Genomic DNA, 56,294 nt, shown 5'->3' on the forward strand with positions numbered 1-56,294 from the left:
CGGTCGCGGAGGCCGTCGTGACCCTCGCGGCGGGGGACGGGGCCGTCGTCGCCTCCGGGCGGACCGACGCGGCCGGTAAGTTCGGCTTCGCCGGTCTCGCGGCGGGCTCCTACACGCTCGCCGCCGCCGGATACGCCCCGGACGTGCAGGTCGTGCGCGTCCAGCCGGGCCTCGACGCGCAGGTGCGGGTGGTCCTGGGCGGCACACCGAGCGCTCCGCAGCGTGCCGGCGAGCGCTCCGGCACGCCGGTCGCCGGAGCCTGATCGCGGCGCGGTGCCATCCGGCGCCGGTCGTGCCAGGGTGTGCGCATGAGCGGAGACGACAACGGGCCCGACACGGACACGGACCAGCTCGAGCCCGAGGACACCCTGGAGGACCGCGGCGTCGCGGACGTCCTCGACGAGGGGTACTCCCCGCCCGAGCGGCCCTGGGCCGTCGACGACTTCGGGACCACCCCGGAGGAGGAGCACACCGGCGAGGACCTGGACCACCGTCTCGCCCGCGAGCTCCCCGACGTGTCGTACTCCTACGACGTGGACGAGGAGGACTCGCCCGAGCGCGAGCCGGACGACACGAACCCGGACTGGCCCGCGGACGCCACGGACACCGACGGCGAGCTGTACGACGACCAGGTCGGCGACCGCCGCGCCGGCCGGCTGGTCGACTCCGCGGAGGGCGACCCCCGCGACACGGACTCCGACGCGTGGGCGTCCGACGTGGGCATCGACGGGGCGGGGGCGTCGGCGGAGGAGGCCGCGATCCACGTGGTCGACGACGACCGGGTCTAGGAGCTCTCCCGCTCGACCACGTGCGCGGGGAACCGGCGGACCGCCAGGCGCGGGTCCCAGCGGCCCTCGACCGCGGCCAGCACGGCGTCCGCCATGCGGGCCGAACCGCTCGACAGGTCCACGGTCGTCGAGGTCAGCCGCGGGCGCAGCAGCTCGCAGTACGGGTCGTCGTCCGCGCCGATGACGGCGACGTCGTCGGGCACCCGGATGCCGGCGTCCATCAGGGCGCCGAGCACCATGCCGGCGTGCCGGTCCGTGGCCCCGACGACGCCGTCCGGCAGCCCGGTGCGCCGCCAGCTCGCGACGAGCGCAGCCGCGGCGGCGGGATCGGGCACCAGGTGCTGCGCCTCGGCCTCCGCGCCGGCCGCGCGGGCGATCCGCAGCGCCTCGGAGACCCGGTTGGCCAGGGGCTCCCCGCGGGGGTCCGCTCCGGCCACCCGGGGCAGCGACGAGCCGGGCATCCCCGAGCTGACGACGGCGATCCGGCGGCAGCCGCGCGCGAGGAGGTGCTCGGCGGCGGCCCGGCCCAGGTCACCGTCGTCGAGCACGACGGTGGCGGTGAGGTCCGAGGGGGCGGTCCCGACCGCGACGGGCACGGTGCCCGCCCCGGCCAGCATCGCGACGCTGTCCTCGGTGAACCGCTCCGCGAACGCGACGACCGCGGCCGGCCGCAACGCGAGCCACGCCCGCGCGGCCGCCACGCCCACGAGCGTGGGATCGCCGTGCATGAGGAACATGAACCCGGCCCTGCGCAGGTCCGCCGCCACCTGGGCGAGGCCGAGCGCGGGGATCCGGCCGCGGAGCACGGCGTCCCGCTCCACGTGGCCGATGATCAGGTCGCTGCGACCGCGGCGAAGCGACCGCGCGTTCACATGCGGGACGTAGCGGAGCTCCTCCGCCGCCGCGAACACGCGGACGCGCGTCGGCTCGGGGATCCGTGTCCCGGGGGTGCTGTTGAGGACGTACGAGGCGGTCGCCCGGGACACACCGGCCCTGCGCGCGACGTCGGTCATGGTCGTCGGTCGGGGGGAGTCGGGCCGGGCGGTCGTGCTGGCGTCCGTGGCGCCGTGGGGGCTGTCCACGCGGGAGATCCTGCCAGCCCCGCCCCCACCACGATCAGGTCCGCCGAGCGCGTCCACGGAAGGATGTGCTGGTCACGGTGGGTGCCGGAGGTGCGTCCACGCGGGGGAGCCCGCCCTCCCCCCGACGGGGCCCGGCAGGTCCGTGATCCGGGAAGACGGGCGGCGGCGGGCCGGGAAGGGGAGCTCGCCGCCCGGTGGTGATCGCCGGTGGTTGCGCTGACGGAGATGCCGACAGCCCGCGCGCACGCGAACGGCGATCATCGCGGTGGGACGCCGCGGGTGGCCGGGGAGCCGGCCGGTCGGGACTGGCACCGGTCGGCTCCGGGCGGCACTACCGAAACGTGGTTTTCGACCTACCGAAAGTGCCGACTCGCGGGGTTGGGGGGTGCGGGGCGTCAGTGGGGGGCGGGTTCGGAGGTGCGGCGGGTCAGGACGAGGGGCTCGTCCTCGGTGATCGCCACGGTGTGTTCGGAGTGGGCGGTGCGGGAGCCGTCGGCGGAGCGGATGGTCCAGCCGTCCGGGTCGAAGACGATCTTGTCAGTCGTGCGGGCGAACCAGGGTTCGAGGGCCAGGGTGAGGCCGGGGCGCAGCGTCAGACCCCGGCCGGGCCGGCCCTTGTTGGGGATGTGGATCTCCTCGTGCATGGTGCGGCCGATGCCGTGGCCGCCGAACTCGGTGTTGACGGGGTAGCCGTGGGCCTCGGCGACCGCCCCGATCGCGGCGGAGATGTCGCCGATGCGGTTGCCGGGGCGGGCGGCGCCGATCGCGGCCTCGAGTGCCTCCTCGGTGGCGCGGACGATCCGCAGGTCCTCCTCGGCGGGGGTGCCGACGATCACGGTGCGGGCGGAGTCGGCCGCCCACCCGTCGACGGTGACGGCGATGTCGGCGCTGACCACGTCGCCGTCGCGAAGCGTGTAGTCGTGGGGGAGGCCGTGGAGGACGGCGTCGTTGACCGACAGGCAGATGACGTTGCGGAAGGGGCCGCGGCCAAAGGAGGGGGCGTAGTCCCAGTAGCAGGACTCGGCGCCGCGCTCCTCGATCATGGCGCGGGCGTGGTGCTCGAGGTCCATGAGGTTGACGCCGACGTCGGCGAGCCGACCCATCTCGGTGAGGATCTCGGCGACGAAACGCCCGGTCACGTGCATGCGGTCGATCTCCGCAGGCGTCTTCAGTTCGATCACGGTATAGTTATACCGCATCATCGGTCGGCGATCTCCACGTCGGTCGTGCCCGTCTCGATCGCCTCGACCGCGCCGCCGGTCCGCTCGGCCAGCCAGGTGTGGAAGGCGGTCGCGTCGGGCACCTGGACGGCGATCGCGACGTCGCCGCCGTACTCGACGCCTGTGACCCTGATCCCGTTCGCGCGCACCGCGTTCTCCAGTCGGCCGGCGTCGGCGTGCGGGACGGCGAGGAGGAGCTCGGTGTGCCGCGCCCGGCGGTGGGTGCCGATCACGTCGAGGGCCTCGGAGACCGCGCTCCCGTAGGCGCGGACCAGGCCGCCGGCGCCGAGCTTCGTCCCGCCGAACCACCGGGTGACGACGGCGACGACGTCCGTCAGCTCGCGCCGGGTGAGGACCTCCAGCATGGGGACGCCCGCGGTGCCCGCGGGCTCGCCGTCGTCCGAGGAGCGCTGGATCTCCGCGGCGGGACCGATCCGCAGCGCGGTGCAGTGGTGCGACGCCGACCAGTGCTCGCGGCGGACGGCGGCGACGACCTCGGCGGCCGCGTCGGCGTCGGTGACGCGGGTCAGGCGGCAGCGGAAGCGCGAGCGCTGGATCTCGGTCTCGTGCTCCCCGTCGCGGGCGAGCACCCGCAGCGGTTCGGGCACGTCAGCACCGTACCGACGTGACCTGAGTCAAGTTCCGGCCGTTTCGGAAACGATTCAGAAGATCGACGCGCTGGACCCTGTGAAGGGCGCGCAACCCGGCGCGTCCCCGATGGAGAAGAGGAACACATGAGCACCCTCCGCAAGGTCGTCCGCCGCTTCGACGAGTGGACCCTCACGGCGTTCAACCCGCAGTACCCGGTCGGCTCCCGCAGCTGACGAGCCACGGGAGCCGACCCGGCTCCTAGTGCGAAGGAGGCCCGCCAGCGTCGCCGGCCGCCTCGATCTCCTCGGGTGTGGGCGCCTTGACCGGCCGCAGCCGCACCCACAGCACGAACAGCACCGCGATGACCAGCATCGCGATCCCGGTGTCGCGGTTGATGTCCCAGCCGCCGGTCTTCTGCATGTCCGCGGCGGTGTTCGACACGAGCCCCAGGATCAGCAGCACGATCCCGTAGACGCCGAACAGCAGCGCGATCACCGTCCGCAGGTCGAACAGGCTCGAGGCCGTCTTCGACACGGGGGCGCTGTGGCCCTGGCCGGGGAGATCCTCCGGATTGGTCATCGGTGCTCCCTCAGCTGAACAGAATGTAGAGGACCAGGGTCAGGACCAGAACGCCGCCGCCGAGCACCGCCGGGCTGCGGTACCAGCCGCTGTCCTCGCCGTCGGACGAGTGGACCCGGTCCTCCTTCGAGGTCAGGCTCCACACCAGCCCGCCCAGCTCGGACGCCGGCTTCGGGGTGGTCACCGTCGAGATGATGATCGCCACGATGACGCCGACGACGAACGCCGCGCTCGCGCCCACGAAGCTACCGGCCTGGCTGGACAGCGGGAACACACCCGTCGTCACCAGGATGTTGACGAGCACGGCCGCCGCGGTGCCGGACAGCAGCCCGATCCACGCCGACGTGCCGGTCATCCGCTTCCAGAACAGGCCGAGGATGAAGATCGCGAACAGCGGCGCGTTGAAGAAGCTGAACAGCGACTGCAGGTAGTCCATGATGTTGCCCGAGCCGGACGCGACGAACGCCGTGCCGACGGCCAGGACGCAGCCGATGACGGTGATCCAGCGGCCGACCTGCAGGTAGTAGCGGTCGGACTTGCCGGGCCGCACCCAGTCCTGCCAGATGTCGTAGGTGAACACCGTGTTGAACGAGCTGATGTTCGCCGCCATGCCGGCCATGAAGGCCGCGAGCAGGCCCGCGATCGCGACGCCCAGGATGCCGTTGGGCAGCACCTCCTTCATCAGGAGGGAGAGTGCGTTGTTGTACTCGACGTCGGTCGTGCCGCCGGCCTTCAGCGTCTGGATCTGCGGCACCAGCACCGCGGCGATGATGCCCGGGATGATGATGACGAGCGGCAGCAGCGCCTTCGGGTACGCGCCGATCAGCGGGGTGCGCTTGGCGGCGGACATGCTCTTGGCCGACAGGGCGCGCTGGACCTCGGCGAAGTTCGTGGTCCAGTAGCCGAAGGACAGCACGAACCCGAGGCCGAACACGATGCCGACGACCGAGAGCACGGGGTTCGCGATCTCGGTGAGCGACGTGCCGGGCCAGGACGAGAGCTGCTCGGCGCCGCCGGGGCTGTTCGTCACGAGCTCCTTGAGGCCGCTCCAGCCGCCGACCCGGTTGAGGCCCGCGATGGTGAGCGGGATCAGCAGGGCGAGGATGACGAAGAACTGCAGCACCTCGGAGTAGATGGCCGCGGAGAGTCCGCCGAGGGTGATGTACGCGAGCACGATCAGGGCCGCGACCGGGATCGCCACGATCAGCGACCAGCCGAGCAGCGCCTCGAGCAGCAGGCCCAGGGCGAACAGGTTGACGCCCGCGATCAGCACCGACGACAGCGCGAAGATGACCGCCTGGACGCGCTGGGTGGTCCGGTTGAACCTCTTGAACAGGAACTCCGGGACGCTGCGCGCCTTGGAGCCGTAGTAGAACGGCATCATCACCAGGGCGAGGAAGACCATCGCCGGGATCGCGCCGATCCAGTAGTAGTGCACCGTCGGGATGCCGTACTGGGCGCCGTTGGCGACCATGCCGATCAGCTCGAGCGCACCCAGGTTCGCCGAGATGAACGCCAGACCGGTGACCCAGGCCGGCATCGACCGGCCGGAGAGCAGGAAGTCGAGGCTCGAGGAGACCGAGCGCCGGGCCGCGTAGCCGATGCCCAGCACCAGCACGAAGTAGAACGCGACCAGGACGTAGTCCAGCGCGTTGGCGTCGAGCCGGAGATCAGTCTGTGCCTGCGCGAGGATCATGGCCGGCCCCGCAGCCGGGCCGGCGTGCGGCCCCGTCCCACATCCGTCATCAAGGCTCCCAAGCCGAGTCACCGTGGTCCCCGTCACACAGGGCTGTCGCGCGTACGCTACCCGTTCGACCGCGAAAGCGAACATTATCCGACAGGCTGAATCGGTCGAGTATGAGCGATCGAGACATGAGCGTGTCCGAATCGGGCCGTTGACGGCCGGATGGCGGCGTTGCATTGTGTGCGATATGAGCCTGCTCGCCCGCCAGCGTCAGGAGCTGATCCTGGAGCACGTGCGGGAGCGGGGCGCGGTCCGGGTGTCCGACCTGGCCGAGGAGTTCGGGGTGTCGGACATGACCGTCCGGCGGGATCTCGACGTCCTCGCGCGGCGGCGCCTCGTCGACAAGGTGCACGGCGGGGCCACCGCGATCGGGACGGCCGAGCTCGCGAGCACGGAGGAGCCCGGCTTCGTGGTGAAGTCCGGGCGTCAGCAGGCGGAGAAGGAGGCCATCGCCGCGGCCGCCGCCGAGCTCGTGGCGCCCGGCACGGCGATCGGGCTGTCCGCCGGCACGACCACCGCCGCGCTGGCCCGCCGGCTGACCGAGGTGGCCGAGCTGACCGTCGTCACCAACTCGATGGCGGTGGCCGAGGTGTTCCGCACCGGCCGTCCTGATCGGACGGTCATCCTGACCGGCGGGATCCGGACCCCGTCGGAGGCCCTCGTCGGGCCGGTTGCCGTTGCGGCCCTCCGCACCCTGAACCTCGACGTGGTGTTCCTCGGGGTGCACGGGATCACCGCCGCGAGCGGCTTCACCACGCCCAACCTGATGGAGTCCGAGACGGACCGGGCGCTGGTCGAGGCGGGCCACCGGCTGGTGGTGGTGGCGGACTCGACGAAGTGGGGGACCGCGGGGATCTCCACGATCGCGCAGCTGTCCGAGGCGGACGTGCTGGTGACGGACACCGGGCTGGATCCGGAGGCGCGCGCCGTGCTCGACGGCGAGATCGACCAGCTGCTGCTCGCCGAACCCCCGTGACCGAGTCCTAGCTGCCCGGCCGCCACGCACCCGGCTTCTCGTAGAGCTCGCGCAGGTCGAGCAGGTGGCCGCGCATGGACTCCTCCGCCTCGGCCGCCTCGCCGCGCGCGATGTGCCCGGCGATCACGGCGTGGCAGGCGTCGACCTCGGTCCAGCGGCCGGCGGGGACGGCGGCGCGGTCGAGCTGGGTGCGCAGCACGTCGCCGACCGGCTGGCCCATCATGGTGAACATCAGGTTCCCGGTGGCCATGAGCACGGTCGTGTGGAAGTCCATGTGCGGCACGAAACCGCTCGGGTCCCGCGGGTCCCGCCGGGGTGCGGCGGCGGCCCGGACCGCCTCGACGGTCTCGGCGTCGGCTCGCTGCGCGGCGAGCCGGGCGGCGGCGGGCTCGAGCAGCAGCCGGGCCTCGAGCAGGTCGCCCAGGCGGAGCTGCGGGGTCGAGACGAGGACGCCCAACGCTCCGCCGACGTCCTCGACCAGGCGGGCGGGGTCCGGGGCGGCGACGAACGACCCGCCCTGCACGCCGCGCCGGGTCTCGATGAGGTGCTGGGAGGTCAGCGCGCGCAGCGCCTCCCGCACGGTCGAGCGGCTGACGCCGAACATGCGCGTGAGCTCCGCCTCGGCGGGCAGCCGCGTACCCGGCGGCAGGGTGCCCTGCATGATCTGGGCCCGCAGCTCGTCCGCCACCTGGCGGTAGGCGGGCCGGACGCGCTGGACCCGCAGGTGGGCGGCCGGAGGCGTGCTCCGCCGGGCGGCGGCGCCCGTGGCCGGGGGGTCCGCGGTGGCGCGGGGATCCGGCGTCGGTGCCATCTGTTCACGCTCCGGGGATCGGGGACACGCGCGAGCGTACCCACCGCCGGGCTGGACCGGCGCGGTCCGGCATGGAAACGTCCGACACGTGACCGACACGTCTGTCCTGCTCGCTGCCCGCACGCTGCTGTTCGTGCCCGGCGCCCGTCCCGACCGCTTCGCCAAGGCGGCCGCCGCCGGCGCCGACCTGATCGTCCTCGACCTGGAGGACGCCGTCGCCCCGGCCGACAAGGATGCCGCGCGGGCCGCGGTGTCCGAGTGGCTGGCCGGCGGCGGTGGCGGGATCGTGCGGATCAACGCGCCCGGCACGGCCTGGTACGCCGAGGACGTCGCTGCCGTCGCTGCGGTCACCGCCGTCGCCGGCTCCGGTGCGCCGGTGATGCTGCCCAAGGCGCAGGACCCGTCCGAGGTCGCGGACCTGGTGGCGGCGTTGGGTGCCGGGGCGGCGGTGGTTCCACTGATCGAGACGGCGCTGGGGATCCACCGGGCCGTCGAGGTCTGCGCGGTGCCGGGGGTGGTGCGCCCCGGGTTCGGGAGCGTGGACCTGTCCGCGGAGCTGGGCATCGACCCCGTCGACCGGGAGGCCCTGCGGTACGCGCGCTCCGCCCTGGTCCTCGCGGCGCGGGCGGCCGGGGTCGCCGCCCCGGTCGAGGGTGTGACGACGGCGGTGAAGGACGAGGAGCTGCTCCTCGCCGACTGCGCGCACGCCCTGTCGCTGGGCTTCACGGCCAAGATGTGCATCCATCCCTCGCAGGTCACGCCGGTGTCGGTCGCCTTCTCGCCGACCGCGGAGCAGATCGAGTGGGCGCACGGGGTCGTCGCCGCCTCGGCGGGGGGCGGGGTCTCGGTGTTCGAGGGGAAGATGATCGACAAGCCCGTCGTGGACCGGGCGCGGGGGATCCTGCTGCGGGCGGGCGAGGGCTGAGCGGCGGGGTACCCGATCCGCCGACGCCACGTGGGTGGTCCAGGTGTCATTGGCTGGCACTCGGGCCGCCCACGTGGCGTGCGGGGCGGCGGCGCAGGGGTTGCCGTGAAGACGTCTGACAATTAGCGTGCGAGACGTCCGGCACCCCTCGCGCACCGCCGCGGGGCGTCAGCGCGCAGCGGTGCGCGCGGTGAGGAGCAGCGATGTCCCCCGGCCCCGACAGCAGTACCCGGACCGGCCCCGATCTCGCGGCGAGACTCGACCGCATCCCGGTCGTCACGCCGACGCACCGGCGCTGGGCCGGTCTGCTCGGCTTCCTGTTCGTGTTCGATCTCGTGGACCTCAACTCGTTCGCCTACGCGGCGCCCGCGCTGCGCACCGAGTGGGGACTGTCGATCGGCGGGGTCGGCGCGATCACCTCCGCCGGGTTCGTCGGCATGTTCGTCGGCGCGATCGTGGGCGGGCGGCTCTCGGACCGGATCGGCCGGCGGCCCGTGCTGATCGGCGCGGTGTTCTTCTACTCGCTGTTCTCGCTGATCAGCGCGTTCTCCACGGGGCCGGTGATGCTCGGGATCCTGCGGGTGCTCACCGGGTTCGGCCTGCAGGCGATGACCGGCGTGCTGCTGGTGTGGGTGAGCGAGATGTTCCCGCGCTCGCTGCGCGGCCGCTACCAGGCGCTGTTGCTGGCCATCGGGCTCGCGGGCGTGCCGATCGCGGCGTGGGTGGCGCGGCTCGTCGTGCCTCTCGGTCCCGGGGCCTGGCGGTGGATCTTCGTGGTCGGGGCGCTCGGCGTGGTCGGCGGCGTGGTCGCCCTGCGCACGCTGCCCGAGTCCGTCCGCTGGTCGGCCGCGCACGGCCGCCCCGGCGATCCCCGGCTCGTCGAGAGGATGGAGGCGCAGGCCGAGGCGCGCACCGGTGAGCCGCTGCCCGCTCCGACGCCGGACGCCCCGGTCGTGGCCGGGAGGCTGACCGAGCTGCTGCGGGGCGCGACGCTGCGCAAGACCGTGGTCGCGGCGCTGGCCTGCGTCTTCCTGATCCTGAGCTTCTACGGCTTCAGCTCCTGGGTGCCGACGCTGCTGGTCGAGCGCGGCTACTCGACGGCGGAGAGCCTCACCTTCTCGTCGATCCTCGCGATCGCGGCGGTTCCCGGTGCGCTGCTGGCGATCCCGGTGATCGACCGCTTCGAGCGCAAGAGCGTGATCCTGGTGCTGCAGGTGGCCGTCGCCGTCCTGCTGCTGCTGTTCGGGCTGATCGACAGCCCGGTCGCGATCATCGTGTGCGGCTTCGGCGCGGCGATGCTGATGCAGACCGGCGTCGCGACGCTCTACACCTACATCGCCGAGGTCTTCCCGCTGCACCTGCGGGGCCTGGGCTCCGGCATCGCGAACGGCTCCGGCCGGCTCGCGGGCGTCCTCGGTGGGTTCCTCGTCGCCGCGCTGTACGGCGGGGCCGGGCTCGTGGGCGTCTACTCGTACCTGGCGGTCGCCGCCCTGCTCCTGGGCCTCGTCATGGCCCTGTTCGGCGAGCGGACCACGAACCGCCGGCTGGAAGACATCGAGAGGACTGCGGCATGACCGTCAAGCCCGGCTGGGAAGGGCGCTTCTACGAGGACTTCGCGATCGGCGACGTGTACCAGCACCCGTTGGGGCGCACCATCACCGAGACCGACAACACCTGGTTCACCCTGCTCACGATGAACACCAACCAGGCGCACTTCAACGCCGCGGTGGGGGAGTCGTCGGAGTTCGGCCGGATGCTCGTCGCGTCGCCGTTGACGATCTCGATCGCGATGGGGCAGTCCGTCACCGACACCACGCAGAACGCCTTCGCGAACCTCGGGCTGGACGACCTGAAGCTCACCGCGCCGGTGTTCGCGGGGGACACGATCTGGTCCGAGTCGATCGTGCTGGACAAGCGGGAGTCCGGCTCGCGGCCGCACGCCGGGATCGTGACGATCAGGACGCGCACGCTCAACCAGGACGCCGTCGAGGTGCTCTCCTTCAGGCGGACCTTCTACGTGCACAAGGCGGGCACGCAGAAGTCGCACTTCCCGCAGGCGGCGACCCCGCTCACGGTGGAGGGCGCGTGAGGCCGCTCGAGGACATCCGGATCGTCTCGCTCGAGCAGTACGGGGCGGGGCCGTTCGGCTCGATGCACCTCGCGGAGCTGGGCGCGGAGATCATCAAGGTCGAGGACCCGTCGGTCGGCGGCGACGTCGGGCGTTCGGTGCCGCCGTTCGCCAAGGACGGGGACTCGCTGTTCTTCCAGTCCTTCAACCGGGACAAGTCCTCGATCACCCTCGACATCCGCACGGCGGAGGGCCGCACGGTCTTCGAGGATCTGGTCCGTAGCGCGGACGCCGTGTACTCCAACCTGCGGGGGGACGTGCCGGAGAAGCTGCGGATCCGGTACTCCGACCTGCGTGAGGTGAACCCGAGGATCGTCTGCTGCTCGCTGACGGGGTTCGGGATGACGGGGCCGCGGTCGAAGGAGCCGGGCTACGACTACGTGCTGCAGGCACTCGGCGGCTGGATGTCGCTGACCGGGGAACCCGGTGGGGCGCCGCAGAAGACCGGACCGTCCCTCGTGGACTACTGCGGTGGGTACGTCGCGGCGATCTCGCTGCTGGCGGCGATCCACGCGGCGCGGCGGGACGGCGTGGGCACGGACTGCGATCTCTCGTTGTACGACACCGCGATCAGCCTGCTCGCCTACCCGGGCACGTGGCACCTGAGCGCGGGCTACGAACCCGCGCGCACGTACCACTCGGCGCACCCGTCGCTGATCCCGTTCCAGGCCTTCGAGGCCGCGGACGGCTGGCTGGTCGTGGGCTGCGCGAAGGAGAAGTTCTGGCAGCGGCTCACGGTCGTCATGGACCGGCCGGAGCTCGCCGAGGACCCGCGCTTCCTCACCTTCGCGGACCGCAACACCCACCGGGACGTCATCGTGCCGCTGCTGGAGGACATCTTCCGGGCGCGGACGGTCGCGGACTGGCTCGCCCCGCTCTACGCGGCAGGGGTGCCGTGCGCGCCGATCAACGACGTCGCGGGGGCATTGACGGACCCGCACACCCTCGAGCGAGAGCTGATCGCCTCGGTCGAGACGGACGCGTTCGGCGAGGTCAGGAGCCTGCGCAGTGCCGTGCGCGTCGGGCCGCCGGGGGATGACCGGGCACCCACGCGACCGGCGCCGCCGATGGGGGCGGACACCGATCGCGTCCTGCGCGAGCTCGGGTACGACGACGACAGGATCGCCGCGCTGCACGCGGCCGGAGTGTTGGGGAGCTGATGGACTTCCAGCTGAACGACGAGCAGCGACTGTTCCGCGACACCTTGCGCGCCTTCGTCGACAAGGAGATCGTGCCGGTCGCGCGCGAGTGGGAGCAGTCCGGGCGGTATCCGACGGAGATCGTCGAGGGCATGAAGCAGTTGGGGCTCTTCGGGTTGGCGGTGCCCGAGGAGTTCGGCGGCCTCGGGGCGGACACGGTGAGCTTCGCGCTCGCGTTCGAGGAGATCTCGCGGGGCTGGATGGGCATCGCGGGGATCCTGGGCAGCCACTCGGTGTCCTGCTTCATGCTCGCGCGGCACGGGACCGAGGAGCAGAAGGCCCGGTACCTGCCGGATCTCGCGACGGGCACGCGCCGCACGGGGATCGCGCTCACCGAGCCCGGTGCGGGGACGGACCTGCAGGGGATCCGGACCACGGCTCGTCGGGACGGGGACTCCTACGTGGTCGACGGGACCAAGATGTGGATCACCAACGCGCGGCACGCGGATCCGCTGCCGGTGCTGGTGAAGACCGATCCGTCGGCGTCCCCCGCCCACAAGGGCATGTCGATCCTGCTGATCGAGGCCGACAGCCCCGGCTTCGAGGTGACCCAGGACATCGGGAAGCTCGGCTACAAGGGCACGGAGTCCTGCGAGGTCGTGCTGACCGACGTCCGGGTGCCGGAGTCGCAGCTGCTCGGCGGGGTCGAGGGCCGCGGGCTGCAGCAGGCACTGTCCTCACTGGAGACGGGCCGGATCAACATCGCCGCCCGCTCCGTCGGGATCGCCCAGCGCGCCTACGACGAGTCGCTGAACTACGCCCGCGAGCGCACGGCCTTCGGGCAGGCGATCGGGGAGTTCCAGGCGGTCCAGCTGCGGCTGGCGGAGATCGCGATCCGGCTCCAGTCCGCCCGGCTCATGACGTACTGGGCGGCGTCCAGAATGGACGACGGCGTGCGGATGGACACCGAGTCCGGCATGGCGAAGATCTTCGCCTCGGAGCAGGCGCTGGCGTGCGCCACGGACGCCATGCGGATCCACGGCGGCTACGGCTACTCCACGGAGTTCGAGGTGGAGCGGCTCTACCGGGACGCGCCGCTGATGTCGATCGGGGAGGGGACGAACGACGTCCTGCGCGGCGTCGTCGCCAAGGCCCTGCTGGGTGGGAAGGCGACGATCAGGTGAGCGGCCGGCCGTCCGGCCGGGGCCGGCGCGCCGGACGAGCGCGATGAGCGACGCCCTCGGTGCGCTCGCCGCCCACCTCGGCTACCGCCTCACCCCGCCGCAGGTGGAGGCGATGGCGGCCGCGGTCGCGGCCACCGAGCCCCACGCCGCCGCCCTCCGCGCGGAACCCACGCTGATCGACCCGGATCAGGGAAACGCCTGGTCATCGGGGGTCAGGAGTCCATCCGTCCCCTCCGAGGGGGGCACGTTCTCGCCGGTGGGGCTGTCGTGGCCGCTGTCGCCCGCCGAGGCGCTGGTCCGTCTCCGCGCCGCCCACGAGACCCTCAACTGCACGATCGCGTTCCTGGACGACCGCACACCGGGGGACGGGCCGCTGGCGAACATCCCGTTCGCGGTGAAGGACGTGATCGACGTGGCGGGCGTGCCCACCACCGCGGCCTCGCTGACCCGGAAGGACGCTCCGCCTGCTGCCGAGTCCGCGACCGTCGTCGCGCGGCTGGAGGCGGCGGGAGCGGTCGCGATCTCGAAGGACACCACCACCGAGTTCGCGGTGGGCGGGCCGCACCCGCCGCTGACCGGCGCGACCCGCAATCCCTGGGACCCGCGGCGCTGGGCCGGGGGGAGCTCGATGGGGACGGCCGCGGCCGTCGCCGTGGGGGCGGTGCCGTTCGGGCTCGGGACCGACGTCGGGGGGTCGGTGCGGCTGCCGAGTGCCTGGTGCGGGCTGACCGGGCTCAAGCCCACGGCCGGGTCCGTGCCGCGGACGGGGGTGGTGCCGCTCTCCTGGACCGCCGAGACCGTCGGGCCGATCGCCCGGGATGCCGCGACCGTGGCCACCGTGTTCGACCTGATCCGCGGGCCGGACGGGCGGGATCCGCGGGCGCGGGAGCTGCCGCCGCTGGTGTTCCCGGACGTCCGGGGGCTGCGGATCGCACTGCCCGGCGGCTACCTCACCGAGCTGTGCGACTCCGCCGTGCGGGCGGGGGTCGCGGAGCTGGTGGACGCGCTCACCGCGGCCGGGGCCGTGATCGTGCCGGGGGAGATCCCGGGCGCCGAGCGGGCGCTGCCGATCGGGTACGAGATCGTCTTCACCGAGGCGGCGGCCCTGCACCGGATCGACGCGGACCGGTGGGACTCCTACGACCCCGTCACCGTGGCACGGATCAGCCAGGGGATCACGACGCCCGCGAGCGACTACCTGCGCGCGCTGCAGTTCCGCGCGGAGCTCCAGGCCGAGCTCGACGCCGTGTTCGCGGGGGCGGACCTGATCATCGTCCCGACCACGCCCGCCACCGCGCCGCGGCTGCCCGACTGCACCGTGACGATCGACGGCGAGCGGTACCCGCTCTACGCCGCCCAGTCCCGCGCCACGATGCTCGGCAACCTCACCGGCGCGCCCGGGCTCGCCGTGCCCACCGGGTTCGCGCCGGACGGGCTGCCCGTGTCCGCGCTGCTGATCGCGCCGCCGCACCGCGAGGGCACCGTCCTGGCCGCCGCGCGGCACTACCAGGAGCACACCGATCACCACCGGCGCCGTCCGCCGGGCTTTGCCTGACCGATATGTCGGACCTATCCTCACGAGCCACGGAGGTTCACCGATGACCCTCAGCCCGACCCTCAGCACCACCCGTACCGCCCTGGCCGGCCGGGTCGGCGAGTTCGCCGCCCGTGCGGAGCTCTCCGACGTCCCCACCGAGGTCCTCGAACGCGCCCGCCACCTGGTGCTCGACGCCGTGGGGCTCGCGTTCGCGTCGAGCGCGTACCCGTTCCCGGCCGTGGCGCTGAAGGCGCTGCAGACGTTCGGGGGCGGGGACCACCCGATCCTCGGCATGGCCGAGCGGCTGTCCCCGCGGGACGCGGCGGTGCTGAACGGCGTCCTGATCCACGGGATGGACTTCGACGACACCCACATCCCGGCCGTCACCCACGTGTCGGCGGCGGCGCTGCCCGCGGCGCTCTCCGCGGCGGTCGCCCAGGGGCGGAGCAGCGCGGACCTGCTGCTGGCGTACATCCTCGGCGTCGAGGTGTCCGCGCGCGTGGGGATCGGCGGCGCGGGCGGGTTCCACGACGTCGGGTTCCACCCGACCGCGGTCGCCGGCGCCTTCGGGTCGTCCGTCGTGGCGGGGAAGCTGCTGGGCCTCGACGCGGAGGGGCTGGCCACCGCGCAGGGAATCGTCGGATCGATGAGCGCCGGGCTGCTGGAGTTCCTCGCGGACGGCGCGTGGACCAAGCGGCTGCACCCGGGCTGGGCGGCGATGTCCGGGCTGACCGCCGCGACATTCGCGCAGGCCGGCTGGACCGGCCCCGGCGCCGTCTACGAGGGCCGGTTCGGGCTCTACGCCACTCACCTCGCCGGGCGCGAGACCCGGCCCGACGCGGTGGGCGACGGGCTGGGCGAGACCTGGGAGCTGATGCGGACGGCCGTGAAGCCGTACCCGATCTGCCACTTCATCCACGCCTTCGCCGACGCGGTGCTCGAGCTGCGGCCCGCGATCGGCGACACCCAGGTGACCGAGATCCGCTGCGCGATCCATCCGGTACCGGGCAAGGTCGTGTGCGAGCCCGCCGAGGCCAAATGGGCGCCGCGCGACGAGTACGACGCCAAGTTCAGCCTCCCGTACGTCGTGGCCACGACGCTGCTGCGGGGCCGGTTCGGGCTCGCCGAGCTGGAGGACGAGGCCCTGGTCGATCCCGCCGCGCTGGCCCTGGCCCAGAAGGTGCGGGTCTCGCCGGACGAGGACTCCGCCTTCCCGGCCGCCTACTCGGGCGCGATCGAGATCGCCCTGGCGGACGGCCGGACGCTGCGGCACCGGGAGCAGGTCAACCGGGGCCACGACGAGCGCCCGCTCACCAACGCCGAGGTGAGGGAGAAATACCGGGACAACATGGCCCCCGTCGCGGACAAGGCGACCACCGACCGCGTCGAGAATGCGGTCCTCGCCCTGGGCGACGCGACCCCGGCCGCCGATTTCGCCGAGGCCTGCCGTGCCTGACCGCATTGTGGAGCCACAACGTACGTTTCCGGCCCCCCAAAAGCACATTATGGAGCCACAATGTGCATTTGGGGGCCTCGAAACGACAGTTGTGGAGCCACAATGCGCCGCCGGGGGTGCGGGGCGGTGATCTCCGTCGGGGTTTTTCTGACGCATCAGCAGCCGGCCGGGCGGGATCCGGTTGTCGCCTTGCGGGAGCAGCTGAGCCTGCTGCGGGCGGCCCGGGACGGTGGGCTGGACTCCGTGTTCGCGGGGCAGCACCACCTGCCGGAGTCGTTCTCGCACATCCAGCCGCTGCCCTGGCTGGCGCGGCTCGCCGCCGAGGCGGGGGACATGCGCGTCGGGACGGGGATCCACCTGCTGGCGCTGCACAATCCCGTCGACACGGCGGAGAACTTCGCGAGCCTCGACGCCGTGTGCGGCGGGCGGTCGATCTTCGGGATCGGGCTGGGCTATCGCGAGGTGGAGTACGCGGCGTTCGGGATCCCGCCGAAGGACAAGGTGCGGCGGTTCGAGGAGAACCTGCGGATCGTCGGGGAGCTGTGGTCCGGGAAGCCGGTGCACGCCGACAACCCCTGGTGCCGGCTCGACGGCGTCACCTCCACCACCCTGCCGAGGAACAGGCCGCCGGTGTGGATGGCCGCCAACTCCGACGCCGCCGTCCGCCGGGCCGCCCGGCTCGCCGACACCTGGATGATCAACCCGCACGCCACGGCGTCGACGATCCGGCGGCAGCTGGAGATCTTCCACGCCGAGCGCCGTGCGCACGGGGGCCGGCCGGTGCCGGAGCTCCCGCTCATGCGGGAGATCTACTGCGCCCCGACGCGCGCGCAGGCGATCGAGCTGGCCCGGCCGCACCTCGGCGCGAAGTACGAGGTGTACGCCGACTGGGGCCAGGACCGCGTCATGCCGGAGCAGGAGTCGTTCCGGACCGGTTACGCGGACCTCGCGCAGGACCGGTTCGTGGTGGGCTCACCCGAGGACTGCCTCGCCGCGCTCCTGCCCTGGCGCGAGCTCGGCGTGGACCACTTCGTCCTGCGCACCGACTGGGCCGGCATGCCGGTCGAGCACGCCCTGGCCTCCGTCGAGCTCCTGGCCCGCGAGGTCGCCCCCGTACTGCGAACCACGACCCCCGAGTAAAGGACGACAGATGGACTTCGGCGTCTTCATCCCCATCGCCAACAACGGCTGGCTGATCTCCGAGAACTCCCCGCAGTACATGCCCACCTTCGACCTGAACAAGCGGATCGTGCAGGAGGCGGAGGCGCAGGGCTTCGCGTTCGCGCTCTCGATGATCAAGCTGCGCGGGTTCGGCGGCAAGGTCGAGTTCTGGGACCACGCGCTGGAGTCGTTCACGCTGATGGCGGGGCTCGCCGCCGTCACGGAGCGGATCAAGCTCTACGCCTCGACGGCGGTGCTCACCCTGCCCCCGGCCATGGTCGCGCGGATGGCCACCACGATCGACTCGATCGCGCCGGGCCGTTTCGGCATCAACATCGTGTCCGGCTGGGCGAGCGGCGAGTACGCGCAGATGGGCCTGTGGCCGGGCGACGACTACTACGGCTACCGCTACGACTACTCCACCGAGTACGTGACGATCATGCGGGAGCTGTGGGCGAACGGGCGCAGCGACTTCAAGGGCGAGCACTTCGCCATGGAGGACTGCGTGCTCTCCCCGAAGCCGACCGGGCACATCGACATCGTGTGTGCGGGGCAGTCCGACCGCGGCATGCGCATGGTCGCCGAGCAGGGCGACTACAACTTCATCCTCAGCCCCGGCGTCAACGACCCCGAGGTCTACCGGGAGTCCACCCAGCGGCTCGCGAAGGCGGCCGAGGTGACCGGCCGGGACGTCGGCTCGCTGCCGCTGTTCATGGCGATCATGGCCGACACCGACGAGGAGGCGCGCGCCAAGTGGGACTCCTACCAGGCCGGGGCTGACGCCGGGGCGCTCGGCTACATGGCCGACGAGGGCGGCAAGGACAGCGGCACCGACGCGGGCGGCACCGCGAAGATGATCAACCTGCCCGAGGGGGCCGTGAACTTCAACATGGCCACGCTCGTGGGCAGCTACGAGACGGTCGCGCGGCAGATCGACCTCGTGGCGGACCTGCCCGGCGTCAAGGGGATGATGTTCACCTTCGACGACTTCGAGCAGGGCGTGCACGACTTCGGCACGAAGGTGAAGCCCCTGCTCGGGTAGAGCACCACCCCGGGGCCCGGCCGCGCTGGGCCCCGGGACGGGGTGGTCAGAGGATCCGGCGCGCGTTGTGGAACGGGAACGACGACATGTTCGAGATCTTGACCGGCTCGCCGCTCGTGCTGGCGTGCAGGACCTGGCCGTTGCCGACGTAGATCCCGACGTGGCTGACCGGGGTGTAGAAGAACACCAGGTCGCCCGGCTGGAGCTGGTCCTTGCTCACCGCGGTGCCGAAGGTCGACTGGGCGGCCGAGGTGCGGGGGAGCGTGACGCCGACCTGCTTGAAGGCCCACGACGTGAGTCCGGAGCAGTCGAAGGAGGTCGGGCCCGCGGCGCCCCAGACGTAGGGCATCCCGAGGCGGGTGCGGGCCGCGGCCAGCGCCTTGGCGCCGACGCTCGACCCGGCGACCTGGCCGATGACGTCGCTGACCGCGGCACCACCGGGGACGGAGCGGGCGGCCCTCGCGGCGGTGGCGCGCTGGTCGGCGGCGGCCTTGTCGGCCTCCGCCTGTGCGATGGCGGCGATGCGGGCGGCGTCCGCCTTGTCGAAGACCGACGGCAGCGAGCCCATGGCCGAGGTCATCGCCGAGCTCATCTGGCTGCCCATGACGCCCGGGCCGGCCTGCGCGGCGGTGGCCGCCGGCGAGGACCCGTCCGAGGAGTCCTGCAGGCCCGGGAGCACCGCGTCCGCGGCCGCGAGGCGCACGGTCGAGTCGCCCGAGGACTGCGCGACCTCGGTGCCGGGGTCCGACGCCGCGCCGGTGAGGACCGCCGTCGCCCCCAGGACCGCGGTGGTGGCGACGGCGGCGATCACCTTGGGGCTGCGGGGGAGCGGCAGCGAGGCGAGGCGCGACGGGCGCTCGGTGGCGAGTGCGCCGTGGAAGAACGAGCCGGTCAGACCCGCGGGCGCCTCGGCTGCGGCCTCCTCGAGGGGGGCGGCGTGCCGGGCGGCGCGGCGGGGACCCGCGGGGGTGAACAGCGGGGCCGGCTCGCGGCCGGGGATCTGCTCGGGGAGCTCGGCGTCGGGGGCGCCCGACGCGAGCTCGCAGGAGAGCCGGTCCATCAGCTCGGCGAAGGAGAGACCCTCACCGGACTCGCCGCTGTGCCGGGCGGCGGGGATCGCCGGCACCGTGCGGGTCGATCCACCGGACTGCGCGGGCACCCGGGAGTCCACATCGGATTCCTGGGCGGCGCGCGGGCGCACCAACGTCTCGGACATGCGTTCCTCGGACCGTCACACGGGCGGGAAGCGGGGAGCGTCGCGCCGTAGCCTGCCCCGAGTCGGGGGTGGGGCGCCCGGGGGAGTGTCGGCGGGCAGGCAGTGACGGGCCGACCGGGCGTTGCCTCCGTTACCGGAGACGAGAGAGACCGTAACCGCACTGTGACCGCCCTGCCCGTTACCTCGGGGGCTCGCGCGCCGAACGGTGCGTCTGCAGGGTCGGAGCGCCCCTTTCGAGGGTGATCCAGGTCTCTCCCGGCGATCAAGGGTGCACGGCGTACGACGAACGGTCGGTCACGGGCGTGTCGGAATCACAGGGCTGTGGTTCCCGCGCCGTCGTGATCCACGACGCCGTCGTAGACCTCGCGCAGCCGGACCGCCCAGCCGCCGGCCTCGAACCGCTCCAGGAAGCGGGCGCGGGCCGCGCGGCCCAGCCGCTCCCGCAGGCCGGCGTCCCCGGCGAGCTCGACGATCCCCTCCGCGATCGCGGAGGGATCGAGCGGGACCAGGCGGCCGGTCTCCCGGGTGACGATCTCGGGGAGCCCGCCGACCCGGCTGACGACCGCGGGGATCCCGGCCGCGAGGCCGTGCGCCACGACGGCGGGCATGGTGTCCGCGCGGGTGACGTGCAGCTGCAGGTCCGCGGCGGGGAGCAGCGCCGCCGGGTCCGCGGAGTGGCGGAACACGACCCGTTCCGCGAGGCCCTCCTCGCGGCCGACCCGGGCCTCGAGCCACGGGCGCAGCGGACCGTCGCCGGTGAGCACCACGGTCAGCGCGAGGTCCTCGGGGAGCTCGGCCACGGCGTCGAGCAGCAGGTCCTGGCCCTTGCCCCGGCGCATCGGCGCCGCGGAGACGGCCAGCAGCCCCTGGTCGGGGACGCCGAGGCCGCGGCGGATCCGCACCTGCTCGGCGGCGGGGAGGGGCGCGAGGTCGGCCACGCCGTCGGGGAGCAGCACCAGTCCGCGACCGGAGCCGGCCACCTGGCGGTACCAGTCGCGCTGGAGCCGGGAGTCGCGATGGTGCGGGTGACGAACCGGCGCCGGGCGAGCGTCTTCGCGCTGCGGCGCAGGCGGTCGAGGCGGGCCGCGGGCTCGTCCTCGATGCGGTGCAGCGTGGACACCACCGGGATCCGCAGCCGGGTGGCGGCCGCGCTGCCGGCGACGTCGGCGTTCGGGGCGTGGGTGTGCACGAGCGCGGCGCGGTGGGCCCGCAGCACCTCGGCGACCTTCGGCACCGCCCGCGGGTCCCACGGCGCGAGCCCGAGCTCGACGACCGTGGCGCCGGCGCGGCGCAGGGCCTCGGACCGCCGGCCGTCGCCGCTGCCGGAGATGCCGACGACGACGAGCTCCAGATCCGCCTTCGCGGCGGCCCCGGCCAGCGGGACCAGGCCGTAGCCGTCGCCGTCGGGGTGGAGGGAGTCGACGAGGTGTGCCACCTTCACGAGCGCTGGGCCTCCCGTTCACGCGGTCGGGGTCACGCACCTTACGCGGATCGTGACGGGGCGCGACCGGACACCGCGGTCCGATCCGGGCGGAAGCGGACGGGTGACGGTGGGCCGCTACCGTTTCCGCCAGTGCGCGCCCTTCTGCTCGACTCGCCGCTGATCCTCGGCTGGCTCCCCACGACACTCACCGTGCTGGGTGGCGTCGCACTGCTGTTCCTGCTGGTGCGCCCGGGCACGCGGTGGTGGACGAGGCGGGTGCCGGCGGCGCTCGCGGTGGCGCTGGTGGTGCTCGGGCTCGCGGAGGTCGGGCTGCTGGTGTGGCAGCCCTTCCCGGACGCGCTGCCGTGGCGGATCTGGGTGTGGGGCGGCGTCGGCCTGGTCGGGCTGGGGCTGGGGATCGCGAACCTGGCGCGGTCGCGCTGGTGGCGGCGGGTGCTGGTGGTGCCGGCGGTGCTGCTCGTGGTCGCCGCCTCGGCCGTCAAGATCAACGCCGTGTACGCGTACCGGCCCACGCTCGCGGCCGCGATCGGCATCCCGCCGGCCAACGCGATCGACTTCGCCACGGTGCCCCGCGCGCTGCCCGAGGCGCCCCGCGGCCCGGACGGGACGGTCGGCTCGGGCTGGACGGCGCCCGGGGGCATGCCGCACGGCGGACGGATCGCGACCGTCGACATCCCGGGGCGGATCTCCGGCTTCGCCGCCCGGCCCGGCTCGGTCTACCTGCCCCCGGCCTACTTCGCGGACCCCCGCCCGCTCCTGCCGGTCCTCGTGCTGGTGGCCGGGCAGCCCGGCGACCCGCAGGACTGGCTGGTCGCGGGCGAGCTCGCGTCGGTCATGGACCGGTTCGCCGCGGACCACGGCGGGCTCGCCCCGATCGTCGTGCTCCCGGACGCCACCGGCACCGCCTTCGCCAACCCGCTCTGCCTCGACTCGAAGCTCGGGGCCGTCGAGACCTACCTGGCGCAGGACGTCCCGGCCTGGGTCTCGGCGAACCTGCAGGCCGACGACGCGCAGCGGGCCATCGGCGGCTTCTCCTACGGCGGCACGTGCGCACTGCAGCTGGCCACCCGCCGGCCGGCCGAGTACCCGACCTTCCTCGACATCTCCGGCCAGGCCGAGCCGTCGCTGGGGAACCACGACCAGACCGTCGCCGCCACGTTCGGGGACCGGCCCGATCCCGAGGCCGCCTACCGCGCCGCGAACCCGCTGGACATCCTCCCGCAGGTCAAGGGCATCGCGGGGCGCCTGGTCGTCGGGGCGGACGATCCCGACTACGGACCGCAGGCCCGCCGGGTGGTCGACGCGGGCCGGGCCGCCGGGCTGGACTTCGGCCTGGTCGAGGTGCCGGGCACGCACTCGTGGGCGGTCGCGGTGGCCGGGCTCGGCCGCCAGCTCGCGTGGGTGTCCGAACGCACGCGCCTGCTGCCCGTCCCGCCCGGCGGGCCGGCGTAGCCGTCGGGGGCTGAGCCTAGGCTGTGCGGCGTGCGCACGGTCTACGTGATCGGGATCGGCTCCGGCGACCCCGATCACCTCACCCTCGCCGCGGTCGCGGCACTCCAGCAGGTCGACGTGTTCTTCGTGATCGACAAGGGCGAGGTCAAGGAGGACCTCACGGCGCTGCGCGCGGAGATCCTCCGCCGGCACCGCGAGCCCGGGAGCTACCGGGTCGTGGAGGTCGCGGACCCCGTCCGGGACCGGACGGCGGCGGCCTACACCGAGTATTCCGCGGCCGTCGTCGACTGGCAGGACCGGCGCGGGGCGCAGTACGCGGAGCTGGTCGCGGGCCTGGCCGACGGGGAGACCGGCGCCTTCCTGGTCTGGGGTGATCCCTCGCTCTACGACGGCACCCTGCGGCTGCTCGACGAGGTCGACTGCGAGGTCCGCTCGATCCCGGGCATCTCCAGCGTCCAGGCCCTCGCGGCGGCGCACCGGCTCATCCTCAACCGGGTCGGGCGGCCGGTGCTGATCACGACCGGTCGCCGGATCGCGGGTGGCCTGCCGGCCGACGTCGACGACATCGTGGTGATGCTCGACGGCGGCACGGCCTTCGCGCAGCTCCCCGACGCCGAGGTGGCCGACGTGGACGTCTACTGGGGCGCCTACGTCGGCAGCCCGGACGAGGTCCTCGCCGCCGGTCCCGTGCTGGAGGTGCGGGAGGAGATCGTCCGGCTCCGGGCCGAGGCGCGGGCGCGCAAGGGCTGGATCATGGACACGTATTTGTTACGACGGCATCCCGCGGACCGCTGACGAGGGGTTTGCTGGGATTCTGTCCGCCGTGACGGAACCTTCCGAGTCCCTGGCTCGCGGTGTGCAGGTCGAGCGGGGCGACCGGGGCGCGGTGATCGGCGCGGGGCTGACCTGGCTCTCGACCTGGAGCCTGCGGATCCTGCTGATCGCGCTGGGCCTCGTGCTCGTCGGCCTGCTGGTCGGTGCGCTGTGGACGATCGTGCTGCCGATCCTGCTCGGCATCATCATCGCGACCGTGCTGCGCCCACCGGTGCGCTGGCTCGTGCGGCACAAGGTCCCACCGGCGCTCGCGACGCTGCTGGTGGTGCTCGCGGCGCTCGTCGTGCTGGGCGGGCTGGTCGCCCTGATCGCACCGCAGGTGGCGAACCAGTCGGACGAGATCGTCGCCGGCGTGACGGGCGGCATCGGGCAGGTCCAGCAGTGGCTGACGTCCGGGCCGTTCGGGCTCGGCCAGGGCGAGATCGGCGCGGTGCTCGACTCGATCACCAAGCAGCTGCAGGCCAGCGCGACGACGATCGCGGGCACGGTGCTGACCGGGCTGTCCTCGGTGGCGTCCGGGCTGCTCAACGTCGTGCTCGCCGTGGTCCTGGCCTTCTTCTTCGTGAAGGACGGCCCCCGCTTCCTGCCTTGGCTGACGGCGGTGAGCGGGCAGCGCGCGGGCGCGCACCTGGTCGCGGTGCTCGAACGGGCCTGGCGCACCCTCGGCGGCTTCATTCGCACGCAGGCGCTGGTCAGCCTGGTGGACGCGGTGTTCATCGGCGTCGGGCTGATCGCCACCGGCGTGCCGCTGGCGCTGCCGCTGATCGTCCTGACCTTCTTCGGCGGCTTCATCCCGATCGTCGGGGCGCTCGTCGCGGGCGCGCTCGCGGTGCTGGTGGCGCTGGTGACGAAGGGCTTCACCACGGCGCTGATCGTGCTGGCGGTGATCGTGGCCGTGCAGCAGATCGAGGGCAACGTGCTGCAGCCGATTCTGCAGAGCCGCAGCCTCGGCCTGCACGGCGCCGTGGTGCTCCTGGCCGTGACGGCCGGCGGTGGGCTCTACGGGATCGCCGGCGCCTTCCTCGCCGTGCCGGTCGCCGCGGTGTTCGCCGAGATCCTGCGCTACCTCGGCGAGGAGATCGACAAGCGGGCGGGGCTGACCGCGGCCGAACCCTCGGCGGAGCCGACGGGGGAGCAGGAGGTGGCGGAGCGGCCCGAGGCCGAACGGACGGCGCAGGAGGCGACGCGGGAGACCGGCCCGGAGGATCCGCCGAGATGAACCCGGGCCACCGGGGGAGGGGCTCCGGAGGGGGTTGAGGTTCATCTCGGTCCGGTGCGGGCGGTGAACGGTGTCGTGGGCACGGCGGGCGGTGTTTGTGCTGGTGGTGCCCGGGGGCATCTCAAGGGTGTCCGGCAGCTCCCGCACCGAGATGAGTCGAGATGAGCCCCACGCATCCCGAGAACCACTCCGCCCGCCCCGAGACCTCCGACACCGCCGACTCCGCCGTCCCCTCCGACGCCCCCGACGCCGCCGTCCCTGACGACACCGCCGTCCCGCTCGCCACGCCGGCCGAGATCCTGGCCGCCGTGACCGCGGCCGCCCCGCCCGAGGAGGACGCGGCGGCCCTGACCGGTCTCGCCGAGTCGGTGGAGTACGTCCACCGCAGCTGGCCCGCCGACGCCAGCCAGCTCTCCGTGATCCGCCACGAGCTGCTCGGCTGGCTCGCACCGCTCGGCCTCGACACCGACCAGACGGACGACGTGGTGCTCGCGGTCGACGAGGCCGTCGCCAACGCCGTGCGGCACGCCTATCCCGACGACCACCCCGGCGACGTCCAGGTCACGCTGTGGACCGAGGGGCAGGCGCTCTGCATCGAGATCACCGACCACGGCAGCTGGCGGCCCACCGGCGGGGTCGTGACGGCCGACGGGCGCGGCGGGCGCGGGATGCTGCTGATGCAGCACATGGTCGAGACCGTGCTCGTGCACTTCGACGACCGGGGCAGCCGGGTGCTGCTGCGGCACCGCTTCGGCGAGAGCCCCTCGGAGCCGGCCCGACACAGCGCCTAGCTGTCCCGCTGGCAGAGGTTGTTGACGCGGTGGGCGGGTGGGTGTCCGCCGAGCGCGGTGTGGGGCCGGTGGAAGTTGTAGCCGTGCAGCCAGGTCGGGAGCGAGGCGACACGCTCGGCTGAGGAGTCGAACACGGTGGCGTAGGCCCACTCCTGGGCCAGCGTGCGGTTGAACCGTTCCGCTTTCCCGTTCGTCCAGGGGCAGCGGGGCTTGGTAAACCGCTGCGCGATGCGGAGCTCGGTGCAGGTCGCGGCGAACATCCGGCTCCGCCGGTAGGACCAGGCGTTGTCGGTCATGATCCGTTCCATGCGGACCCCGTGGCCGGCGAACCAGGAATGCGCGCGGCGCAGGAACCCGGTGCAGGCGTGCTGGTCCTCCCCGCCATCGGTCTTGTTGATGACCTCGACGTAAGCCAGCCGGGAGTGGTCATCGACCGCGACGTGGACGTAGTCGTAGCCCACCCGCGGCCCGGAGCGGGCGGCCCTGGACTGGGCGGAGTCGCGGCCATGCGCCCTCCATCCGCCGCCGTCACGGATGTGGCCGAGCTTCTTGACGTCGATGTGGACCAACTCGCCGGGGCGGGCTCGTTCGTAGCGGCGCCACCGGTTCGGGCCGTGCATCGTGGTGGCCGGATCGCCCTGGCGGAGCTGTTCGCCGGTAGGCGGGTCGAGATCACGTAGCCGGGAGATCCCGAGCCGGACCAGCACCTTGTGCACCCCGGCCGCGGAGATGTGGGTGCCGTCCTCGCGGCGCAGCTCATGCGCGATCAGGGCCGGGCCGATCTTGCGATCCCGTCGGATCCGCTCGATGCGTGCCTCGATCTCGGCCGGTGTGCGCCGCGGGCTGCGATGCGGACGCGAGGACCGCTCGTGCAGTCCGGCCTCGCCGTTGGCCTTCCAGCGGGTGTGCCATTTGTGAAGGCACTGCCGTGAGATCCCGGCCTCGGCCGCAACATGGGCCTTCGGGCGGCCACGGTCAACACGCAGACACAGCCTGCGCTTGCCTTCGACGGTCAGCGGGGCATTACGGTGCGACACGAGGCCTCCGGGCTGCAGGTGAGGTTCCTAGACAGCTCCACACCTCGCCCGGAGGTCCTCGTCATATCAAGATCATCGATCCCGGCGTGTCACACCCGCCGCGTCACCAACCTCCATGAGTGGGACACCTAGCGGGCCTCGCGGCCCAGCAGGGCGTCCGTGGCCCGCGTGACGTGGGCGATCACGGTCCCCGGATCGGCCGAGACCATCGGCTCGGTGCGGATCACCTTGCGCAGCAACGCGATCCCCAGCAGCCAGGCGAGGACGAGATCGGAGCGCAGGGCGGCGTCCGCCTCGTCGGTGGTGTCGGCGAGCCCGGCGAGCGCGCCGCCGTAGGCCGCGCGCAGCTCGTCGCGGATCGTGGCCGAGGCCTCGGGGCTGCCCGTGGACCGCAGGGCCGCGAAGAACAGGGTCCCGGGGTCCGGGTCGCCCTCGGGGCCCATGATCTTCGCCAGGGTCCGCGGGAGGAGGTCGGCCACCGGTCCGTCGTGGAGCACCTGCAGGGCCTGGCCGGTCACGGCCTCGGCGAACAGCCCCTCCTTGGAACCGAAGTGGCGGAACAGGAGCGCCTGGTTGACGCCGGCGCGCTCGGCGACCGCCCGGACCGTGGTGCCGTCGTAGCCCTCCGCCGCGAAGAGCTCGCGGGCCGCGGCCAGCAGGGCGCGCCGGGTGGCGGCCGAGTCGCGGGTGCGGGCTCCGCCGGCCGGTCCGCCGGGGCCGGCTCCGCCGGCCGGGCCGTTCGGACCGGCCCGGTCCTCCGAGGTCATGGCGTTATCGGACCACGCGGGGTGTGCGGGTCCGGTTCGCGGGGTAGGCCGCAGGTGTCCGCGAACGATCGGAGACGCTGTGCCCCGCGACCTTCCCGACGACATCCCGGAGACCTCCCCGGACCTCGCCGAGGCCCTGCAGCTCGGCAACGAGGAGACGCTGACCGGCCCCGCCGGCACGGATCCGCTCGACGCCGGCTACGTGCCGCCGGACCGCCCGTACGGGGTGGAGGACCCGGCCGTGACGCCGGCGGGCCAGCGGGAGGGGGAGTCGCACGAGGAGCGGCTGCGCCGTGAGCAGCCGGAGGAGGAACCGCCCGTCGACGTGGAGCGGGCGGGGCGGCTGGAGGCCGACGGCGAGGCGGCCCGCGACGTCGGGATCGACGGCGGCGCGGCCTCCGCGGAGGAGGCGGCGGTGCACGAGCCGGACCTCGGGATCGAACCCGTGGCCGACGACTCGCCGGTGGGGGATCCGGAGGTGGCGGCCGCCCTGGAGGAGGAGCCGTGGCCGAACCGGGCCCGGCGCGACGCCGAGCGCGACATCAGCCGCACCGGCACCGAGGACGGACGGTCTACTCGCAACCCTGCGTGATCTGCTCGATCACCCGGTCGAGGTCCATGGCGTCGGACTCGTCACCGAAGGCGACGAGCTCCGCGGAGGACTCGACGAAGTGCCGCAGCAGGTCCCGGTCCACCTCGAGCACCGCGCGGCCGTCCGTCGACCGGATCTCGATCTCGACGATGTCGTAGCCCTGCACGAGCTGCGGGCTCATCCGGATGTCGCCGAAGCCGGCGGGGCCGGACAGCGCCTCCTGGACCAGGTCGCGGGCGACGAGCCACTCGACCCACCGGTCCTGCCTGGTCCGGACCGCGAGGGTGACGGCGAAGGGGTCCGCCGAGCTGTAGGTCCAGCGGGTCACGACGGGCGCGGGCTGCCCGTGCAGCACCGTGAACATGTCCTGCTGGACCGAGTCGCTGGTCTTCATCGTGTGGTCCCCCGATCTGGATCGCCGGGCCGCCGTGCGGCTGCCTTGCCCTGGGAATCGACGGCCGGCGCGGGAACGTACCGGTTTCGCCGAACCTTCACCCATTGTGGTGATCAGCAGGCTCCGACCGGCGGTGCCTGCGTCAGGTCCGCTGTGCTTGCGAGACGACCCAGATGCCGGTCGTCCCGGCCCGGACGGGCTGGACGAGCGTGAGGTGCGCGGTGCCGCCGCCGGGGTTCGTGAGGTCGAGCCGGCCCGGCGCGGTCTGCGTGACGGTGGGGTTCGTCCAGCTCCAGGTCGCGCCCGCGTAGTTCAGCGCGACCTCCTCCGGATCCAGGGTCCAGGGCTGGGCGCCGCCGTCGACGGAGGTCTGCAGCTGCTGGGCGGCGGAGACGTCCGTGACCGGCCAGAGCAGCGGGGTGCCGGTGGGGGCGGCCTGGGGGACGGTCGTCGGGGCCGGTGCGGCCGGTACCGGGGCCGACGCCGAGATCGACGCGTGGGCCGACGTCGGGGCGGCCGTCGAGCAGGCGCCCAGGGCCACCGCGAACGGCAACAGGGCGACGGGCAGGAGGGCGGCCGGAGGGAGCCGACCCGGTCCGCGCGGCGGTGAGGAGGCCCGCGCCGGTCGCGCGGGCCCGGACCCCCTCGTGCGCTCGAACGATCCGGTCGCGCCCGTGTGCCCGTCCGCCCGCCTGCCCGTCCTCGTCACGGGTGGGGACGCTAGTTCGGCCGGCGGCACCGGGCCCGTCCGACGCGCGGGCACGTCCGGGTGGGGTACCTGTCCGATGCGTGGGGTGGCGCGCCCGGCCGTGGCGATTAGGGTTCGCCGCAGCAGAGCCGCCGATCTTCGTGAGGTCACGACATGTCCGACAGCAGCCGAGTGTCTGCGAGCGGTGCAGCGTTCTACAGCGCCCGGGACTTCCTCCTGGCGAACCGCACCGACTACGACGCCGCCGTGCGTGGCTTCCGCTGGCCCGAGCTGACCGAGTTCAACTGGGCGCTGGACCACTTCGACGCCGTCGCGGCCGACGAGGAGCGGGGCGCGCGCAAGGCCCTGTGGATCATCGAGGCGGACGGCCGCGACGCCTCCTGGACCTACCGGGAGCTGGCCGAACGCTCGAACCGGGTGGCGAACTGGTTGCGGGACAAGGGCGTCGGGCGCGGCGACCGGATCATCCTGATGCTCGCCAACCAGCTGGAGCTGTGGGAGACCCTGCTCGCGGCGATGAAGCTGGGCGCCGTCGTCATCCCCGCGACCACGCTGCTCACCGCCGACGACCTGCGGGACCGGGTGGACCGCGGCCGGGCGAAGCACGTGATCGTCGGGCACGGCGACGCCTCGAAGTTCGCCGACGTCGAGGGCGACTACACCCGGATCTCCGTCCGCGGGGCGTCGAAGGGCTGGGAGGACTACACCGAGGCCTACGACCGCAGCACGGTGTTCGTGCCGGACGGCCCCACCCTGGCCACGGACACGCTGCTGCTCTACTTCACCTCGGGCACCACGGCCAAGCCGAAGCTGGTCGAGCACACCCACCAGTCCTACCCGGTGGGCCACCTCTCGACGATGTACTGGATCGGGCTCGAGCCCGGCGACGTCCACCTCAACATCTCCTCGCCCGGCTGGGCCAAGCACGCGTGGTCCAACGTCTTCGCGCCGTGGCTGGCCGAGGCGACCGTGCTCGTCATGAACTACACGAAGTTCTCCGCCGAGGAGCTGCTCGGCGTGCTCGACCGCTGCGCCGTCACCAGCTTCTGCGCGCCGCCGACGGTGTGGCGCATGCTGATCCAGGCGGACCTCTCCGTCCTGCGGACGCCGCCGCAGAAGGTCGTCGGCGCCGGTGAGCCCCTGAACCCCGAGGTGATCGAGCAGGTCGAGAAGGCCTGGGGACTCAAGATCCGGGACGGGTTCGGGCAGACCGAGTCGTCGGTCCAGATCGCGAACCCGCCCGGCTCGCCGATCAAGCCGGGCTCCATGGGGCGCCCCATGCCGGGCTTCCCGATCGAGCTGATCGACGCCGCCACCGGCGAGAAGGCGGACGAGGGCGAGATCTGCATCGACCTGTCGCGGCGGCCGATCGGGCTCATGGTGGGCTACGCCGGCGACGAGGAGCGCAACGCCGAGGCGATGGCCGGCGGCTACTACCACACCGGCGACGTCGGGGCCCGGGACGCGGACGGCTACATCACCTACGTGGGCCGCGCCGACGACGTCTTCAAGGCGTCGGACTACCGGATCAGCCCGTTCGAGCTGGAGAGCGTGCTCATCGAGCACCCGGCCGTGGCGGAGGCGGCGATCGTGCCGTCGCCGGACCCGGTGCGCCTCGCCGTCCCCAAGGCGTACGTGGTGCTCGCGGCCGGCTACGAGCCGACCGAGGAGACGGCGCAGGACATCCTGCGGTTCGCGCGCGAGAACCTGGCCCCCTACAAGAGGATCCGCCGCCTGGAGTTCCACGAGCTGCCCAAGACGATCTCCGGCAAGATCCGCCGGGTGGAGCTGCGCGGGCGCGAGGGCGAGATCCACGCGGACCCGGAATCCACGCCGTCGGGGGAGTTCACCCTCCCGTAGGGGGTTCCGGGTGGAACGAGCGGCCGGTCGTCGGGTAGTCATTGCCCTGCAACGGTCGTGACGCCATCGACCGGCGCGGGAAAGGCGAGGCCTTCGGTGAGGGACAGCACCGGGCGCCCGCTCACGGTCGAGCGGTGGAGCCCGGGGGTCCGGGGACGAGGGGGCAGCGTGGACGGCGGCGTGGACGGCAGGGTGGACGGGAACGGCGACAGGGCGTACCGGCCGGGGGACGGGCCCATGGCCGGGGTGCTCGCGCAGATGCCCGAGGTGGTGGGGCGGCTGCTCGACCAGCACGTGCCGGACCGCCTCGGCCGCTGCTCCGCCTGCCGCAACGCCGGCTCCGGGGTCGTCTGGCCCTGCACGCTGCACCAGATCGCGACCCGCGCCGCCGCCCTGCGCGTTAGACGGGCGCGACCGTGACGGCGCCGTTGGTGGTCGTGAGGTCGAGGGTGTGGGCGCCCGCGGGGTCGTCCGGGATCCGGAGGTCGCGGTTCCCGTTCGTGGTGCTGACGACGACCCGGTAGGCGGCCCGCGGGACGGTGAGGGTGATGGCGCCGTTGGAGGTGCGGGCGCGCACGTCCTGCGCGGTGGTGAGGGCGAGCTCGATCCGGCCGTTCGACGTCGTGGCGTCGACGGTGCCACGCAGGCCGCGCCCGGTGATGGCCCCGTTGCTGGTGTTGACGCGAACGGCGTCGGCGCCGTCGATCTCGACGGCACCCGAGCTCGTCTCCACGTCCACCCGGCCGACGCCGGTGAGCGACAGGGCGCCCGACGCCGTCCGGCCGCTGACGGGCAGGCCCGCCGGGACCGTCACGGTGTAGTCGACGGAGCAGTTGTAGCCGCAGGTGCCGAGGACGAGCGTGCCGCCCTCGATGCGATGCGTCGGCTGGGTGGGCGCGGTGCCGCGGAAGCGGAGGGTGCGCTCGAGGGCCGGGGCGCCCGTGCGCACGGTGAGCGCGCCACTGTCGTTGTCGATGCGGACCGCGGTGATCGTGGCGTCGAGCGCCGGGCGGTCGGTCTGCGTGCTGCCGCCCGCGACGCCGCAGCCGGCGACCAGCGCCCCGATCGCGAGCAGCAGTCCGAATCGTCCGGGTCGCATGGCGTGGAACCCTAGTCGTCGCGGCGGTAGTGGCCCGGCCAGGTGTCGTACGGGATGCGGGTGATGTCGAGGATCTTGCCGAGCGTGGCCCACTCGTTGCGGCCCAGCCGGGCCAGCGGACGGAGCTTCTCCGACGAGGGGAGGTGGTTGCCGCGGGCGTCGGTGTCGAAGACGTCCTCGTCGATCGCGGCGTGCAGGACCCGGCCGATGACGATCGTCGAGTCGCCCAGCTCGACGGCCTGGTGCAGCCGGCACTCCAGGGCGACGGGGGACTCGGCGACGCGCGGCGGGGCGACCGTGCGGCTCGGCTCGCGGGTCAGGCCGACCTCGGTGAACTCCGAGAGGTGCGCGGGGAAGTTCGTGCCGGTGGCGTTGATCTTCTCGAACATGGCCTCGTTCGCCAGGCTGACCACGAACTCGCCGGTCTCGACCACGTTGCGCAGCGAGTCCTTCTTCCCGACCGAGGTGAACTGGATCATCGGCGGGTCCACGCAGGAGACGGTGAAGAACGAGTGCGGCGCGAGGTTGTCGACGCCCGCGGCGGAGCGGGTGGAGACCCACGCGATCGGGCGGGGCACCACCACCGAGTTGAGGATCTTGTAGAACGGCCCGGCGCCGAGCTCGGTGGGGTCGATGTCCGTGCGCATGCCCCGATCATGCCGGTCGGTAGCGTCCGGGGCATGTCTTCTCGGTCGCGGGCCCTCGGACTCCTGCTGGGCACGGCCGCCGACCTGGTGTTCGCCGACCCGCGCCGGGGGCATCCCGTCGCGGGGTTCGGGCGGGTGGCCGCGGCGCTGGAGAAGCGGGTATGGGCGGACTCGCGGGCGGCCGGGGTGGGGTACGTCGGGGTGCTGGTGGGTGGGGTCGTGGGCGGGGCCGTCCTGGTCCGGGGGCGGGGTGCCGTCGAGCTGCTCGGCACGGCGGTCGCGACCTGGGCGGTCCTGGGCGGGACCTCGCTCGTCCGGGAGGGGGAGGCGCTGGGGCGGTCCCTCGAGGCGGGCGACCTCGCCGCCGCCCGGGCCCGGATCCCGCACCTCTGCGCCCGCGATCCGGAGCGGCTCGACGCGGCGGGGATGGCCCGCGCGGGGGTGGAGTCCGTGGCGGAGAACACGTCCGACGCCGTCGTGGCCCCGTTGTTCTGGGGTGCGGTCGCGGGGGTGCCCGGGCTGCTCGGCTACCGCGCGGTGAACACCCTGGATGCGATGGTGGGCTACCGGTCGGCGAGGTACGAGAACTTCGGCTGGGCCGCCGCGCGGCTCGACGACCTGGTGAACCTCGTCCCCGCCCGGCTCGCGGCGCTGCTCACGGCCGTGGCCGCGCCGCTGGTCGGCGGGTCACCCCGGGCCGCGGTGCGCGCGTGGAAACGGGATGCGGCCTCGCACCCGAGCCCGAACGCGGGCCCGGTCGAGGCGGCCGCGGCGGGGGCGCTGGGGATCCGGCTGGGTGGGCCGACGGAGTACGAGTACGGGATCGAGGACCGGCCCTCGCTGGGCTCCGGGTCAGTGCCCGCGCCCGCTGACCTGCGGCGGGCGGGGCGGCTGTCGAGGGCGGTGGGGTTGCTCGCGGCGCTGGGGGCGGCGGGGATGGCGGCCGGGCTCTCGCGGCGGTGAGGCGAACGGGGTGGTCGCCGGGTCTCGCGCCGGGGCGAGGGGAGCAGGGTGGCCGCCGGGTTCTCGCGAGGGCGGCGGGTCCGGTCCGTCGGGCCCGCGGCGGCGCCGCCGTCCTGCGGTCGCATCGCCGCAGGTCAGGTGGGGTTGTGAGTGCTTTTCGTCCCTCTAGGGGGCATTGCCGCTCACAGGGGGGTCGACGTCGCGGCCGGCGAGGGCGTCGCGGAGGCTCGCCTTGCGTTCGCGGCGGCCGCGCCGTTGCAGGATCTCGAGGCGGATGAAGTAGCCCAGCGCGATGAGAGCGATCGCGCCGAAGGTGAGCCACTGCAGGGCGTAGGAGCCGTTGGTGAAGGGGGCGGCGCTCGTCGGCGGGGAGACCGGGATCGGGGTCAGGACGCCGGGCTGGCCGGCGGCGAGCATCACGTAGCCCTGCACGACGCCGGTGAGGCCGGCGGCGGTCGCCAGCTCGCGGGAGTCCGCGGCGTAGATCTGGCGGTGGCCGTCCGTGGTCAGCGGGGGGCGGCCACTGGTGTCGGTCTCGTTGACGCGCAGCCTGCCCGTGAGGGTGACCGGGCCGGTCGGGGCGGCGGCGAAGGTGGGGATGGCCTGGCCGTCGTCCATCGCGACCGAGCCGCGGTCGACCGCGACGATCCGGCCGTCGTCGAGCCGGACGGGGGTGAGGACCTCCGAGGCCGGCGCGCCGTCGATGAACCGCAGCCGCACCAGGGCCTCGGACTCCGGCAGGTACCGGCCGGTCACGGTGACCTGCCGCCACTCGCTCGCGGGATCGATCGCCCCGGCCGTCACCAGCTGGGGGAAGGGGACGGGCGGGGTCGAGTTCGCGAGGTCGATCGCCTGCTGCTGGGCGTCCCGCTGGTGCTCGCGGCCGAACTGCCAGGGCGCGAGGAGGGTGTAGCACGCCACGACGAAGGCGATGACGACCGCCATGAAGGCCAGCCAGCCGGGGCGCAGCAGGAAGCGCATGCCCCCACCGTACGAGGCCGGGGGCCGCGCCGACCCGCCGGTCCCGCGGCACCCGGGCCGGCTGGTGCGGGGGGACGCTCGCGGGCGGGGTCACCTCGGCAGGGGGGCCGGAGGGTTCGGGGACGGAACGGACAGCGCAGCGTGGTGGGCGTCACTCGTCGGGATGGTGCGGGTCACCCGGAGTGGTGGAGGTCGGCGTCGCGGCGCTCACCCGGCGCCATTCTTCGCGCGTCCAGTGCGTGACCGGTCGGTCACGGCGGGGGCACGATCGGGAGGGGCCGGGATGGGGGCGCACGTGCGTGCGAGTGGGGGACGGGTGCGCCGATGGCGTGCCGGGGCGGTGGTCGGCGGTGTGGTCGTGGCGATCGCGGCGGCGTCGGGGGCAACGGCGAGTGCGCAACCCGCGGCGCCGGTGACTGTGCCGGTGACGCTCGGCTGTCCGGGATCGACGGCGGCGACGCTCGCCGCGGCGGTCGCGGCCGCCCCGAGCGGCGGGACGGTGCAGGTGTGCGCCGGGACGTTCGCGGGCGGCGTGACGATCACGAAGCCGCTGACGCTGCTGGGCGCGAAGGCCGGTGTGGACGGTCGCGGGCGCACCACGACCGCGGGCGAGTCCGTGATCACCGGGGCGGGCACCGCGGCGATCACCGTCGGCACCGGGGTGTCGGGTGTGCGGATCGACGGGTTCACGATCGCCAACGCGGTTCAGGCGACGACCACGCAGGCCGGGATCCTGGCCGTGTCCAACGGCGCCGGGATCACCATCAGCGACAACGTGATCAGCCGGTTCAGCTTCGGCGTCAACATGAACTCCAACGGGAGCGCGCCGAGCCTGGTGAGCCGCAACAGGTTCGCCGAGAACAACGGGGTCGGCGGGCAGGCCGGGGTGTTCCTCTGCTGCGGGCCCGCGAACAACCTCACGATCTCCGACAACTACTTCACCGGGCACTCGGGCGACGCGGCCACCGCGGTCAACACCGCCGGGGACGCGGCGCACCCGTCGACCGGGCTCAAGATCGTCAACAACCAGAGCATCGACGACTCGACGTTCGCCGTGGTCGTCAACGCGACCGGCGCCGTCGTCTCGCACAACCAGGTGATCCACACGGCCACCAGCACGGTCCCGGCCGGCAGCGCGATCCTGGTCGGCGGCGGCACGAACGGGGTGGCCGTGAGCGACAACAGCATCGTCGGCGGCCAGTCCACCGGCGTGCGGGTGTCGAACGCCTTCGGGCCGGCCAACATCGGGCTCACGGTGACGGGCAACAACGTCGTCGACCGGCAGAACGGCGTCCGGCTGACCGGGCAGACGTCCGGGCGGATCAGCGGCAACAACGTCCTGCGCAGCGCGCAGGTCGGGATCCTGCTCGACGGTCCGCCGACGGTCGACGCCGCGGCGAACGCGGGCGTCACGGTCACGGGGAACAAGGTGCTGCAGAGCACGGTCAGCGACTGCACGGACCGGTCCACCGGTGCGGGTACCGCGGGCACGGCCAACACCTGGACGGGGAACATCGGTGTGAAGAGCACCCCGGCCCGTCTGTGCGCCCTGTTCTGACGGATAGTGGCCCCGTGAAGGGTGCACTGCTCGTTGCCGGGACCACGTCGGACGCCGGCAAGAGCGCGCTCGTCGCGGGGCTGTGCCGGGCGCTGCACCGGCGCGGGGTGTCCGTGGCGCCCTTCAAGGCGCAGAACATGAGCAACAACTCCGTCGTGACCGTCGACGGCGGGGAGATCGGGCGGGCCCAGGCCATGCAGGCACACGCCTGCGGCCTGGCCCCGTCCGTCGCGTTCAATCCGGTGCTGCTCAAGCCGGGCAGCGACCGGACCTCGCAGGTGGTGGTGCGGGGGCGGGCCGCCGGGCACGTCTCGGCGATGTCGTACCGGACCAGGACCGCGGCCCTTCGCGAGGTGGTGGCGGAGTCGCTGGCGGACCTGCGGTCACGGTACGACGTCGTGATCTGCGAGGGGGCCGGCTCGCCCGCGGAGATCAACCTGCGGGCCACGGACCTGGCCAACATGGGCCTCGCGGAGGCCGCGGACCTGCCGGTGATCGTGGTGGGGGACATCGACCGGGGCGGGGTGCTGGCGCACCTCTTCGGGACGGTCGGGGTGCTGGCGCCGGCGGACCAGGCGCGGATCGCGGGGTTCGTGATCAACAAGTTCCGCGGGGACCCGGCGCTGCTCGCTCCGGGTCTCTCGCAGCTGCAGTCGTTGACGGGGCGGCCGACGTTCGGGGTGGTGCCCTGGTCGGACCGGTTGTGGCTCGACGCCGAGGACTCGCTCTCCGCGGTCGCGGACGGCGTGCTCGGGCGGCCGGCGCCGCCGGTCGGGTCGCAGTGGCTCCGCGTCGCGGTGGTGCGGCTGCCGCGGATCTCCAACGCCACCGACGCCGAGGCGCTGGCGTGCGAGCCGGGTGTCGCGGTGCGGTACGTGACGGAACCGTCGCGGCTGCTCGACGCCGATGTGGTCGTGCTGCCGGGGTCCAAGGCGACGGTCTCGGATCTGGCGTGGCTGCGGTCGTCGGGGCTGGCGGACGGGGTGGCTGCGCACGCCGCCGCGGGGAAGCCGGTGCTCGGGATCTGCGGCGGGTACCAGATGCTCGGGCGGCGGATCACCGACTCCGGGGTGGAGTTCGACGGTTCCGTCGAGGGCCTGGGGCTGCTGGACCTGGAGATCTCCTTCGACGCGGAGAAGCACCTGGGGACGCCGTCGGGTTTCGCTCTCGGCGAGGCGGTGACGGGCTACGAGATCCATCACGGGCGGGTCGTGCGGTCGGGCGATCCCGAGTTCCTGGACGGGGAGGGGTCCGAGCGCGGGACCGTGCTCGGGACGCACTGGCACGGGCTGCTGGAGAACGACGCCTTCCGCCGGGCGCTGCTCGCGCGGTGGGCCGTCGAGTCGGGGCGGGACGGGTTCCGGGTCGCGGCGGACACGTCGTTCGCGGCGGAGCGGACCGCGCAGCTCGACGTGCTAGCGGACCTGGTCGACGGACACCTCGACATGACCGCACTTGAACATGTGATCAGTCACGGCGCGTCCCCGGATCTGCCGGTGCTGGCCTCCGGTCTGGCAGAGTCGCGCCGGTGAGCGAGCGGGCGGGCGACGGAGCGGCAGGGAGCGAGCGGGGGAGCGACGGGTCGGTTCCGGGCGAGCGGGCGGGCGACGGGTCGGTTCCGGGCGAGCGGGCGGGCGACGGGTCGGTTCCGGGCGAGCGGGCGGGCGACGGGTCGGTTCCGGGCGAGCGGGCGGGCGACGGGTCGGTTCCGGGCGAGCGGGGGAGCGACGGGTCGGTTCCGGGCGAGCGGGGGAGCGACGGGTCGGTTCCGGGGTTTCCGTTCTCCGCCGTCGTCGGGCACGACGACCTGCGCCTGGCGCTGCTGCTCAACGCCGTGCACGACGGAATCGGCGGCGTGCTGGTGCGGGGGGAGAAGGGCACCGCGAAGTCGACGGCGGTGCGGGCGCTCGCGGCGCTGCTGCCGGCGGTGTCCGTGGTGGGCGGGTGCCGGTTCTCGTGTGATCCCGCGGCGCCGGACCCGGGGTGCCCGGACTGTGGTCCACGGGTGCGTGGCGCAGCGGCCCGTGCGTGGGAGACCGGTGCGGACCGTGCGGACGGGGCGGCCGCGGAGGTCGGCGGTGGATCCGAGGGCGGGGGCCCGGTGGACCGTCCCGCGCGGCTCGTCGAGCTGCCTGTCGGGGCGACCGAGGACCGGCTCGCCGGATCGCTCGACCTCGAGCGGGCGCTGGCCGACGGCACCCGCGCCTACCAGCCCGGGCTGCTCGCCGAGGCCCATCGCGGCGTGCTCTACGTCGACGAGGTCAACCTGCTGCACGACCATCTCGTCGATCTCCTGCTCGACGCCGCCGCCATGGGTCGCGTGCACGTCGAGCGGGACGGGGTGTCGGTCTCGCACGCGTCACGGTTCCTGCTGGTCGGGACGATGAACCCCGAGGAGGGTGAGCTGCGGCCGCAGCTGCTCGACCGGTTCGGGCTGACCGTCGCGGTGCGCGCGGCCCGCGAGGTCGGGACCCGCGTGGAGGTCGTGCGGCGGCGGATGGCGTACGAGGCGGATCCGGCCGGGTTCGCGCGCTCCTGGGAGCCCGCGGAGCGGGAGGTCGCCGCGCAGGTCGTGGCGGCGCGCTCGCGGCTGGGCTCGGTGGTGCTGAGCGATCGCGAGCTGTCGCGGATCGCGTTCGTGTGCGCGCGGTTCGACGTCGACGGCATGCGGGCGGACCTGGTGATCTCGCGGACCGCGGTGGCGCACGCGGCCTGGCGCGCGGTCGCCGCGGTCGAGGAGGAGGACGTGCGGATCGCGGCGCTGCTCGCGCTGCCGCACCGGCGGCGCCGGGACCCGTTCGACGAGCCGGGGCTGGACGAGAAGGACCTCGACCAGGCCCTGCGCGACGCCGAGGAGTACCTGGGACCGGATCCGGACGACGACCCGGACGGGTCCGATGCCTCCGACAACTCTGATGACTCCGACGCCTCCGACGGCGACCCGGATCCCGGGGACGGTGCGCAGGACGGCGCCGGGGACGGCGCGGAGGATGGCACCGAGGGCGGATCGGACGGTGGCGCCGGCTCCGGGGGCGCGGACGGTCGGGCCGACGCGCCGCGCGACTCCGCCGACCCGGACACCGGCCCGACGGATGCCGAGGACCGCGCCCCCGACCCCCGGACCACGGACGGATCCGCGCCCGAACAGCCCCTGACCAGCCACGATCGTCCCGATGTCGTCGGGGCCGGGGCGGCCGTGCAGGTCGGCACCCCCGGCCGTCTCAGCAGGGTGGCCGCGCGGCGGTTCACCGTGCCCGGGGTCGGCGAAGGGGCGCCGGGGCGGCGGTCGCGGGCGCGCGTCGACACCGGCCGCGTCGTGCGGCCCACCGACGCCGCGCCCCGCCGGGCCGCGGACCTGCACCTGCTCGCCACGATCGCCGCCGCCGCCCCGCACCAGCGCGACCGTGGCCGCACCGGGCGCCTGCGGGTGGCCCGCGAGGACCTGCGGGGCTCGGTGCGCGAGGGCCGCGAGGGCAATCTCGTGCTCTTCGTCGTCGACGCCTCGGGCTCGATGGCCGCGCGCAGACGCATGGAGGCGGTCTCGGGCGCGATCCTCGCCCTGCTCCGCGACGCCTACCAGCGCCGCGACAAGGTCGGCCTGGTGACGTTCCGCTCGGCCGGCGCCGAGCTCGTGCTGCCGCCGACGACCAGCGTCCCGACCGCGCAGGTCCGGATGAGGTCGATGCGCACCGGTGGGCGGACCCCGCTCGCCGACGGGCTGCTGCTCGCCCGGAAGGTCCTCACCGCCGAGAGGGTGCGGGACCCGCGCCGGCGGCCGCTCGTCGTCCTGCTGACGGACGGCCGCGCGACCGTGCCCGCCCGGGCCGGCGGGGATCCCGTCGCGGACGCCCGCCGCGCCGCCGCGCTGCTGGCCGCCGACGGGACCCACACCGTGGTCGTGGACTGCGAGTCGGGTTTCGTGCGCCTCGGCCTGGCCCGCGATCTCGCCGCCGCCGCGGGTGCCGCCCACCTCGCCGTCGACGACCTGACGGTGTCCGCGCTCACCACCGCTGTGAGTGCCTAGCCCCCTGGGGGCGAAGGCACTCACGGCCCGTACCGAACTGGGAGGACGTCCATGCCGCAGGGTCAGGTGACCACGGTGCCGCAGGACGGGATGACGACCCGGCAGCGCCGCAACCGGCCGCTGCTCGTGGTGCACACCGGCGCGATGAAGGGGAAGTCGACGGCTGCCTTCGGGATGGCGCTGCGCGGCTGGAACCAGGGCTGGTCGATCGGGGTGTTCCAGTTCGTGAAGTCCGCGAAGTGGAAGGTCGGCGAGGAGGAGGCGTTCCGCGCGCTCGGCAAGGTGCACGACGAGACGGGGCAGGGCGGGGCCGTCGAGTGGCACAAGATGGGCTCGGGCTGGAGCTGGAGCCGCCGCGCGGGCACCGAGTCCGACCACGCCGCCGACGCCGTCGAGGGCTGGGCGGAGATCCGCCGCCGGATCGAGAACCAGGCCCATGAGGTCTACGTGCTCGACGAGTTCACCTACCCGCTCAAGTGGGGCTGGATCGACGTCGCCGAGGTGGTGTCCGTGCTGACCGCGCGCGAGGGGCGGCAGCACGTGATCATCACCGGCCGCGATGCACCGCCGGAGCTGATCGAGGCCGCGGACCTCGTCATGGAGACCACGAAGATCAAGCACCCGATGGACGCCGGGCAGAAGGGGCAGCGGGGGATCGAGTGGTGAGAGCGGTGGGCCGCGCGGTCGCCGCCGGCCGGGCGGGATCGGGTCCGGCGGTCGGGTCGGCGGCGTGACCCGCGCGCTCGTCATCGCGGCGCCGGCCTCGGGCTCGGGGAAGACGACCGTCGCCACCGGTCTGATGGCCGCGCTGACCCGCCGGGGGACGTCCGTCGCGCCGTTCAAGATCGGCCCGGACTACATCGACCCCGGCTACCACGCCCTGGCGACCGGGCGGCCCGGCCGCAACCTCGATCCCGTCCTCGTCGGGCCCGCGCTGCTGGGGCCGCTGGTGCGGCACGGCTCCGCGGGGTGCGAGATCGCGGTGATCGAGGGCGTCATGGGGCTGTTCGACGGCAGGGTGTCCGACGGCGCCGGATCGACGGCGCAGGTCGCGGGCCTGGTCGGGGCGCCGGTGGTGCTGGTCGTGGACTGCAAGGGGCAGTCGCGCTCGCTCGCCGCGCTGCTGCACGGCTTCCGGTCGTTCGATCCGGAGACGAGGCTGGCCGGGGTGGTGCTGAACCGGGTCGGGTCGCCGCGACACGAGGAGGTGCTGCGGGCGGCGTGCGACGAGGTGGGCCTGCCGGTCCTCGGCGCGCTCCCGCGGCGGGTCGAGCTGGCGGTGCCGTCGCGGCATCTGGGTCTGGTGACGGCGGCCGAGCACGGGGACGCGGCGCTGGCGGCGGTTGATGCGATGGCCGAGCTGGTCGGCGCGCACCTCGATCTCGACGCCGTCGTCCGGATCGCGGAGCCACTCCCGGCGGGAGAGGTCTGGGACCCGGCAGCCGCGCTTGCCCGCGACCCGGGTGGGCCGACGTCCCGACTTGCGGACGTGAGCCGTGCCCCAGGCGCGTCGAGGCCCGGATCCGTGAGCGCCAAGGCCCCCGCGGACCCGGCTCGGGGTCAGCCGGGATCCGGCGTGGTGGGGGTCGGGACGGCCACGACGCGGGCCGCCGACCGCCCGCTGCGGATCGGGATGCTCGGCGGGCCCGCGTTCTCCTTCGGCTACGCCGAACATCCGGAGCTGCTCGCGGCCGCCGGGGCCGAGGTCGTGACCGTCGATCCGCTCCGGGACGAGACGCTGCCCTGGGGGACGGCCGGGCTCGTGCTGCCCGGCGGGTTCCCCGAGGAGCACGTCGCGGCCCTGGGGCAGAACGCCGGGTTGCTCGCCGCGATCCGTGAGCTCGCCGCCTCGGGGGCGCCGATCCGCGCCGAGTGCGGCGGGCTGCTCTACCTGTGCCGGGAGCTCGACGGGACTCCGCTGGTCGGGGCGCTCGACGCGACCGCAGCGATGACCGGGCGGCTCACCCTGGGGTACCGGGACGCCGTGGCCCTCGCGGACTCCTCCGGATTCGCGGCCGGGGAGCGGGTGCCCGGTCACGAGTTCCACCACTGCGCGGTCACGCCGAGGGCCGGGACGCCCGCGGCCTGGGGCTGGCGGGGCGGGGAGCCCGAGGGCTTCGTGACGGGCGGGGTGCACGGCTCGTTCCTGCACACCCACCCCGCGGGGAGCCCGGGCGCTGTCGCGCGGTTCGTCGACAACGCCGCAGCTCATGCCGGGTCGTGAGCCACGAGCGGTGCTGGAACACCGTGACGCACGCACGGAGGGTGGGGTGTGGGTGATCGGAATCGGGGCCCGGCGGGGGGTGTCGGAGGCGGCGGTGCGGGCGGCGTTGGCGGGGCTGCCGGTCGGGGAGCGGGTGTACGCCACCGTCGACCGGAAGGCCGCCGAGGCGGGGATCCTCGCGGCGATCGCGCCGGCGCCGTTGGTGGTGCGGTCGGCCGCCGAGCTCGCCGCGGTGGGGATGGACGGGAGCGTGCGGGTCGCCGCCGCCGTGGGGACGCCCAGTGTCGCCGAGGCCGCCGCGGTGCTCGTGGCGCGGGAGATCGATCCCGGCGCCGCACTCGTCGTCGGGAAAACGGTCGTGGGGGATGTGACGGTCGCCGCTGCGCTCGCCCGGACCAGGGCCTGACCTGCGGGAACTCGCCCGACGACCGGTGTGGGTGGTGCCGGGCCGGGAAGTCGGACGGTTATGCTTCCGGGCGGTCGGCGCCAGGGAACCCGGTGGGAGTCCGGGCGGACCCGCCGAGAACACCGTGACCCGGCCCGCCGGGGAGCCAGACCCCTGCCGGCCGTGGGTCGTCCCGGCGTGGCCACCGGCAGAAGGAGCGCATCCGCACGTGACCGAACACGACCAGTACCTCGTGGGACTCGAGCTCGCCGGGCGGCGGGTCGTCGTCGTGGGGGGCGGGCAGGTCGCGCAGCGGCGCGTCGCCCGGCTCATCGCGGCGGGCGCGCTGGTCGAGGTCGTCGCGCCCGAGGTGACGCCGGCCGTCGAGGGCATGGCCTCCGCCCGCGAGATCACCTGGACCGCCCGCCGCTACGCCGAGGGCGACCTCGACGGCGCCTGGTACGTGATCGCGTGCACGGACGATCCGCAGGTCAACGAGGCCGTCGGGGCCGAGGCCGAGCGCGCCCGGGTGTTCTGCGTGCGCGCCGACGACGGCAGCCGCGGCACCGCCGTGACCCCGGCGACCGGCGAGTACGACGGCCTGACGGTCGGGGTGCTGGCCTCCGGCGCCCACCGGCGGTCCGCCGCGGTACGGACCGCGCTCGTCGAGGCCCTGCAGACCGGGCTGGTGAGCGACTCGGCCGAGCCGGTGCAGCCGGGCGTCGCGCTGGTCGGGGGCGGGCCGGGGGATCCGGAGCTGATCACCGTCCGCGGGCGGCGGCTGCTGTCGCGGGCGGACGTCGTGGTGGCCGACCGGCTCGGCCCGCGCGACCTCATCGAGGAGCTGGGCCCGGACGTCGAGGTGATCGACGCCTCAAAGATCCCCTACGGGCGCGCGATGGCCCAGCAGCGGATCAACGAGCTGCTGGTCGCGCACGCGCGGGCCGGGAAGTTCGTCGTCCGGCTCAAGGGCGGGGACCCGTTCGTCTACGGGAGGGGGTTCGAGGAGATCCAGGCCTGCGCCGAGGCCGGGGTGCCGGTGACCGTGGTCCCGGGCATCACCAGCGCGTTCGCCGCGCCGGCCGTCGCCGGGATCCCGGTGAGCCATCGCGGGGTGGCGCACGAGATCGTCGTGGTGAGCGGGCACGTCGCGCCCGGGGACCCGCGCAGCCTCACCGACTGGGAGGCACTGGGCCGCATGAAGGGCACGATCGTGCTGATGATGGCGGTCGAGCGGATCACGCAGTTCGCCGCCGCGCTGATCGAGCACGGACGCCCCGCCGACACCCCCGCCGCCGTGATCCAGGACGGCACCACCCGCATCCAGCGCACGCTGCGCGCCACCCTCGGGACGGTCGCGTCGCAGGTCAAGGAGCAGGAGATCAGCCCGCCGGCGATCATCGTGATCGGGCCGGTCGCGGGCCTGACCGCTGGATGATCTTCCTGGTCCGGCACGGCGAGAGCACGTGGAACGCCGCGGGGTTGCTGCAGGGGCGGACCGCGCACGTGGGGCTCACGGCGCGCGGTCGCTCGCAGGCTCTCTCCGCCGCCCGCTCGCTCGAGGGCGCCGGCGGCCGGATCCTGACGAGCCCGCAGCGGCGGGCCCTCGACACGGCTCTCGTCCTGCGCTCGGCGCTGGGCTTGCCCGTTGATCAGTGCTCTGAGCTGCGGGAACAGTCGCACGGGGAGTGGGAGGGGCGGCCGCTGGCGGACTGCCCGCCCTGGCCTGACGATCCCGACTGGGCCCCGCCCGGCGGCGAGACGGCGCGGGAGCTGCACGCCCGCGCAACGGGCTTCCTCGCGGGGCTGACGGGTGCGGCCGTCGTCGTCACCCACGGGGAGACGATCCGGGCGCTGCTCGCGGCGGCCGCCGGCCTCCCCGTCGAGGCGATGTCCCGTGACGTCCCCGGCAACGGTGAGGTCGTGCCTTGCTTTCCGGGCGCACGCGTGATGTCGTCTGGGATCGACGGCAGTGCAGGAATCCGGTGCGAATCCGGAGCGGTCCCGCCACTGTGACCGGGGAGCACGTCCCCAGGCTCGGCCACCGCCCCTCGCGGGGTGGGAAGGCCGGGGACGTGCGCCGACCCGGGAGCCAGGACACTCGCGGCCGTCGCAGGTGATTCCACGATGAGGGCGCGGACCCTCGAGGAGGCCAACGATGACCGGCACGTCCGGAGCACCCCGGGTGCTCCTGCTCGGAACCGGCGGCGGTGAGGCGGACCCGGTCGGACCGGACCTGCTCGCGGGCGCCGACCACGTCTTCACCGTCGCGGCCGCGGAGTCGGTCGTCCTGTTCTACGCCGAGGCGTGGCGGGTGGAGCGGGTCGACCTCGTCGGCGCGGTGCGGGCGATCACGGACCTGGTGGCGCTGGACTCCCCGGCCACGATCGTGCTCACCGTCGACGGTGACCCGGCGGCCGATCCGGCCTGCCGCGCGGTGGTCGACGGGCTGGCGGTCGCGGGGATCTCGGCGGTCACCGTGCCCGGGGTGTCGGTGGTGCCGCCGCGGCTGAGCCCCCTGCCCTGGTGAACCGCGCTGCCCTGGTGAACCGCGCTGCCCTGGTGAACCGCGCTGCCCTGGTGAACCGCGCTGCCCTGGTGAACCGCGCTGCCCTGGTGAACCGCGCTGCCCTGGTGAACCGCGCCGTACCGGTGAGCCGTCCTGCCTCGGTGAGCCCTGCCCCGTGAACTTCTACGAGGTCCTGCACTCGCGGCGGGATGTCCGGTCCGGGTTCCGGCCGGAGGTGCCGGTCGACGACGCGGCCCTGCTCCGGGTGCTCGAGGCGGCCCACGCGGCGCCGAGCGTCGGGTTCTCGCAGCCGTGGGACTTCGTGATCGTCCGGTCGCCGCGGACGCGGCGGCAGGTCGCCGACCTGGTTGCCCGGCAGCGCGCGGCGTACGCGGCGTCGCTGCCCCGGGCGCGGGCGTCGGCGTTCGAGGCGCTGAAGGTCGAGGCGGTGCTGGACACGCCCGTCAACGTCGTCGTGACGGTCGACCCGACCCGCGGCGGCCGGCACACGCTCGGCCGCTTCGGCCGGCCCGAGATGGCCGCGCACTCCGTGGCCGGGGCCGTGCAGAACCTGTGGCTGGCGGCCCGGGCCGAGGGCCTGGGCGTCGGCTGGGTGAGTTTCTTCGACGACGACGGGCTGGCCGCGCTCGGCGCGCTGCTGGGTCTCCCGGAGCACGTCGAGGTCGTGGCCTACCTGTGCGTGGGGCATGTGCGGGAGTTCGCCGCGGAGCCCGAGCTGGCCAGCGCCGGCTGGGCGCAGCGGCGGCCGCTGGGCTGGGCGGTGCACTCCGAACGGTACGGATCGCGGGCGTTGCCCGGGGAGGTCGCGATGGATCTGATCGACGAGACGGTGGCGGCGATCCGGCCGGCCGCGGCGGAGGCCATGGCCGACGCGCGGGACCGGTTGGACCGGATGACGAAGCCGCGCGGCTCGCTCGGCCGGGTCGAGGACCTCGCGGTGCGACTGGCCGGGATCGCCGGCGAATGCCCGCCGCCGGTGCCCGAGCCCGCGGCGGTCGCCGTGTTTGCCGGGGACCACGGCGTCCACGCGCAGGGGGTGACGCCGTGGCCCCAGGAGGTCACGGCGCAGATGGTCGGGAACTTCCTGGCCGGTGGGGCCGTGGTCAACGCGTTCGCGCGGCAGCTCGGCGCCGAGGTCCAGGTGGTCGACGTCGGGGTGGCCGCGCCGCTCGATCCCGTGCCGGGGCTGCTGCCGCGGCGGGTGGCATCGGGAACCGCGGACCTGTCGGCCGGCCCGGCACTGACCCGGGAGCAGGCCCGGCGGGCCGTCGAGGTGGGCATCGAGGTGGCCCGCGACCTCGTCGCGGCCGGCAACCGGTGCCTGATCACCGGGGACATGGGCATCGCCAACACCACCGCGGCCGCGCTGCTGATCTGCGCGGTCACCGGGGCCACGCCCGAGGAGGCGACGGGCCGGGGAACCGGGATCGACGACGCCACCCTCGTGCACAAGACCGAGGTCGTGCGGCGGGCTCTCGCGCTGCACGCCGTCGATCCCGCCGACGGGCTGGGGCTCCTCGCCGCATTCGGGGGGCTGGAGCACGCCGGGCTCGCCGGGTTCGTGCTCGGCGGGGCGGCGCTGCGGGTGCCCGTGCTGCTCGACGGCGTCAACGCCGGGGCCGCGGCGCTGGTCGCCTCGGTCCTCGCGCCGGACGCGATCTCCTGCTGCGTGCCGGGGCACCGCTCCGCGGAACCGGGACACCGGATCGCCATGGCGCACCTCGGGCTCGATCCGCTGCTCGACCTCGGCATGAGGCTGGGGGAGGGCACCGGGGCGCTGCTCGCGCTGCCGGTGGTGCAGGGCGCGGCCCGGGCGCTGGCGGACGTCGCGACGTTCGACGCGGCCGGGGTGGCGGACAAGGACGCCTAGGAGGGTGCTGAAAAGCTCCGGCCGTAGCGAGCGACGTCCAGGTGGTGGCATCGCAAGGCAACGCCGCGAGGTCGCCGGCTGGGCGGCGCGCAGCAGGCCCGAGCTTTTCAGCGCGCTCCTAGGGAGTGTCTGACGGAGCGCCGTCGAGTCCGCGGCGTTCCAGGTGGGTGCCCCGCAAGGCGGCGACGGGCCCTCATACCGGGCGTATTCGGGCCTGTCGCCACCGCCGCGGGGTGCCCGCCTGGGGCGTCGCGGGCCGACGGGGTCCGTCAGACGCTCCCTGGCGGCTGCCGGACCGGGCGGGGCCCGGGGCTCAGCGGGGGAGGCGGTCCAGGATCTCCGCGAGGGTGGACGTGATCCCGGTGAGCTGGGTGTCGATGCCCTCGAGACGGTTGTCCACGCCGTCCAGACGACGGTCGATCCCGTCGAAGCGCTGGTCGACGCCGTCGAAGCGCTGGTCGACGCCGTCGAAGCGTTGATCGACGCCGTCGAAGCGTTGATCGACGCCGTCGAATCGGCGGTCCACCGCGTCGAAGCGCTCCCGGGCCTCGTCCCGGACCTCGGTGACGAGCTCGTAGAGCGCGGCGATGTCGTTGTCGTGCTGCGCGAGCCGCTGCTCGACGGTCTTCGGGGCCATGCGCAGAGGCTAACCGGGCGACCGGTGCCCGCGGGGCGGAACGGGAGAACCCGCGGCGGGCGGCATCAGGGGCTCGTGGAGGGGACCGGCAGTCGCCAGCTCGCCACCGGATCGGCGAACTCCAGGGCCGGGTCGTCCGCGGCGAACGACCGGGCCCGGCCGGGGCCACTCGCGCGGGTCTCGAAGCGGACCGTGACCCGCCCGCTCCCCGCGCCCTGCACCCAGCCGTGCCCGTGCTCCGGGTGCCGCACGTCGTCGCCCGCGCGCCACGGGGCCGAGGGATCGCGGGGGGCGTGCCGACCCCCTGGCCGGGGACCGAACTCCGTCCCCGGATCGGGATGCACGACAGGCCCGACGGCCCCCGTGTCGACGGTCAGCACCGGCTCGGCCGGGCTCACCGGCTCGGTCGAGCGACCGGCCGGGTCCGCTGAACTGCTGGTCGGGTCGGCCGAGCGACCGGCCGGCTCCGCCGAGCCGCCGGCCACGTCCGTCGAGCTGCCGGCCGGGTCCGCCGAGCAGCCGACCGCGCTCGTCGAACTGCCGGCAGAGTTCAACGACGCCCTACCGGCCCGCTCCGACGACCGGTCCACCCCGGCCCGGTCGCCCGGCCCGCTGGGGTCGACCGGATCCGGCGCCGCGTCGGCCGGATCCGGCGCGGTCACCGCCACCCACCCCGTCTCCGACGGCACCGCCTCGAACAACGCGGGCGGCGACGCGTCCGTCAGCCCCGACAGCGACACCCCCACCAGCCGCACCCCGCCCTCGGGGACCGCGGTGCGGGCGAGCCGCTGTGCCACCGTGGTGAGCACCCCGAGCTCGGTGGAGGCGAAGGCGGTGGTCTCCGAGCGGGTGTGGGTCTCAAAGTCCGCGTTGCGGGCCTTGACGGTGACCGTGCGCGCGGCCCGGCCGTCGACCAGCAGCCGCCGGTGCGCCGCCTCCGTCATCCGCCCGACCTCGCGCAGCACGTCCGCCATCGCGGTGAGGTCGTGCTCGAACGTCGTCTCGGCCGAGATCTGTTTCGCGGCCCCGCGGGGCGCGACCGGCCGCTCGTCGATGCCGCGGGCGAGCCGGTGCAGCTCGGTGCCCATCGCCGTGCCGAGCACCCCGGTGACCTCCCGGGCGTCCATCGCCGCGAGGGCCCCGATCGTCTCCACCCCGACCCTGCGCAACGACGCCTCCGCCACCGGCCCGACGCCCCACAGGGACCGCACCGGCAGCGGATCGAGCACCGCGCGCTCCACCGACGGATCGACCACCCGGAACCCGTCCGGCTTCGCGAGCTCCGAGGCGATCTTCGCCACCTGTTTGCCCGAACCCGCCCCCACCGACGCCGGCAGCCCCGTCCGGGCCAGGACCCCGGCCCGCAGCGCCACGCAGAACTCCTCGACCTCGGTGGCCGCCGCCCCGGCCAGCGCCGGTGGCTCCAGGAACGCCTCGTCGACGGAGATCGGTTCCAGGACCGGCGCGGCCTCCCGCAGCACCGCCATGACCTCGTCGGAGATCACCTTGTACAGCGGGAACCGCGGCGGCAGGACGGTGGCGTGCGGGCAGCGCCGCCGGGCCTGGCCCATCGGCATCGCGGACCGGGCGCCGAAGACCCGGGCCTGGTAGCTCGCGCCCGCGACCACCCCGCGGCCGCCGGTGCCCCCGACGAGCACCGGCCGGTCGGCCAGGGTGGGCCGGGTCAGCTGCTCGACGGACGCGAAGAACGCGTCCATGTCGAGATGCAGCACCCAGCGGCCCCGGGCCGCCGGGTCGCTCGCACGCTCGCTCACCCGCCCATTCTGACGGTCCGCACCGACAACTCTTACAGCGACAGCAGTGCGTCCACGAGCCGGTCCACGGTCACCGGGCCCTGGTAGGCCTCGCCGTTGACGAACAGCGTCGGCGTGCCGCGGACCCCGCTGCGCACGCCGGAGTTGAAGTCCGCCTCCACACGGTCCTCCACAATCCGGGTCTTGGGCCACACCACGTGATCCGGGTTCACCCCGGCGTTGACGGCGTGCTCGCGCAGGTCGTCCTGGGTCAGCCGAGGCGGGCCGGGCGCGTAGAGGCTGGCGTGCATCGGCCAGAACCGGCCGTCGAGCGCGGCCATCTCGGCGGCCGTCGCGGCGGCGAGCGAGTGCGGGTGCAGCTCGTAGAGCGGGAAGTGCCGGAACGCGAACCGCAGCCGCGGGCCCAGCTCCTCGATCGCCTTGTCGATCACGGGTGCGGCCTCGCGGCAGTACGGGCACTCGAAGTCGCCGTACTTCAGCAGGGTGAGCGGGGCGTCGGCCGGACCCTGGACGTGGTCGTAGAGGCCCAGCGGCGGATCGAGCACGGTGTCCTCTCTGGCCGTCCTCCCTGGTGCAGGATGACCGGGTGGCGGTGACGACCCTATCCGAGCGCGGCGAGCTCTCCCGCGCCGCGCGGCAGTTCCTCTCGACCGAGTCCGGGTCGGCCGTGATGCTGATCGGCGCGGCCGTGCTCGCGCTGGCATGGGCCAACCTGCCCCTGGGCTACGAGGCCTTCTGGCACACGGCACTCTCGATGAACCTGGGCGAGTGGTCGATCGATCTGGACCTGCGTCACTGGGTCAACGACGGCCTGATGGTGATCTTCTTCTTCAGCGTCGGCCTGGAGATCTCCCGCGAGATGACGCTCGGGGAGCTCCGTGGCTTCCGCGCCGTCGCCGCCCCCGCGGCCGCCGCGCTCGGCGGGCTGATCGTCCCGGCGCTGCTGTTCCTCGCCTTCAACGCCGGCACCGAGGCGCAGAACGCCTGGGGCATCACGATCTCCACGGACACGGCCGTGCTGCTCGGGGTGCTCGCCCTCGTCGGCCCGCGGTGCCCGGACCAGCTGCGCGTGTTCCTGCTGGCGCTGGCCATCGTGGACGACATCGGCGCCGTGATCGCCATCGCGATCTTCTACACCGAGCAGGTGAACGTCCTCGCGCTGCTGCTCGCGGTGGTGCTCTTCCTGGCGCTGCTGGGCCTGAGGTTCGTGCGCTTCTGGCGGACGCCGTTCTACGCGGCCATCGGGATCGTCATGTGGGTCGCGGTGCTGGCGTCGGGGGTGCACCCGAGCGTCGTCGGGGTGGCGCTGGGCCTGCTGGTCAACGCCTACGCGCCGCGCCGGCAGGACATGAAGCGGGCCCTCGTCGTGGGCAAGAGCTTCCTGCTGGACCCCACGCCGGAGCGCGCGCTGGCGGCGCAGAGCGCGGTCGTCGAGGCGGTGTCGCCCAACGAGCGGCTGCAGCTGAAGATCCAGCCCTGGTCGAGCTACGTGATCGTGCCGCTGTTCGTGCTGGCCAACGCCGGCGTGGTGCTCTCCTCCGACACCCTCGCCGCCGCGTTCTCCTCGCCCCTGACCTGGGGGATCATCGCCGGGCTGGTGCTGGGCAAGCCGATCGGCGTGACGATCGGGACCTGGGTCGCGCTGCGTACCGGCATCGGCCGGGTGCCGGACACCCTGCGCTGGGGCCAGCTCTTCGGCGGCGCCGGCCTGTCGGGCATCGGGTTCACGGTCGCGCTGTTCGTCACGGAGCTGGCGCTCGACGACGAGCTGCTGGTCAGCGAGGCGAAGATCGGGATCCTGACGGGCTCGATCCTCGCCGCCCTCGTCGGCTGGCTGGTCTTCCGCCTGGCCGGCGAGCGGGGCGGCCAGTGCTCCCCGAGCGGCCTCCCCACCCTCCCGCCCCGCCCCTGGCGCCCCGTCGACTGAGCGCCCACCCCCGCGAGTGGGGCACCGTCGCCCGACCCACCCCCGCGAGTCGGCAGATTGGGTAGGCCGAAACACACGTCGACGACGACCCGGGTGCCCGGTCCCGCCGCCCACGACAGCGCCCGCCCTTGATCACCAGGACACGACTGTCGGATGATCATGCGGAGATCGCGGTGCTGCCCTGATGATCTCCAAGAGCGGTGATCATCAGGACGTTGCTGTGGGCCGCGGGGTCAGACGGAGCCCAGCAAGGCGTCGCCGTCGTGGGTGCGGATCGCGGGCGGCGGCGAGCCCAGGCCGGCGACGGCGGCGGGCCGGCCCCGGGCGTCGAGGTCGACGACCCAGGCCTCGGCCGGCCCGTCCGTCCAGGTCAGGACGCTGCCGGAGGCGTCGAGGGTGATCGCGTCCATGGGCTTGGACAGGCCGTCGCCCGAGGCCTTCAGCAGGGCTTCCTTACGGGTCCAGACGGCGAGGAACGCGGTCGCGTCGCGGGGTGGGCGGTGGCGTTCGGCGGGGGAGAGGACGTGGGAGGCCAGGCCGTCGAGATCCGAGAGCGGGCGATGCTCCTCGACGTCGAGCCCGATCGGTCCGGCCGTGCTCAGCGCGACGCCGACCCGGTCGCCGGAGTGGGTCAGGGAGAACTCGGGGCCGCTCGGCAGGGTCGGCTTCCCGTGCTGCTCACCGCAGCGGCAGGTGCGGTCGAGCACGAGTGCCGCGGGATCGGCGCCGAGGTGCGCGCCCAGGACGAGCCTGGTCAGCGCGTGGGCGGCGAGGTAGCGGGCGCGGTCGGCCTCGCGGCGGAAGCGGTCGAGGCGGGTGCGCTCGTGGTCGTCGAGCACCGCGACGAGCGCGGGGGCCGCGCCGGGATCGACGGGCCGGGCCCACCACACGTCCGCCACGGGCCCCAGGGTACGGGCCGGACCCGCGGCTGAGGCGTGATGATCGCCGCTCGGCGGTGTGCCGCGGCGGGGACCAGGCGTGCGGACACCTACGGATGTGCTCGCCGGGGCGCCCGGGGGCGTGACATCCCGCGCAGGAGGTGCGTCGGCAGGGCTGAGCCGCCCGCGTCGGTGCTCGATGCGCAGCAGTGTCCTGATGATCATCACTCGTGGAGATCACCAGGGCACCACCGCTGATTTCACATGATCATCCGACACTCATGTCCTGATGATCAGCCGTCGAGGGCTGGGGTCGGCCGTGCACCCTGCAGCCCTGCGAGGGGGTCTGGTGTGGGCGTCGCAGATGTGTATTTCGGGCTACCGAAAGTGCCGACTCGCGGAAGGGCGGCGCGACTCGCGGAGCGGCAGGCCCCGACTCGCGCAGCGTCAGGGTGCGATTCGCGCGGGGTGGGCCTTCGGGGCGGTGGGGGTGGTGGGCCGGGGTGGGGCGGGAGGGTGTCCCGCCCCACCGGGGCGGCGGGGCCTCCAGGAGGTGGCCCTGCCGCGGTCAGCCGCTGCGACGAGCGGCGAAGTCGGCGCGGGAGTGCGCCGCCTTGGTGTGGGCCCGGCCGTCCCGGCGGGCGGGGAGCCGGCCGCTCTCCGTGCCCGGCTCGGCGGCCCGGCCGTGGGCGGCGGCCCGGCGGGCGGCGCGGTTGCCCTGCGGCGCAGGGGTTCCGGAACCGGACGGGACGGTGGTGGTGGCAGGTTGGCGGGTCTTTCGCATGGGGACCTCCCGGAGATGTGAGGGCCGCCCGCCTCCCGTGCCGCGTCGCAGGCGCACGTGCGCCAGAACGGTTCCGCGGAACGGGAAGGCAGTGGTGCCGCTGCGGCGAGCGGCCCGGGACGGATTCACGGACGGGCGGCGCTCCTGGTCCGTCGCGATCCGGAGCGGGCCGGGTCGGCGGAGGGGCGCCGGGGCGGTGCGGCGAGTGCCGCGCCGACTCAGAGGAACGTCAGGTCCATGCGCAGGAGAGTAGGGACTCCTGCCGCGGGCCCGCCACCGAATTACGGTGGGCCCCGTGCCGAACCCCGATGTGATCGTCATCGGCGGCGGGATCGCGGGCGCCTCCGTCGCCTACGAGCTCGCCGCGGACCGCGCGGTGCTGCTGCTCGAGGCGGAGGACTCGCTGGCCCTGCACTCGACCGGTCGCTCCGCCGCCACCTCCATCCCCGGGCACGGCTCGGCGGTGTTCCGGGCCCTGACCCGGGAGTCCGCGGCCCGCTTCGCCGCGCTGCCCGCCGAGCTGGACGCGCCGCCGTTCCTCACCCCGATGCGCATCGTCTGGGCCGCGTTCGACGACGACGGTGAGCGCCTGCTCGAACGCGACCTCGCCGAGTGGGCGGGCGAGCCCGACGCGCCGCGCCCGCTGACCGCTGCCGAGACCACGGCGGCGGTCCCGGGGCTGCGGGGTGCCCGCGCCGGCGCGTTCTCGGACGGCGCCGCGGCGGCGGACGCGATCGGCCTGCACGGCGCCTACGTCTCCGGCCTGCGCCGCCGCGGCGGCGTCGTCGTGAAGGGGGCCCGCGTCGAGCGGATCGTCCGGACCGGGGCGGACTGGCAGGTCACCGCCGGCGGGCGGACCCGGACCGCGCCGGACGTCGTCGACGCGGCCGGGGCGTGGGCCGACGACGTCGCCGCGCTGGCCGGCGTCCCGCGGGCCGGGCTCGTCCCGCACCGCCGCACGATCGCCGTCTCACCCTGTGCGGTGCCGCCCGGGATGCCGATGCTCAAGGACGCGGCCGACCGCTTCTACAGCAAGCCGGAGGGGGACGCGCTGCTGCTCTCGCCGGCGGACGAGACCCCTTGTGCGCCAGGCGATGTGCGGCCGGACGAGCTCGACGTCGCGCTCGCGCTGGAACGCGTCGAGGAGGTCCTGGGGCTCGGTCTGCGGTCGATCCGGACCTCGTGGGCGGGCCTGCGCACGTTCGCCCCGGACCGCGATCCGGTGGTGGGCGCGTGGGCGGGACATCCGGGCTTCCACTTCTTCGCCGGTCAGGGCGGGTCCGGGATCGAGTCGGCGCCCGCGCTGGCCGCGCTGGGGGCCGCGGTCGTCACCGCCACGCCCGTGACGGGGGAGGTGTCGGCCGCCCGGGTGAGCCCGGAGCGTCTTGTAAGCGCACGCTGACTTCGTGGGGCACGATGGTGCCATGCCCCCCACCACCACAGGCGGCCACGAGCTGTTCGACGGCGCCTTCTGGGCCGATCCCTACCCCGCCTACGCCGATCTGCGCGCGGACGAGCCGGTGCGCCGGATCGACCTGCCCGGCGGTCCGCAGTGGATCGTCACGCGCTACGCGGACGCCCGGGCCGCGTTCGTCGACGAGCGGCTGAGCAAGGACTGGCGGTACACGCTGCCGGCCGAGCAGCGCGACCAGTTCCCGGCCGCGCCGACGCCGATGATGCTGCTGCTCGACCCGCCGGACCACACGCGGCTGCGCAAGCTGGTGAGCCGCTCGTTCACGGCCCGGCGGATGACCGAGCTGCGCCCGCGAGTGCAGGAGATCGCCGACGAGCTGCTGGCCGCCCTGCCCGCGGACGGCAGCCTGGACCTGATGGCGCACTACGCCTTCCTGCTGCCGGTGCGGGTGATCTGCGAGCTGCTCGGCGTGCCCGCGGAGGACCGAGACGACTTCGGCCACTGGTCGTCGACCATGATCGACGACTCGCCGCAGCAGGAGAAGCAGGACGCCTCGATGCGGCTCGGGAAGTACCTGGCCGAGCTGATCGAACGCAAGCGAGCCGAGCCCGACGACGCGCTGCTCAGCGCGTTGACCCAGGTCTCGGAGGACGACGGGGACGCGCTCTCGCAGGAAGAGCTCGTCGCGATGGCGATGATGCTGCTCATCGCCGGGCACGAGACCACCGTCAACCTCATCGGCAACGGTGTGGTCGGCCTGCTCACCCATCCCGACCAGCGGCGGATCCTGGCGGAGAAGCCCGAGCTGTGGCCCTCGGCCGTCGAGGAGTTCCTGCGCTGGGACGCCCCCGTCACGACGGCGCCGGTGCGGTTCGCGGCGGAGGACGTCGAGATCGCCGGGACGACGATCCCCGCGGGCGCGATCGTGATCCTCGGGATCGGGGCGGCCAACCGGGACGAGGAGCGGTTCGCGGACGCGGCGACGCTGGACGTGACGCGGGACGACCGGGGGCACGTCGCCTTCGGCTACGGCCTGCACCACTGCCTCGGCGCCCCGCTCGCCAGGGCGGAGGGGGAGATCGCGCTGCGCAGCCTGTTCACGGCGCGGCCCGAGCTCGCGCTCGCGGTGGAGCCGGGGGAGCTCGTCCACCGCCACAGCGTGCTGGTCCACGGGGTCGCGGCGCTGCCGGTGGAGCTGGGCCCGCGCGCCTCCTGACGCCCGGCTGGAGCGCGCCGAGAAGCTCGGGCCTCCTGCGCGCCGCCCGGCCGGCGCCCTCGCGACGCGCCGTGCGATGCCGCCACCCGGACGTCGCCCGCCACGGCCCGAGCCTTTCCGCACCCCCTAGACGGAGAGGGCCTTCCTGAGCTCGCCGACGGTCGCGTAGATCGCCGTCGCGCCGGCGTCGGCCAGCTCGCCGGGCGAGCCGTAGCCCCAGCCCGCGCCCAGGCAGGAGATGCCGTGGGCGCCCGAGCCGTGCACGTCGTGCAGGCGGTCCCCGACCATCACGACGCCGGCGGGGTCCGGGTCGCCGAGCCGCCGCAGGGCCTCGGCGACGACCGCTGCCTTGGTCGGGCGGTCGGCCTCCGGGGTGTCGCCGGTGATGGCGGCGAAGCGCTCCGTCCAGCCCAGGTTGGCGAGGATGTCCCGGGCCGCGGGCTCGGACTTGCTGGTCGCGAGCCCGAGCCGGACGCCGGCGGCGGACAGGGCACCGAGCAGCTCCTCGACGCCGGGGTAGGGCGTGGACCTCAGCAACCCGTTCTCGCGGTAGATCCGCCGGTAGGTGGGCATCACGGCGACGGTGGCGGCGTCGCCGACGATCGCGGGGAGGGTCTCGTACATCGGCGGGCCGAGCAGGCGCCGGTCCATGACGGCCTCGTCCCACGGCAGGTCGTGGGCGGCGAACGCGGCCCGCAGCGAGC

The 56,294-nt window shown here is 74.0% G+C and carries 54 protein-coding genes, 1 pseudogene and 1 riboswitch (2 of these 56 cut by a window edge); of the genes and pseudogenes, 33 read left to right on the top strand and 22 right to left on the bottom strand.

Annotated elements, in window-relative coordinates; translation table 11 throughout:
* Positions 1-263, top strand: partial view of an MFS transporter gene (locus ABD324_RS06965; protein WP_344413656.1) — the end only. Its footprint begins 2,107 nt before the window's first position; the window shows 263 of its 2,370 coding nt (coding positions 2,108-2,370); its start codon lies off the left edge, out of view; its stop codon occupies positions 261-263.
* Positions 264-308: 45 nt separating this feature from the next.
* The gene (locus ABD324_RS06970; protein ID WP_344413658.1) at positions 309-788 is read left to right on the top strand and encodes a DUF5709 domain-containing protein; all 480 of its coding nucleotides are present in this window, start codon (positions 309-311) and stop codon (positions 786-788) included.
* On the opposite strand, the gene ABD324_RS06975 is transcribed toward ABD324_RS06970, so the two are convergent.
* The 5 genes from ABD324_RS06975 to ABD324_RS06995 form a co-directional block, all read right to left on the bottom strand.
* Positions 785-1,870 (bottom strand): LacI family DNA-binding transcriptional regulator, encoded by a 1,086-nt coding sequence (locus ABD324_RS06975; protein WP_344413660.1) that lies wholly within the window; start codon positions 1,868-1,870, stop codon positions 785-787. The genes ABD324_RS06970 and ABD324_RS06975 overlap by 4 nt on opposite strands.
* A gap of 395 nt (positions 1,871-2,265) precedes the next feature.
* On the bottom strand, positions 2,266-3,051 hold the full coding sequence (gene map / locus ABD324_RS06980; protein WP_344413662.1) for a type I methionyl aminopeptidase: 786 nt from the start codon (positions 3,049-3,051) through the stop codon (positions 2,266-2,268).
* 17 nt (positions 3,052-3,068) lie between these two features.
* Positions 3,069-3,686 (bottom strand): YigZ family protein, encoded by a 618-nt coding sequence (locus ABD324_RS06985; protein ID WP_344414238.1) that lies wholly within the window; start codon positions 3,684-3,686, stop codon positions 3,069-3,071.
* 253 nt (positions 3,687-3,939) lie between these two features.
* A complete protein-coding gene (locus tag ABD324_RS06990) occupies positions 3,940-4,260 on the bottom strand; it encodes a hypothetical protein (RefSeq protein WP_344413664.1) in 321 nt (106 codons plus the stop codon).
* A gap of 10 nt (positions 4,261-4,270) precedes the next feature.
* Positions 4,271-5,956: a sodium:solute symporter family protein gene (locus ABD324_RS06995; RefSeq protein WP_344413666.1), complete on the bottom strand. Its 1,686-nt coding sequence runs from the start codon at positions 5,954-5,956 to the stop codon at positions 4,271-4,273.
* Positions 5,957-6,191: 235 nt separating this feature from the next.
* Here ABD324_RS06995 and ABD324_RS07000 point away from each other — a divergent pair, with 235 nt between their 5' ends.
* Positions 6,192-6,980, top strand: a complete 789-nt coding sequence (locus tag ABD324_RS07000; RefSeq protein ID WP_344413668.1) for a DeoR/GlpR family DNA-binding transcription regulator — start codon at positions 6,192-6,194, stop codon at positions 6,978-6,980.
* A 7-nt stretch (positions 6,981-6,987) separates the two neighbouring features.
* Here ABD324_RS07000 and ABD324_RS07005 read toward each other — a convergent pair whose 3' ends face one another.
* Positions 6,988-7,791 (bottom strand): FadR/GntR family transcriptional regulator, encoded by an 804-nt coding sequence (locus ABD324_RS07005; protein ID WP_344413670.1) that lies wholly within the window; start codon positions 7,789-7,791, stop codon positions 6,988-6,990.
* Positions 7,792-7,879: 88 nt separating this feature from the next.
* Here ABD324_RS07005 and ABD324_RS07010 point away from each other — a divergent pair, with 88 nt between their 5' ends.
* The 9 genes from ABD324_RS07010 (at position 7,880) to rutA (ending at position 18,363) form a co-directional block, all read left to right on the top strand.
* Complete coding sequence (locus ABD324_RS07010) at positions 7,880-8,716, top strand: HpcH/HpaI aldolase/citrate lyase family protein (RefSeq protein WP_344413672.1); 837 nt, start codon at positions 7,880-7,882, stop codon at positions 8,714-8,716.
* A 203-nt stretch (positions 8,717-8,919) separates the two neighbouring features.
* Positions 8,920-10,290 carry an MFS transporter gene (locus ABD324_RS07015; RefSeq protein WP_344413675.1) on the top strand — a complete coding sequence of 457 codons (1,371 nt, stop codon included), beginning with the start codon at positions 8,920-8,922 and terminating at the stop codon, positions 10,288-10,290.
* On the top strand, positions 10,287-10,805 hold the full coding sequence (locus ABD324_RS07020; RefSeq protein WP_344413677.1) for a MaoC family dehydratase: 519 nt from the start codon (positions 10,287-10,289) through the stop codon (positions 10,803-10,805). Before ABD324_RS07015 ends, ABD324_RS07020 begins: the two co-directional genes overlap by 4 nt.
* A complete protein-coding gene (locus ABD324_RS07025; protein ID WP_344413679.1) occupies positions 10,802-12,004 on the top strand; it encodes a CaiB/BaiF CoA transferase family protein in 1,203 nt (400 codons plus the stop codon). The genes ABD324_RS07020 and ABD324_RS07025 overlap by 4 nt, the downstream gene beginning before the upstream one ends.
* A complete protein-coding gene (locus ABD324_RS07030; protein ID WP_344413681.1) occupies positions 12,004-13,167 on the top strand; it encodes an acyl-CoA dehydrogenase family protein in 1,164 nt (387 codons plus the stop codon). Before ABD324_RS07025 ends, ABD324_RS07030 begins: the two co-directional genes overlap by 1 nt.
* Positions 13,168-13,210: 43 nt before the next feature.
* Positions 13,211-14,722, top strand: a complete 1,512-nt coding sequence (locus tag ABD324_RS07035; protein WP_344413683.1) for an amidase — start codon at positions 13,211-13,213, stop codon at positions 14,720-14,722.
* 43 nt (positions 14,723-14,765) lie between these two features.
* Positions 14,766-16,160 (top strand): MmgE/PrpD family protein, encoded by a 1,395-nt coding sequence (locus tag ABD324_RS07040; protein ID WP_344413685.1) that lies wholly within the window; start codon positions 14,766-14,768, stop codon positions 16,158-16,160.
* Positions 16,161-16,349: 189 nt separating this feature from the next.
* Positions 16,350-17,300 (top strand): LLM class flavin-dependent oxidoreductase, encoded by a 951-nt coding sequence (locus ABD324_RS07045; protein ID WP_344413687.1) that lies wholly within the window; start codon positions 16,350-16,352, stop codon positions 17,298-17,300.
* A gap of 10 nt (positions 17,301-17,310) precedes the next feature.
* The gene (gene rutA, locus ABD324_RS07050) at positions 17,311-18,363 is read left to right on the top strand and encodes a pyrimidine utilization protein A (protein WP_344413689.1); all 1,053 of its coding nucleotides are present in this window, start codon (positions 17,311-17,313) and stop codon (positions 18,361-18,363) included.
* A gap of 46 nt (positions 18,364-18,409) precedes the next feature.
* On the opposite strand, the gene ABD324_RS07055 is transcribed toward rutA, so the two are convergent.
* The 3 genes from ABD324_RS07055 to ABD324_RS07065 form a co-directional block, all read right to left on the bottom strand.
* Positions 18,410-19,579, bottom strand: a complete 1,170-nt coding sequence (locus ABD324_RS07055; RefSeq protein ID WP_344413691.1) for a C40 family peptidase — start codon at positions 19,577-19,579, stop codon at positions 18,410-18,412.
* Positions 19,580-19,890: 311 nt separating this feature from the next.
* Positions 19,891-20,418 carry a glycosyltransferase family 4 protein gene (locus ABD324_RS07060; protein ID WP_344413693.1) on the bottom strand — a complete coding sequence of 176 codons (528 nt, stop codon included), beginning with the start codon at positions 20,416-20,418 and terminating at the stop codon, positions 19,891-19,893.
* Positions 20,349-21,014: a glycosyltransferase gene (locus ABD324_RS07065; RefSeq protein ID WP_344413695.1), complete on the bottom strand. Its 666-nt coding sequence runs from the start codon at positions 21,012-21,014 to the stop codon at positions 20,349-20,351. The genes ABD324_RS07060 and ABD324_RS07065 overlap by 70 nt, the downstream gene beginning before the upstream one ends.
* Positions 21,015-21,152: 138 nt before the next feature.
* Between ABD324_RS07065 and ABD324_RS07070 the strand changes: the two genes are divergently transcribed.
* The 4 genes from ABD324_RS07070 to ABD324_RS07085 all read left to right on the top strand — a co-directional run bounded on the left by ABD324_RS07070 (position 21,153) and on the right by ABD324_RS07085 (position 25,319).
* Positions 21,153-22,475 carry an alpha/beta hydrolase gene (locus tag ABD324_RS07070; RefSeq protein WP_344413697.1) on the top strand — a complete coding sequence of 441 codons (1,323 nt, stop codon included), beginning with the start codon at positions 21,153-21,155 and terminating at the stop codon, positions 22,473-22,475.
* A gap of 30 nt (positions 22,476-22,505) precedes the next feature.
* Positions 22,506-23,270 (top strand): precorrin-6A synthase (deacetylating), encoded by a 765-nt coding sequence (cobF, locus tag ABD324_RS07075; protein ID WP_344413699.1) that lies wholly within the window; start codon positions 22,506-22,508, stop codon positions 23,268-23,270.
* A gap of 28 nt (positions 23,271-23,298) precedes the next feature.
* Positions 23,299-24,528 carry an AI-2E family transporter gene (locus tag ABD324_RS07080; protein ID WP_344413701.1) on the top strand — a complete coding sequence of 410 codons (1,230 nt, stop codon included), beginning with the start codon at positions 23,299-23,301 and terminating at the stop codon, positions 24,526-24,528.
* Positions 24,529-24,689: 161 nt separating this feature from the next.
* Positions 24,690-25,319: an ATP-binding protein gene (locus tag ABD324_RS07085; RefSeq protein WP_344413703.1), complete on the top strand. Its 630-nt coding sequence runs from the start codon at positions 24,690-24,692 to the stop codon at positions 25,317-25,319.
* Here ABD324_RS07085 and ABD324_RS07090 read toward each other — a convergent pair.
* Positions 25,316-26,356: an IS481 family transposase gene (locus ABD324_RS07090; protein WP_344413705.1), complete on the bottom strand. Its 1,041-nt coding sequence runs from the start codon at positions 26,354-26,356 to the stop codon at positions 25,316-25,318. The genes ABD324_RS07085 and ABD324_RS07090 overlap by 4 nt on opposite strands.
* Before the next feature lie 128 nt (positions 26,357-26,484).
* The gene (locus ABD324_RS07095) at positions 26,485-27,123 is read right to left on the bottom strand and encodes a TetR/AcrR family transcriptional regulator (protein WP_344413707.1); all 639 of its coding nucleotides are present in this window, start codon (positions 27,121-27,123) and stop codon (positions 26,485-26,487) included.
* 79 nt (positions 27,124-27,202) lie between these two features.
* On the opposite strand from ABD324_RS07095, the gene ABD324_RS07100 reads away from it, so the two are divergent.
* Entirely contained in the window at positions 27,203-27,715 is a 513-nt protein-coding gene (locus tag ABD324_RS07100) for a DUF5709 domain-containing protein (protein ID WP_344413709.1), read from the top strand.
* Here ABD324_RS07100 and ABD324_RS07105 read toward each other — a convergent pair.
* Both ABD324_RS07105 and ABD324_RS07110 read right to left on the bottom strand, forming a co-directional pair.
* Positions 27,696-28,109, bottom strand: a complete 414-nt coding sequence (locus ABD324_RS07105) for an SsgA family sporulation/cell division regulator (protein ID WP_344413711.1) — start codon at positions 28,107-28,109, stop codon at positions 27,696-27,698. The genes ABD324_RS07100 and ABD324_RS07105 overlap by 20 nt on opposite strands.
* 142 nt (positions 28,110-28,251) lie before the next feature.
* Positions 28,252-28,818, bottom strand: coding sequence for a hypothetical protein (locus ABD324_RS07110; protein ID WP_344413713.1), 567 nt, complete (start codon positions 28,816-28,818; stop codon positions 28,252-28,254).
* Positions 28,819-28,971: 153 nt separating this feature from the next.
* Between ABD324_RS07110 and ABD324_RS07115 the strand changes: the two genes are divergently transcribed.
* On the top strand, positions 28,972-30,678 hold the full coding sequence (locus ABD324_RS07115; protein ID WP_344413715.1) for an AMP-binding protein: 1,707 nt from the start codon (positions 28,972-28,974) through the stop codon (positions 30,676-30,678).
* 180 nt (positions 30,679-30,858) lie between these two features.
* Positions 30,859-31,098 carry a hypothetical protein gene (locus ABD324_RS07120; protein WP_344413717.1) on the top strand — a complete coding sequence of 80 codons (240 nt, stop codon included), beginning with the start codon at positions 30,859-30,861 and terminating at the stop codon, positions 31,096-31,098.
* Here the strand turns inward: ABD324_RS07120 and ABD324_RS07125 are convergent.
* On the bottom strand, positions 31,079-31,777 hold the full coding sequence (locus tag ABD324_RS07125; protein ID WP_344413719.1) for a DUF4097 family beta strand repeat-containing protein: 699 nt from the start codon (positions 31,775-31,777) through the stop codon (positions 31,079-31,081). The genes ABD324_RS07120 and ABD324_RS07125 overlap by 20 nt on opposite strands.
* 11 nt (positions 31,778-31,788) lie before the next feature.
* Complete coding sequence (locus ABD324_RS07130) at positions 31,789-32,424, bottom strand: flavin reductase family protein (protein WP_344413721.1); 636 nt, start codon at positions 32,422-32,424, stop codon at positions 31,789-31,791.
* A gap of 33 nt (positions 32,425-32,457) precedes the next feature.
* On the opposite strand from ABD324_RS07130, the gene ABD324_RS07135 reads away from it, so the two are divergent.
* Complete coding sequence (locus ABD324_RS07135) at positions 32,458-33,387, top strand: cobalamin biosynthesis protein (RefSeq protein ID WP_344413723.1); 930 nt, start codon at positions 32,458-32,460, stop codon at positions 33,385-33,387.
* 165 nt (positions 33,388-33,552) lie between these two features.
* On the opposite strand, the gene ABD324_RS07140 is transcribed toward ABD324_RS07135, so the two are convergent.
* Entirely contained in the window at positions 33,553-34,368 is an 816-nt protein-coding gene (locus tag ABD324_RS07140; protein WP_344413725.1) for an SURF1 family cytochrome oxidase biogenesis protein, read from the bottom strand.
* Between the two features lie 424 nt (positions 34,369-34,792).
* Here ABD324_RS07140 and ABD324_RS07145 point away from each other — a divergent pair, with 424 nt between their 5' ends.
* The 10 genes and pseudogenes from ABD324_RS07145 to cobT all read left to right on the top strand — a co-directional run bounded on the left by ABD324_RS07145 (position 34,793) and on the right by cobT (position 46,959).
* The gene (locus ABD324_RS07145; protein ID WP_344413727.1) at positions 34,793-35,926 is read left to right on the top strand and encodes a right-handed parallel beta-helix repeat-containing protein; all 1,134 of its coding nucleotides are present in this window, start codon (positions 34,793-34,795) and stop codon (positions 35,924-35,926) included.
* Between the two features lie 14 nt (positions 35,927-35,940).
* Positions 35,941-37,458, top strand: coding sequence for a cobyric acid synthase (locus ABD324_RS07150; RefSeq protein ID WP_344413729.1), 1,518 nt, complete (start codon positions 35,941-35,943; stop codon positions 37,456-37,458).
* Between the two features lie 275 nt (positions 37,459-37,733).
* A complete protein-coding gene (locus ABD324_RS07155) occupies positions 37,734-39,950 on the top strand; it encodes a VWA domain-containing protein (protein ID WP_344414241.1) in 2,217 nt (738 codons plus the stop codon).
* A 51-nt stretch (positions 39,951-40,001) separates the two neighbouring features.
* Positions 40,002-40,616, top strand: coding sequence for a cob(I)yrinic acid a,c-diamide adenosyltransferase (gene cobO / locus ABD324_RS07160; protein ID WP_344413731.1), 615 nt, complete (start codon positions 40,002-40,004; stop codon positions 40,614-40,616).
* 64 nt (positions 40,617-40,680) lie between these two features.
* Positions 40,681-42,174: a cobyrinic acid a,c-diamide synthase CobB gene (locus tag ABD324_RS07165; RefSeq protein ID WP_344413733.1), complete on the top strand. Its 1,494-nt coding sequence runs from the start codon at positions 40,681-40,683 to the stop codon at positions 42,172-42,174.
* Between the two features lie 52 nt (positions 42,175-42,226).
* Positions 42,227-42,580 (top strand): cobalamin biosynthesis protein, encoded by a 354-nt coding sequence (locus ABD324_RS07170; RefSeq protein WP_344413735.1) that lies wholly within the window; start codon positions 42,227-42,229, stop codon positions 42,578-42,580.
* Positions 42,581-42,788: 208 nt separating this feature from the next.
* Positions 42,789-43,997, top strand: coding sequence for a uroporphyrinogen-III C-methyltransferase (gene cobA, locus ABD324_RS07175; RefSeq protein ID WP_344413737.1), 1,209 nt, complete (start codon positions 42,789-42,791; stop codon positions 43,995-43,997).
* Positions 43,994-44,461: pseudogene (locus ABD324_RS07180) on the top strand (histidine phosphatase family protein); the annotation flags it as partial. The gene cobA and the pseudogene ABD324_RS07180, both read left to right, overlap by 4 nt.
* Positions 44,462-44,487: 26 nt before the next feature.
* A riboswitch (cobalamin riboswitch) is annotated at positions 44,488-44,682 on the top strand.
* Between the two features lie 35 nt (positions 44,683-44,717).
* The gene (locus tag ABD324_RS07185; protein ID WP_344413741.1) at positions 44,718-45,089 is read left to right on the top strand and encodes a hypothetical protein; all 372 of its coding nucleotides are present in this window, start codon (positions 44,718-44,720) and stop codon (positions 45,087-45,089) included.
* A gap of 154 nt (positions 45,090-45,243) precedes the next feature.
* A complete protein-coding gene (gene cobT, locus ABD324_RS07190; RefSeq protein ID WP_344413743.1) occupies positions 45,244-46,959 on the top strand; it encodes a nicotinate-nucleotide--dimethylbenzimidazole phosphoribosyltransferase in 1,716 nt (571 codons plus the stop codon).
* Between the two features lie 313 nt (positions 46,960-47,272).
* Here the strand turns inward: cobT and ABD324_RS07195 are convergent, their stop codons facing one another.
* From ABD324_RS07195 to ABD324_RS07205, 3 genes are all read right to left on the bottom strand, one after another.
* Positions 47,273-47,596 carry a hypothetical protein gene (locus ABD324_RS07195; RefSeq protein ID WP_344413745.1) on the bottom strand — a complete coding sequence of 108 codons (324 nt, stop codon included), beginning with the start codon at positions 47,594-47,596 and terminating at the stop codon, positions 47,273-47,275.
* A 65-nt stretch (positions 47,597-47,661) separates the two neighbouring features.
* Positions 47,662-49,371, bottom strand: a complete 1,710-nt coding sequence (locus tag ABD324_RS07200; RefSeq protein WP_344413747.1) for a DNA polymerase IV — start codon at positions 49,369-49,371, stop codon at positions 47,662-47,664.
* Between the two features lie 32 nt (positions 49,372-49,403).
* Complete coding sequence (locus tag ABD324_RS07205) at positions 49,404-49,916, bottom strand: DsbA family protein (protein ID WP_344413749.1); 513 nt, start codon at positions 49,914-49,916, stop codon at positions 49,404-49,406.
* A gap of 47 nt (positions 49,917-49,963) precedes the next feature.
* Here ABD324_RS07205 and nhaA point away from each other — a divergent pair, with 47 nt between their 5' ends.
* A complete protein-coding gene (gene nhaA / locus ABD324_RS07210) occupies positions 49,964-51,298 on the top strand; it encodes a Na+/H+ antiporter NhaA (RefSeq protein WP_344413751.1) in 1,335 nt (444 codons plus the stop codon).
* Between the two features lie 233 nt (positions 51,299-51,531).
* Here nhaA and ABD324_RS07215 read toward each other — a convergent pair whose 3' ends face one another.
* On the bottom strand, positions 51,532-52,197 hold the full coding sequence (locus ABD324_RS07215) for a 4'-phosphopantetheinyl transferase family protein (protein ID WP_344413753.1): 666 nt from the start codon (positions 52,195-52,197) through the stop codon (positions 51,532-51,534).
* A gap of 547 nt (positions 52,198-52,744) precedes the next feature.
* The gene (locus ABD324_RS07220) at positions 52,745-52,960 is read right to left on the bottom strand and encodes a hypothetical protein (protein ID WP_344413755.1); all 216 of its coding nucleotides are present in this window, start codon (positions 52,958-52,960) and stop codon (positions 52,745-52,747) included.
* 295 nt (positions 52,961-53,255) lie between these two features.
* On the opposite strand from ABD324_RS07220, the gene ABD324_RS07225 reads away from it, so the two are divergent.
* Positions 53,256-54,362: an NAD(P)/FAD-dependent oxidoreductase gene (locus ABD324_RS07225; RefSeq protein WP_344413757.1), complete on the top strand. Its 1,107-nt coding sequence runs from the start codon at positions 53,256-53,258 to the stop codon at positions 54,360-54,362.
* Positions 54,363-54,384: 22 nt separating this feature from the next.
* Complete coding sequence (locus ABD324_RS07230; protein WP_344413759.1) at positions 54,385-55,590, top strand: cytochrome P450 family protein; 1,206 nt, start codon at positions 54,385-54,387, stop codon at positions 55,588-55,590.
* Between the two features lie 126 nt (positions 55,591-55,716).
* On the opposite strand, the gene ABD324_RS07235 is transcribed toward ABD324_RS07230, so the two are convergent.
* A protein-coding gene (locus tag ABD324_RS07235; protein WP_344413761.1) for an HAD hydrolase-like protein crosses the window boundary here: on the bottom strand, positions 55,717-56,294 show its 3' portion. 64 nt of this gene lie beyond the right edge of the window; only the last 578 of its 642 coding nucleotides appear in the window; its start codon lies off the right edge, out of view — the gene reads right to left on this strand; it ends in the stop codon at positions 55,717-55,719.

Origin of the sequence: Pseudonocardia ailaonensis, from assembly GCF_039531635.1 — a bacterium.
In the GTDB taxonomy this organism is placed as follows: Bacteria; Actinomycetota; Actinomycetes; order Mycobacteriales; family Pseudonocardiaceae; genus Pseudonocardia; species Pseudonocardia ailaonensis.

Bases quoted from the DNA above. Each gene is read 5' to 3' on its own strand.
- ABD324_RS07125 (WP_344413719.1), bottom strand. From the start codon at position 31,777: ATGCGACCCGGACGATTCGGACTGCTGCTCGCGATCGGGGCGCTGGTC.
- ABD324_RS07220 (WP_344413755.1), bottom strand. From the start codon at position 52,960: ATGCGAAAGACCCGCCAACCTGCCACCACCACCGTCCCGTCCGGTTCC.
- ABD324_RS07095 (WP_344413707.1), bottom strand. From the start codon at position 27,123: ATGACCTCGGAGGACCGGGCCGGTCCGAACGGCCCGGCCGGCGGAGCC.
- ABD324_RS07105 (WP_344413711.1), bottom strand. From the start codon at position 28,109: ATGAAGACCAGCGACTCGGTCCAGCAGGACATGTTCACGGTGCTGCAC.
- ABD324_RS06990 (WP_344413664.1), bottom strand. From the start codon at position 4,260: ATGACCAATCCGGAGGATCTCCCCGGCCAGGGCCACAGCGCCCCCGTG.
- ABD324_RS07055 (WP_344413691.1), bottom strand. From the start codon at position 19,579: ATGTCCGAGACGTTGGTGCGCCCGCGCGCCGCCCAGGAATCCGATGTG.
- ABD324_RS06970 (WP_344413658.1), top strand. From the start codon at position 309: ATGAGCGGAGACGACAACGGGCCCGACACGGACACGGACCAGCTCGAG.
- ABD324_RS07135 (WP_344413723.1), top strand. From the start codon at position 32,458: ATGTCTTCTCGGTCGCGGGCCCTCGGACTCCTGCTGGGCACGGCCGCC.
- rutA (WP_344413689.1), top strand. From the start codon at position 17,311: ATGGACTTCGGCGTCTTCATCCCCATCGCCAACAACGGCTGGCTGATC.
- ABD324_RS07000 (WP_344413668.1), top strand. From the start codon at position 6,192: ATGAGCCTGCTCGCCCGCCAGCGTCAGGAGCTGATCCTGGAGCACGTG.
- ABD324_RS07005 (WP_344413670.1), bottom strand. From the start codon at position 7,791: ATGGCACCGACGCCGGATCCCCGCGCCACCGCGGACCCCCCGGCCACG.
- ABD324_RS07230 (WP_344413759.1), top strand. From the start codon at position 54,385: ATGCCCCCCACCACCACAGGCGGCCACGAGCTGTTCGACGGCGCCTTC.
- ABD324_RS07085 (WP_344413703.1), top strand. From the start codon at position 24,690: ATGAGCCCCACGCATCCCGAGAACCACTCCGCCCGCCCCGAGACCTCC.
- cobO (WP_344413731.1), top strand. From the start codon at position 40,002: ATGCCGCAGGGTCAGGTGACCACGGTGCCGCAGGACGGGATGACGACC.
- ABD324_RS07020 (WP_344413677.1), top strand. From the start codon at position 10,287: ATGACCGTCAAGCCCGGCTGGGAAGGGCGCTTCTACGAGGACTTCGCG.
- ABD324_RS07115 (WP_344413715.1), top strand. From the start codon at position 28,972: ATGTCCGACAGCAGCCGAGTGTCTGCGAGCGGTGCAGCGTTCTACAGC.
- ABD324_RS07185 (WP_344413741.1), top strand. From the start codon at position 44,718: ATGACCGGCACGTCCGGAGCACCCCGGGTGCTCCTGCTCGGAACCGGC.
- ABD324_RS07035 (WP_344413683.1), top strand. From the start codon at position 13,211: ATGAGCGACGCCCTCGGTGCGCTCGCCGCCCACCTCGGCTACCGCCTC.
- ABD324_RS07060 (WP_344413693.1), bottom strand. From the start codon at position 20,418: ATGCGCCGGGGCAAGGGCCAGGACCTGCTGCTCGACGCCGTGGCCGAG.
- ABD324_RS07015 (WP_344413675.1), top strand. From the start codon at position 8,920: ATGTCCCCCGGCCCCGACAGCAGTACCCGGACCGGCCCCGATCTCGCG.
- ABD324_RS06995 (WP_344413666.1), bottom strand. From the start codon at position 5,956: ATGATCCTCGCGCAGGCACAGACTGATCTCCGGCTCGACGCCAACGCG.
- ABD324_RS07030 (WP_344413681.1), top strand. From the start codon at position 12,004: ATGGACTTCCAGCTGAACGACGAGCAGCGACTGTTCCGCGACACCTTG.
- ABD324_RS07195 (WP_344413745.1), bottom strand. From the start codon at position 47,596: ATGGCCCCGAAGACCGTCGAGCAGCGGCTCGCGCAGCACGACAACGAC.
- ABD324_RS07130 (WP_344413721.1), bottom strand. From the start codon at position 32,424: ATGCGCACGGACATCGACCCCACCGAGCTCGGCGCCGGGCCGTTCTAC.
- ABD324_RS07140 (WP_344413725.1), bottom strand. From the start codon at position 34,368: ATGCGCTTCCTGCTGCGCCCCGGCTGGCTGGCCTTCATGGCGGTCGTC.
- ABD324_RS07040 (WP_344413685.1), top strand. From the start codon at position 14,766: ATGACCCTCAGCCCGACCCTCAGCACCACCCGTACCGCCCTGGCCGGC.